This is a genomic window from Proteus genomosp. 6 (genome assembly GCF_040139785.1).
Taxonomy (GTDB): domain Bacteria; phylum Pseudomonadota; class Gammaproteobacteria; order Enterobacterales; family Enterobacteriaceae; genus Proteus.
This window is the reverse complement of sequence record NZ_JBEEVJ010000014.1, coordinates 1-57,671: the sequence shown is the minus strand read 5'-3', so window position 1 is coordinate 57,671 and position 57,671 is coordinate 1. Positions and strand designations below refer to the sequence as shown.

Below are 57,671 nucleotides of genomic sequence, written 5' to 3'. Positions count from 1 at the left end.
CTAAACGCCATAGAGAATTAGCGCCGACTTGCTCTAGTCACTGACCACACAAATGACTACAATAACCGCCTTATTGGCTTATTACACGCAACGTTTTCCAATGATTAGCTATTGTCTCACTGAAAATACCGGATTTACACAATGTCGACGATAAAAAAACTGTACATTAAAACTTGGGGCTGTCAGATGAATGAGTACGATTCATCCAAAATGGCAGACCTACTCGAAAGCACCCACGGTTATCAGTTAACCGATGTCGCCGAAGACGCGGACATTCTACTGCTAAATACCTGTTCTATCCGTGAGAAAGCACAAGAAAAAGTCTTTCATCAGTTAGGACGTTGGAAATATTTTAAAGATAATAAACCCGATATTATCATTGGCGTCGGCGGTTGTGTTGCTTCTCAAGAAGGTGAATACATCCGTCAACGTGCGCAGTGTGTCGATATTATCTTCGGACCACAAACTTTACACCGTTTACCTGAAATGATTAATCAGGTTAAAGGGACTAAAAGCCCTGTTGTCGATATTAGCTTCCCTGAAATCGAAAAATTTGACCGTTTACCAGAGCCTCGCGCTGAAGGTCCTTCTGCTTTCGTCTCCATCATGGAAGGCTGTAACAAATACTGCTCTTTCTGCGTAGTTCCTTACACTCGCGGTGAAGAAGTTAGCCGCCCTTGTGATGATGTGCTATTTGAAATTGCTCAATTAGCGGCACAAGGTGTGCGCGAAGTAAACTTGTTAGGTCAAAACGTTAACGCCTACCGAGGCGCTACTTTTGATGGTCAAATCTGTAGCTTTGCTGAATTAATTCGCTTAGTCGCCGCAATTGACGGCATTGACCGCATTCGCTTTACTACCAGCCACCCTATCGAATTTACTGACGATATTGTTGCGGTTTATGAAGATACTCCAGAATTAGTCAGCTATTTACACTTGCCAGTGCAAAGTGGTTCTGACCGCATTCTAACATTAATGAAGCGTAACCATACTGCACTTGAATATAAGAGCATCATTCGCAAACTACGCAAAGCACGTCCTGATATTCTGATAAGTTCAGACTTTATCATTGGTTTCCCGGGTGAAACCCAAGACGACTTTGAAAAAACCATGCAATTAATTGCGGATGTTAATTTCGATATGAGCTTTAGTTTCATCTATTCAGCACGTCCGGGCACCCCAGCGGCTGATTTACCTGATGATGTCAGTGAAGATGAGAAGAAACAACGTTTATATCTGCTACAACAGCGCATCAATCAACAAGCAATGAACTTTAGCCGTGCAATGTTAAATACGGTACAGCGTATTCTAGTTGAAGGACCTTCACGTAAAAATGTGATGGAGCTTTCTGGTCGTACTGAGAATAACCGTGTGGTTAACTTTGAAGGTACACCAGATATGATTGGTAAGTTCGTTGATGTTGAGATTGTTGACGTTTATGCCAACTCACTACGTGGTAAAGTCATTAGAACGGAAGACCAAATGGATTTACGTATTCACGAATCTCCAGAATCCGTCATTGCACGTACACGTAAAGAAGATGAATTAGGGGTAGGTGTTTACCAACCTTAATTGATCAGATTGAACAAAAGGATAATCAGTGACAGTAATAGCACATGCACAGGTAGCGACCCAAGAAATCTTCTTAGAGCCAGCTGACAATGCCCGTTTAATGAGCCTATGTGGTCCATTTGACGATAATATTAAGCAACTTGAGCGCCGTTTAGGTATCGAGATTAATCATCGTGATAACCGTTTTAAACTCACGGGAAAATCATTGTGTGTCAATGCAGCCGCAGGAATTTTACGTCGCCTGTATGTGGAAACCTCGCCAATTAAAGGCGTGATCCCCGATATCGACCCTGAACAAATTCACCTTGCAATCAAAGAAAGCCGTGTGCTTGAGCAAAGTGATGAGCATGTTCCTGAATTTGGGAAATCAACCAATATTCGAACTAAGCGAGGTGTGATAAAACCTCGTACACCGAATCAGGCACAATATATTGCCAATATCCAGACTCATGATATTACTTTTGGTATTGGGCCTGCTGGTACAGGGAAAACTTATCTGGCTGTTGCTGCTGCTGTTGATGCTCTTGAACGCCAAGAAGTGCGTCGTATTTTATTAACGCGTCCTGCGGTTGAAGCGGGTGAAAAACTGGGCTTTTTACCGGGCGATTTAAGTCAAAAAGTCGATCCCTATTTACGACCACTTTATGATGCGTTATTTGAGATGTTAGGTTTTGAAAAAGTTGAGAAACTAATAGAGCGTAATGTCATTGAAGTCGCGCCTCTCGCCTATATGCGTGGACGCACATTAAATGACGCCTTTATTATTCTTGATGAAAGCCAAAATACCACCATCGAACAGATGAAAATGTTCTTAACACGTATTGGCTTTAACTCTAAAGCGGTTATCACTGGGGATATTACCCAAATTGACCTGCCAAGAGGCAATAAATCAGGCTTACGTCATGCCATTGAAGTTTTATCTGATGTTAATGACTTAAGTTTTAACTTTTTCCATAGTGAAGACGTTGTTCGCCATCCCGTGGTTGCCAAAATTGTTATCGCCTATGAAGCTTGGGAAACGGAAGATCAAAAACGCCGCCAAGCTATCAAAGCAGAAAAAGAGAAGCTTCAGAGAGAAAATCATGAGTGAAGTTATCCTTGATTTACAAGTAGCAAGTGAAAATGCGCAAGGGCTTCCTACTGAAGCCCAATTTATGACATGGTTAGAAGCGGTATTACCGCAATTTCAACCTGTAAGTGAAGTGACTATTCGTATTGTTGATGAGGCAGAAAGTCACGAATTGAATCTCACTTATCGTGGAAAAGATAAACCGACTAACGTGCTTTCTTTTCCCTTTGAGGCTCCGCCTGAAATTGAATTGCCGTTATTAGGTGATTTGATTATTTGCCGCCAAGTGGTAGAAAAAGAGGCGGTTGAGCAGAGTAAGACTGTTGAAGAACACTGGGCACACATGGTTATTCATGGATGTCTCCATCTTTTAGGCTATGATCATATTGAAGATGATGAAGCCGAAGAAATGGAAGGTTTAGAGACAGAAATCTTACAAAATTTAGGTTATGCAGATCCCTATTTGATTGAAAAAGAGTAACAGTTCTCTTATTTTTATGATAAATACTATATCTAATTAACCATTCAATGAGGAAAAATAGTTAAAACGCCATGAGCGACGACCAATCTTCGAGTAACGATAACCCTGGTCCTAAGAAAGGGTTTCTCACACTGCTTAATCAGTGGTTCCACGGTGAACCTAAAAACCGTGATGATCTGATGGAGCTTATCCGCGATTCTGAACAGAAAGAATTAATTGATCCCGACACCCGCGACATGCTTGAAGGGGTAATGGATATTGCTGAACAACGCGTTCGGGACATAATGATCCCTCGCTCGCAAATTGTCACACTAAAACGCAATCAAACCCTTGATGAGTGTTTAGATGTGATTATTGATTCAGCACATTCTCGTTTCCCAGTCATTAGCGAGGACAAAGATCATATTGAAGGCTTATTAATGGCAAAAGATCTGCTGCCATTTATGCGTACCGACGCAGAGCCATTTAGTATGGATAAAGTCTTACGCTCTGCTGTTGTTGTGCCCGAAAGCAAACGGGTTGATCGCCTATTAAAAGAGTTCCGCTCTCAACGCTATCATATGGCGATTGTGATCGATGAATTTGGAGGCGTATCTGGACTCGTCACAATTGAGGATATTCTTGAACTTATCGTAGGCGAAATTGAAGATGAGTATGATGATGAGGATGATATTGATATTCGTCCATTAAGTCGTCACGCTTACTCAGTTCGAGCTTTAACCCAGATAGAAGATTTCAATGAAGCGTTCGGTACGCATTTCAGCGATGAAGAAGTTGATACGATTGGCGGTTTAGTCATGCAAGCCTTTGGTCACCTTCCTGCTCGTGGTGAAACTATTACCATTGATAATTACCAATTTAAAGTTGTTATGGCTGATAGCCGTAAGATCATTCAGGTTTATGTGCATATCCCCGATGATGCGCCAATCCCTGAACTAGGTAATGATGCATAGGATATCAATGAATAAGATCTCTTTCTTAAACCGCCAGTGGGTTCGCGCCCTTCTGGCGGTTTTTTTCGGTGCCATTGGCACATTAGCATTTTCGCCATTTGATTTTTGGCCTGCGGCGTTAATTTCACTACTTGGCTTATTACTGATAATCACTCACCGCACAACTCGTCAAGGCGCATTCCTTGGTTTTGCTTGGGGATTTGGGTTATTTGGTAGTGGCGTAAATTGGGTTTACGTCAGTATCGCTGATTTTGGTGGTATGCCGTTTGCGATAAATATCTTTTTAGTGATTTTATTAGCACTCTATTTATCACTCTACACGCTATTATTTGCAGGATTACTGAATAAGTTTTTTCCAAAACCAACGCTCTGGCGGTTTGTATTTGCAGCTCCTGCATTATGGCAAATCACTGAATTCTTAAGAGGTTGGGTGTTATCAGGTTTCCCTTGGTTGCAGTTTGGTTATAGCCAGATTGATGGCCCATTAAAAGGTATTGCACCTATTTTTGGTGTTACCATGATAACGCTACTCCTAACCATTATCAGTGGATTAATTGCGTTTGCACTCTATCGCAAATCGATTTATAGCGTCGTGGTTGCACTGCTTTTATTAGTATTACCTATCAGCTTTAAGTCCTATCAGTGGTATCAACCTTTGCCTGATGAAACGCAAGAAATTGCATTAGTCCAAGGTAATATTGCACAATCTTTAAAATGGGAACCAGGTACATTAGAGAGCACATTAAAAACCTATCTCACCTTAAGTCGCCCTTTTATTGGTAATGCAAATCTCATTATTTGGCCTGAATCTGCGATCCCTGATGTTGAAATTCAACAGCAAGGTTTTTTAGCAGAATTAGATAAGCAATTAAGAGAGCAAGATACCCATTTAATGACGGGAATTATTGATGCTCGACCGACATTAGAAGGTTATCGTTTCTACAATAGTGTCATCACATTAGGTGAACACTATGCTTATCAATACCCAGCAACAGATCGCTATAACAAACATCACCTTGTTCCTTTTGGTGAATATGTACCATTAGAATCGCTATTACGCCCACTTGCGCCTTTCTTTAATTTACCGATGTCATCATTAAGCCAAGGTGAATATGTACAGCCTCAGCTCACTGTCAATGATGCCAAAATAACCGCAGCTATTTGTTACGAAATTATTTTAGGTGAACAAGTCCGCGCTAATTTTAAACCCGATACACGATTCTTATTAACGATTTCTAATGATGCGTGGTTTGGTAATTCAATCGGCCCTTGGCAACATTTTCAAATGGCAAGAATGCGCTCTTTAGAGTTAGGAAGACCATTATTACGCTCAACGAATAACGGTATTACCGCCTTTATTGCAGCCAATGGTGATGTTATTTCTCAACTTCCTCAGTTTGAAGAAGGTGCTTTAGCAGAAAAAATCACACCAACAACTGGGTTAACCCCTTATTACAAGTGGGGTAATACACCATTGTGGATAATGGTTGGATTATTTTTTATCATCGCCTTTATTAAACGGCGAGTTGAGTAAAGCAAAATAAAATAACGGAATTCAATATAATAATGAATTCCGTTATTTTTAATCGATTAAAGCTTAAAATGATTGCTTGTATACCGTTCAAAGGCCAGCCCACCATAAACGTAGTTTTAATCCCCACGAAGATGACCAACCGCTCGTAAAGCCTACCATTTCCCCTTTATAAACAATAACAAATGAAGGTGTTGCACTAATTTCCCACTGCTGAGAAATCTCTCCTCGACTATCATTTATTACAGGAAAGACCAATCCTTTAGACTGAATACCGCGCTCTAACTTTGCGTTATCACCAGAACGGATCGCAACAGATGTCACGTTATAGCCATCTAGTGCTAACGAATTTACTGAGGGAGTTGTTAGTTTACAAATCCCACACCAAGTTGCCCAAAAATAGATTAACAAAGGCTTTTCAGCACTCAATTCAGCTAAAGAAACAACTTTATTATCAACAGTATATAGCTCAGGCAAATTCGTTAAGGCTGGTGGCGTAGGTTGACGCCACCAATCCATTGCAAAAGAAGCTAAAACGAAAATGACAATCAGAACAATCAGTTCTTTACTCCACTTTCGTAAGCGACTACGCATTATTTTTTCACTTTAGCCAGTTGTTCTTTAACAATCACTTCTAGCTGAGCGTAATCAACAGCACCAGGGATAACCATATCGCCAATAACCGTTGCAGGTGTACCTTGAATACCTAACTTACGAGAAAGATCTAAGTTGTTTTGTAACACTTTTAGGCTTTCATCGGTTAATTTCACTTTGCTTGTATTGGTTGTTTTCATTGCATCATCAATACTTGCGTTATCGAGCATTGTTTTCTTTTGCATTAAACGTTGGTGTAATGCTAAGAATGCTTTCGGATCTTCTTTCCAAACTGAAAGCACAGCTTGAGAGGCTTTTGCAGAACTTTCACCTTTAAATGGCAGTGGTTTAATAACCACGGCAACTTCAGGATAATCTTTTGTGATTTGTTCTAATAATGGGTCGAAGCGTTTGCAATAAGGACAGTTATAATCAGTAAAAGAAACCAACACTAACTTAGCGTCTTTGGCACCAATACGAGGGCTTGCTGCATCGTTATATAATGCGTCATGCTCTGCTTTTAATGCAGTACGGAATTGAGCTTGTTGCTCATCTGCTTTTTGCGCTTGTAATGCTGTGATAGCTTCTTCCAAAATTTCTGGATTTTTAATTAACGTATCACGAACCAGCGCGCGAACTTCTTTTTCCTGATCCGCACTTAACGCTGCTGCTTGTACATTTGCACCAAAAAGTAACGAAGAGATAACCAGTGCAGAAAGTGTTTTTTTCATTATTGGGCTCCTTTAGCCTCAGAAAGAACTGTCAATGTTGAATCTTTATTTAAAATAGGAGGTAAAACCACGCCATCTTTATGGCAAGGTCCATAAACTTGGTTAAAAGGTACTGCAACTTGACCACGTTGTTTTAAAAATTGAGTGATCTTATCGGAGGGTTTAGTCCAATCCCCTCTTAATGCAACAATATCTGGCGCAGAAAGTGCAGTTTGGATCTCTTCTCGCAATAATACATTGTATTTGTTTGCTTTGCAGGTTACACACCAATCTGCTGTTACATCAACAAATACGCGTTTATTTTCTGCTAATGCTTGGTGTATCGCTTCTTCTGATAAAGGTTGCCAATTTATCGTATCTTGACCCGCAAGTGTTTGGCTTGCTGGTTGCTCCACAAATAGATAGGTGCTTCCCCCTAAAAGGAAGGCTACCACGGTAGAAATCAATAATACTTTTTTGCCATAATGTTTTGCGATAGCAAACAATAACAACAGCCCAATAATAACAAAAATACCTGCAACTATTGGCATTCCTAAGTGAGGGATCAAGAGCGTTATTAGCCAAATACTCGACAACAGCATCATAAAGCCCAAAACAACTCTTAGGCGATTCATCCATTTACCTGGTTTTGGTAGTACTTTGGCGATAGATGGAAAGATTGCCACTAAGATCCAAGGCAAACTCATTCCAATTCCTAGGGCAGTAAAAATAAGCCATAGTTCATTTAGAGGCGCTATAAGTGCATAAGCGACTGCGGTTCCTAAAAACGGTGCTGAGCAAGGTGTCGCGAGTAAGGTTGCAAATGCACCTTCCCAAAAGTGTCGGCTATATCCTTGTCCACCCGCTGTTGCCATTTTAGTATTCATATTGCTACTTAAACGCAGTTCAAATAATCCGAATAGATTTGCGGTAAAAATAGCGGTAACTAATACCATAAAGCCAATAAACCAAGGACTTTGGAATTGGATCCCCCAACCTAAAGCTTCTTGGCTATAACGTAAGCCTGTCATAAACAGAGCTAGCGCCCAAAATGAGACTAAAATACCTAAAACAGAAACAGAAAATTGCTTGCGAATAACGCCTTTATCACGATTTTCGAGATGTAAAATTGATCCCATTTTCATCGCAAGTACGGGTAATACGCAGGGCATTAAATTCAGAATTAAGCCGCCCAATAGTGCAAAAGCAAGAATACCCCAAAGCCCAATACCTGAATTAGAAGATGGAGCAGTCTCCTCTTTTCCATGCCCTATTATGTCATTAACTTGGCGAGAGAAATCTTGGTCAGTAATAACAAAAGAAAGTACCTTACCTGAGATATTACCAGCAGCATCCCCCCAATCATCTGTCACATCAACCGTGACAAATAAGTTTTTATCTTGATGCTTTAATTTTGGAATACCGTAAAGCATACCTTCAGGAGGATCGAGATAAATATTAGGTTTAACCCAAGCACCTTGCTCTTTTTGTAAAGAGATAGTGAGTTGGCTATTGTTATAACCAGAAGAAACTGATGATATTAATCCCGTTCCAACAGGAATTTTGGCCATTGCCTGATTATATTGCCATTCAAAATCAGCAGGCACAGGTTCGGTAAGATCTAAATCTAAAGTGTAGTCAGTCAGAATGCAGACATTACTACATGTTGATAAAGTTAAAACCCCTGTTAAACGATCAGCGTGAACAGGGGATAACTCAATGGGGAAAATAACTTGTTTATCATAACCTTGCGTGTGAATACCTGCTACATCAAAAGCTGAAGGCGAAGGCCAATGCCAAATCATTGCATTTACATCTTGCGACCAATTAATTTCAGGGGCAACACCACCTTCTCCTGGAGAACGCCAATACGTTTTCCATCCAGACTCAAGCTGTACTTCAAGTAAAACTTTCACATCACCTGTTGGGAACTTTTGTGCTGTCGCCCTAACTTGTGCATGAGAATTATCAGGCGTGGTTAACCAGCCTGTATCTGCTGCTTGAGAAGTAGATAAAGTAAATAGCGTTAATATCAACGCCATAACAAAAGAACGAAACATAACAACTCCCTAAAAATTCCTACAACGCTACACATAGAGCCACGTCCAAAATAGACGAGCAATCTTTTAGCTAAAAGGAAATTTCTAATCCCTCAAAATACAATAATGAAGGTGAAGTCTGATTGGTGGAGGTGGATGATGGTGTTTTTTCTGATTACGCTGACGCGATACATAGATAGCAGCCATGCTTAACAATAGTAATACAACCCATGAATGGAAAAATGGCTCTATTGTTAATGGAGGAACAGATAATAATGATTTGGCGCTTAATTCACAGGTAGATAATGAAAAAGTGTGCTCTGTTACGCTATTCTCATCAGCAATTGGTGTTGATAGTGGGTATTGTGTTTGAGCAACAGCTGTTGCTAAGCGCTCACTAATGATGTGGGCACCTAATGAACGCTGAACAATGCAACACAAGATCAGCAAAACTGTTATCACCACTAGCCAGCGACCTGACCGCCAATTACTCATAGATGTTCCTCATCAATATGACTCGCTATCTTAACGGTAATCCACAGACAAACAACTCCTTAAGACAAACTTTACAAATCCCTACTTAGTTTATTTTTCGCATCATCTCAAATTTTCATCTTTAACCTTTATTTCTATAAGGTTTCTACTACAATAATTTTAAATATTGAAAACAACTTCCAAAAAAATAATCAACTACATTTGATTTCATTCTTTTATTGGGAGATACCTCTCGTATTTCACAAATTGCACTTCCCAACAGTATGTTATTTGTTCTATCTATTAACATTATCAAAACAAATTAAAACAAAAAAGCAACACAAAGCAAAACACCAATATCACTTATCACCACGACAGGAGTTATTATGCGCATGCGTAAACTAGCATTATCATTAATGATCTTAGGGGCGGCAGGAGCAGTACAGGCAGAAGAACTCACTGGAACCTTAAAGAAAATCAATGACAACGATATTATTATTGTTGGGCACAGAGAATCCTCTGTTCCTTTCTCTTACTATGATAATCAACAGAAAGTCGTTGGCTATTCGCAAGACTATTCCAACCTAATTGTGCAAGCTGTAAAAGACAAAATAGGCAAACCAAACTTACAAGTTCGCCTCATTCCTATTACGTCTCAGAATCGTATTCCATTATTACAAAATGGTACATTTGATTTTGAGTGTGGCTCAACAACCAACAATGAAGCTCGTCAGCAACAAGCTGGTTTCTCTAATACTATTTTCATCGTAGGTACACGTTTACTGGCGAAAAAAGACAGTGGAATTAAAGATTTTGCTGACTTGTCAGGTAAAAACGTTGTCGTAACATCAGGAACAACGTCTGAAATGTTACTCAACAAATTAAATGATGAGAAAAAGATGAATATGCGCATTATCAGCGCAAAAGATCATGGAGACTCATTCCGTACACTTGAATCAGGTCGTGCTGTTGCCTTTATGATGGATGACGCATTACTGGCTGGTGAGCGTGCTAAAGCGAAAAAACCAGGTGAGTGGGAAATTGTAGGAACCCCGCAATCTGAAGAAGCTTATGGTTGTATGTTGCGTAAAGATGATGCTCAATTCAAAGCACTAATTGATGAAACTATCGCTCAAGCACAAAAATCGGGTGAAGCAGAAAAATCGTTCAATCGCTGGTTTAATGCACCGATCCCACCTAAAAACCTTAACTTAGAATTCACCATCTCTGATGAAATGAAAGCATTATTTGCATCACCAAATGATAAAGCATTGAATTAAAAATACATAAGTAATTGATGCAAAATAAATAATTATAAAGTATCTGTTGGACAGACAGATCAGTGAAGTTTGGGGCAGCCGTTCCCTGCCCCTCTTTTTTCACCGGAGGTGAAATCATGTCGATTGATTGGGATTGGGGGATATTCTTCCAAGAAGCCCCTTTCGGAAACACCACATACTTAGGATGGCTGATTTCTGGCTTTCAAGTCACCATTGCCTTATCTTTATGCGCTTGGATTATTGCCTTTCTTGTCGGTTCTTTATTCGGAATTTTACGCACAGTACCTAATCGCTGGCTTTCAAGCTTAGGCACTGTTTATGTTGAGTTATTTCGTAACGTACCACTTATTGTTCAATTCTTTACGTGGTATTTAGTTATTCCTGAACTCTTGCCTCAATCTATTGGCGACTGGTTTAAAATGGACTTAGCGCCCAATGTGCAATTTTTTGTTTCATCAGCACTCTGCTTAGGTTTATTTACCGCCGCGCGTATGTGTGAACAAGTTAGAGCCGCAATAAACTCATTACCCCGCGGACAAAAAGCCGCAGGTTTAGCATTGGGCTTAACTTTACCTCAAACTTATCGTTATGTTTTATTACCCAATGCATACCGAGTCATTATTCCACCAATGACATCCGAAATGCTCAATCTCGTGAAAAACTCAGCGATTGCCTCTACTATCGGACTTATTGATATGGCGGCACAAGCAAATAAACTCCTCGACTATTCCGCGAAAGCGTATGAGTCATTCACAGCAATCACTCTGGCCTATGTATTTATCAATGTCATCATTATGCTAATAATGCATTGGCTTGAAAAACGCGTTCGCTTACCCGGCACAACAGGAGGTCAATAATGTACGAATTTGACTGGAGTTCTGTTGTTCCAAGCCTACCATTTTTAGTCGATGGAATGGCTATCACACTAAAAATCACTATCACTGCTATTGTGGTCGGTATTTTATGGGGAACGGTGCTTGCCGTTATGCGCCTATCTACCTTTAAGCCTATTAGCTGGTTTGCAGCCGCTTACGTTAATACCTTCCGTTCTATCCCATTAGTCATGGTATTGCTGTGGTTTTATTTAATTGTGCCTAACATATTACAAAATGTTCTAGGACTTTCACCTAAAAGTGATATCCGTTTAATTTCAGCAATGATAGCGTTCTCTTTATTTGAAGCGGCCTATTACTCTGAAATTATAAGAGCAGGTATTCAAAGTGTTAGCAAAGGACAATTTTCAGCCTCACTCGCGTTAGGTATGACCAAATCACAAACCATGCGTTTAGTGATCCTACCTCAAGCCTTTCGAGCCATGATCCCGCTTTTACTGACTCAAGGAATTGTATTATTCCAAGATACATCCTTGGTTTACGTTTTAAGTCTTACTGACTTTTTCAGAACAGCGGCAAATATTGGAGAACGAGATGGTACACAAGTTGAAATGATCCTCTTTGCTGGTTTTGTTTATTTTGTCATTAGCTTCGCTGCTTCGATGTTAGTAAACTTTCTTAAAAAAAGGACTACCTAGATGATTTCCCTAAAAGACGTATCCAAATGGTATGGTCAGTTTCAAGTACTGACTGAATGTTCCACTGAAGTTAAAAAGGGGGAAGTTGTTGTTGTCTGTGGACCTTCTGGATCAGGTAAATCAACACTGATCAAAACAGTGAATGGCTTAGAGCCGATACAACAAGGCGAGATCTTTGTTAATGAAATCAAAGTAAATGACAAGCATACTGATCTTGCTAAATTACGAGCAAAAGTGGGTATGGTTTTCCAACATTTTGAACTCTTCCCTCACCTCTCTATTATTGAAAATCTTACACTGGCACAAGTTAAAGTGCTTAATAGAGAGAAAGGTGCCGCAAAAGAGAAAGGATTAAAGCTATTAGAGCGAGTAGGATTAGCAAGCCATGCTAACAAATATCCAGCTCAGCTTTCTGGTGGCCAACAACAACGTGTCGCCATCGCTCGCGCATTATGCATGGATCCTATTGCAATGTTATTTGATGAACCTACATCAGCACTTGATCCTGAAATGATTAATGAAGTACTTGATGTAATGGTAGAGCTTGCAAATGAAGGTATGACAATGATGGTAGTGACCCATGAAATGGGTTTTGCTAAAAAAGTTGCTGACCGTATTATTTTTATGGATGAAGGTCGAATTGTGGAAGATAGACCTAAAAATGACTTTTTTGATAATCCAAAATCAGCGCGAGCAAAAGATTTCCTCGCTAAAATTCTACACTAACCCCCACATCTCCTCTGCTGGCGTGCTTTTTTAGCACGTCAGCCCCAAATAATAATTTCGATTAACCTCGCAACTAAATATCAAATAATCTTCTTTTTTCGCAATATTCCTATTATTTTTTCAGAAAATACGCATTTATTGTCTTTTTGCTCTAACTCTTTCCAAGATATCTCGCAATTGTCTTGAAAAAGTTATGCAAACAGTGGCTTTCATTGAGATCAATAGTTGTGGCTATTAGACAAAATCAGCTATGCTATGCAAGTCTTAATTTCATAATAGCGGTTACCCTCCGGTAGCCATTAATTCACCATAGGATTATCGGTGCCATGCAAGAACAATATCGTCCCGAAGATATAGAGCAAACTATCCAGGAACACTGGGAAAAGAACAATACATTTAAAGTGACAGAAGATAATAACAAAGAAAAATATTACTGCCTGTCAATGCTACCTTATCCTTCTGGCCGACTACACATGGGACACGTCCGTAACTACACCATTGGTGACGTGATTTCCCGTTATCAACGTATGCTAGGTAAAAACGTCTTACAGCCTATTGGTTGGGATGCGTTTGGCTTACCAGCAGAAGGTGCCGCAGTAAAAAATAAAACCGCCCCTGCACCATGGACTTACGAAAACATCAATTACATGAAAAACCAGTTAAAAAAACTGGGTTTTGGTTACGATTGGGATCGTGAAGTCACTACCTGTACACCAGAATATTATCGCTGGGAACAGTGGTTTTTTACTAAGTTATATGAAAAAGGCTTAGTTTATAAAAAGACCTCTGCTGTTAACTGGTGCCCACACGACTTAACAGTTTTAGCCAACGAACAAGTTATCGATGGCTGCTGCTGGCGTTGTGATACCCCTGTTGAGCGTAAAGAAATTCCACAGTGGTTTATCAAAATTACCGAGTATGCCGAAGAGCTGTTAAACGATTTAGATACGTTAGATGAGTGGCCTGAACAAGTTAAGACCATGCAACGTAACTGGATTGGTCGCTCTGAAGGTGTCGAAATTAAATTTGATGTTGCTGACAGCAACGACACAATGACCGTTTATACAACGCGTCCAGATACATTTATGGGTGTCACTTATGTTGCAGTTGCAGCAGGTCACCCATTAGCGCAAAAAGCTGCTCAAAATAATCCTGAAATTCAACAATTCATTGATGAATGCCGTAACATGAAAATGGCAGAAGCCGATATGGCAACAATGGAGAAAAAAGGGATTGCAACAGGCCTTTACGCTATTCACCCATTAACTAAAGAAAAAGTCGCTATTTGGGTTGCTAACTTTGTCTTAATGGAATACGGCACGGGTGCTGTAATGGCGGTTCCAGGTCATGATGAACGTGACTGGGAATTTGCAACTAAATACAATTTACCAATTAAAGCTGTTATTGCAGATGCTGAAGGTAACCAACCAGATGTCTCTGCCTGTGTATTCACTGAAAGAAATAGCCTGATTAACTCTGGTGAATTCACAGGTCTTGATAACCAAGCTGGCTTTAACGCTATTGCTGATAAACTGGCACAAATGGGTGTTGGTGAGCGCAAAGTTAACTACCGTTTACGTGACTGGGGTGTTTCTCGTCAACGTTACTGGGGTGCGCCAATTCCAATGGCGACTTTGGAAGACGGCACTGTTGTTCCTGTTCCTGAAGATCAACTGCCAGTTATCCTGCCAGAAGATGTCAAAATGGACGGGATCACTAGCCCAATCAAAGCAGATCCTGAGTGGGCAAAAACCACAATTAATGGTCAACCTGCGCTGCGTGAAACGGATACTTTTGACACCTTTATGGAATCTTCTTGGTATTACGCTCGTTATACCTGCCCTGATTACGATAAAGGCATGTTAGATCCTAAAGCAGCTAACTATTGGTTACCTGTTGACTGGTATATTGGTGGTATTGAACACGCCATCATGCACTTAATGTATTTCCGCTTCTTCCATAAACTGATGCGTGATGCCGGTTTAGTAAACTCGGATGAACCAGCAAAACGCTTACTGTGCCAAGGCATGGTATTAGCGGATGCGTTCTATCACACTGGTGAAGATGGTGCTCGCCATTGGGTATCTCCTGCTGAAGCGATTGTTGAACGTGATGAGAAAAATCGCATCATTAAAGCGACTGACAGCGAAGGTCATGAATTGACTTATGCTGGCATGAGCAAAATGTCTAAATCTAAAAATAACGGTATCGACCCACAAACTATGGTTGAACGTTATGGTGCAGATACCGTTCGTTTATTTATGATGTTTGCTGCTCCACCAGAATTAACACTGGAATGGCAAGAATCTAGCGTTGAAGGTGCAAACCGTTTCTTACGTCGTTTATGGCGTTTAGTTCACGAGCACACTCAAAAAGGAGCGACACAGTCTCTTGATCTTTCTACACTGACAGAAGAACAAAAAGATTTACGTCGTGACTTACATAAAACGATTGCGAAAGTATCTGATGACGTAGGTCGTCGTTTAGCCTTTAACACCGCGATTGCTGCCATTATGGAGTTAATGAATAAATTAACTCGTGCAACACAAAAAACAGAACAAGATCGTGCATTAATGCAAGAAGCATTAGAAGCGATTGTTCGTATGCTTTCTCCAATCATTCCTCATGCATGTTTTGTTATGTGGCAAGCATTAGGTGGCAAAGAAGACGTTGATGTTGCGCCATGGCCTGTTGCTGATGAAGAAGCCATGATTGATGACACTAAACTGATTATCGTTCAAGTGAATGGTAAAGTTCGTGGTCGTGTTACTGTTCCGGCTAATTCAGAAAAAGAATATGTTCAGGAAATGGCGACAAAAGAGTACAGTGTTGCAAAATACTTGGAAGATGTGGCTATTCGTAAAGTCATCTATGTTCCAGGCAAATTACTGAACATCGTTGTTGGCTGATAAGGAGGCCTAGTGCGATATCTATTTTCGCTATTTTTCGGTTTGGCGGTGTTAATCACCGCTGGCTGTGGTTTTCACCTTCAAGGTAAAACTCAGGTTCCAGCAGAATTAAAAACGCTTTATCTTAGCTCTGGTGACCCTTATGGCCCATTATCTCGAGTAATGCGTCAACAACTTAGACTTAGTGGTGTTCAGCTTGTTGAGGATCCAACAGCCAATATCCCTATTCTTAAAATTGTCGGCTCATCAGAAAGTAAAGAAACCGTATCTGTGTATCAAGACGGTAAATCAGCAGAACGTCAGTTAACATTTGTGCTTGATGCGCAAGTGATTATGCCTGATGGTACGATTTACCCAATTTCATCACAGGTTTCACGCCCATTCTTCGATAACCCATTAGAAGCATTAGCGAAAGATGCTGAAAATGACATTATCAAGCAAGAGATGCGTGAACAAGCGACAGCAATATTAGTGCGTAAATTATTGGTTGTTCACAACGCTGAACGCCAAAAAGCCGTACAAGCTGAGCAGGCAAAACAGATAATCTCACCAGCCAAATGATCCGCTTATATCCAGAACAACTGAATGCGCAGCTCCAAGAGGGGCTGCGCCAAAGTTACCTACTCTGGGGTAATGAACCTCTATTACTCCAAGAGTCTCAAGATGCTATTCAATCCGTCGCTAAATCCCAAGGATTTATCGAGCATTATCAATTTACCCTTGATAATAATACAGACTGGAATGAAATTTACTCGCTTTGTCAATCGCTAAGCCTTTTTTCTCAAAGACAATCTCTTTTACTGCATTTACCTGAAAATGGCCCCAATGCAGCGATGTCAGAGAAACTCACTCGCCTATCTCAAGAATTGCATCAAGATTTATTGTTGATTTTACGTGGCAATAAACTCACAAAAGCGCAAGAAAACAGTGAATGGTTTAAAACATTAAGCCAACATGGAACCTATGTTTCTTGTCTGACACCTGAGCTTGATAAATTACCTACTTGGGTTGCGCGTCGAGCAAAACAAAAAGGGTTAGCGCTGGATGAACAAGGTAATCAATTACTTTGCTACTGTTATGAAGGAAATTTACTAGCACTAGCACAAGCCATCGAGCGCCTTTCGCTGTTGTACCCTGACGGTAAATTAACGCTCCCAAGAGTCGAAGCGGCGGTCAATGACGCGTCACATTTTACCCCTTATCACTGGGTTGATGCATTACTTGCAGGGAAAACACAACGAGCATGGCATATATTGCAACAACTCAAAAGAGAAGACTCTGAACCTGTTATTTTACTCAGAACTTTACAACGTGAGTTAATGCAGCTGATTACGCTACATCGTGAATCTAAAACAGCTTCATTAAAAACGATTTTTGATAAACATCGAATTTGGCAAAACCGACGCCCAATATTCACAGCAGCACTACAACGTTTATCTGAACATCAATTGCTGACAGCAATACGATTACTTGCAACAATTGAAATTACTATTAAGCAAGATTACGGACAGACAGTTTGGCCCTCGCTCAGTGCTCTGGGCTTATTACTTTGTGGAAAAGCACTACCAGAAGGATTTGTCAGTCATGCCTAGAACCAATCACTCAACACCTTTAATTAACCAAGCCATCGCTTTATATGGTGGTACATTTGATCCTATTCATTATGGGCATTTGCGTCCTGTTGAAGCACTCTCAGGATTAATTGGTTTAAAAGAAGTGATTTGGTTACCTAACAATATTCCTCCTCATCGCCCTCAACCAGAAGCATCCTCTCAACAACGTCTTGAAATGGTGCGTCTTGCGCTTGAGCCGTATTCCTCCTTTAAAGTGGATACCCGCGAGCTTGAAAAACCAACCCCCTCTTATAGCATCGAGACATTAAGAGACTTCAGACAAGAAATTGGCGAGAAACAACCTTTAGCCTTTATTATTGGTCAAGATTCATTGCTTTCAATAAATACGTGGCACAAATGGGAAAGTTTATTAGACGTGTGTCATTTATTAGTTTGTGCTCGTCCTGGTTATCAAACTCATTTTAAATCAGCGCAAATGCAAGCATGGTTGGAAAAGCACCAAACCAAACAGCAAGAAGATATTCATTGCTTACCCGCAGGTAAAATATTCCTCGCTGACACACCACTTTATAATATTTCAGCGACAGACATTCGAGCTCGCCACAAAGCAGGTTTAGATTGCCACGATTTGCTACCCAACTCCGTTGAAAACTATATTCGCCAACAACAACTTTATAAATAACGTATTCTTTTTAAAGTTGTTCTCTTAAATAATTAAAAGCAGATGGATAAGGCGAAAAATAGCGTTGGTTAATCAAATAGTCATCGGGGTAAATGGTTAACCAATATTGGAGTAAATCATAAGGTTTAGAGAAAGGCACGACACCTTGACGATATAGCAAAATTGTCTGTGATATTTCTTGTTTCTGTTGCGAACTCAGATCTCGCTTAAAGTACCCAGCCATATGCATTAATGCATTAGTTTGTCCTTCTCGACTTGGTGCAACGCTTAATGCCTTCATTAACTTTTGTTGATATTTAGATGCAATTTCATCAAGAGAGATTTCGTCAGAAAGATTAGCGATATAACGCCCTAATTCACGATAAGCTACTTGTGAATAAGCCATAATTAAATATTTATATCGACTATGAAATTTAATCAAAGCCCCTTTACTTAATGATTGATTAACCTGTTGTTGATAATCGCATAGTGTAAAGAATTGAGTAAGAAAGTGATCGAGAACAATAGGCTGCAAAAGTTGCTCAAGACTTAATTGAGGTAAAATAAAACTTGATGGCGAAACAAGTCTGTCCCCTTCTTTTCCGATATAACCATAAATCGGCAACGGATGATCTCTGTTTTGGAGATCTATCCGCATAATGCCTATTTTTTCATCTTTAACGACACGACAAAGTAACGCTAACTTTTCTTGTAATTGGCGATCGCTGTTACTCACAATTTCTGAAGATAGCCCGAGATAATTTTCTTTTCTTTCCATTCTTTTTCTCTCTAACTAAAAAGTATGAGTATTAGTCTGTATAATCTAAACGTAACAAAGTCAAAACACGCTAATTAGGTGTTTAATCAGCATTGACAGACGAGGTTTAGCTGTTATTCTCACCCTCTGTTCCCTTAAGGGAACTGTAAGGTAAAACTGTCGTCTAAACGAAAAAGTTCTTATCTGCCTTCTTTTTGTTATTTATTATGACGCAGTTAATGGGCATATATGAATTTTTCTAAATCAAACGTCGAAAAACAAGAAAATGAGATTTATGTTCTTGTTATTGCTAACTGGAATTAATCATCCAGTAAAATAGATTTATTGGTATAAATTCCTTTAAAATAGCATTCATATTCTAAATAATTTGAGATGCAGTTAGACAACAAGTGGAGTAAGTCGCTAGGCATATGCCACAGTATATAACTAGTGCGAATAAATGTAGTCAACAACGCTGCAACTTGAAGTATCACGAGTATGTTATTTTTCGATTGAATTAACTCATTAGATTAAAGGTGATCCTTTTGCAAGGCTCTGAATTACAGCAATTTATTATTGATAAACTTGAAGATTCTAAAGCTCAAGACATTATTGCATTAGATGTCCGCGGAAAATCAAGTGTAACTGATTACATGATTATTTGTACGGGTACATCAAGCAGACACCTCATGTCTGTTGCAGATAATCTCGTTGATGATTGCCGCGAAGCGGGATTACAACCTTTAGGTGTTGAAGGACAAGGCGTTTCTGACTGGATTGTCGTTGATCTTGGTGAAGCCATGGTACACGTCATGCAAGAAGATAGTCGCCGTATGTACGAACTTGAAAAACTCTGGAGCTGAGTTTGAAATTACAGCTCATTGCCGTTGGTACAAAAATGCCGGACTGGATACAGACCGGCTTTATGGATTATCTTAATCGATTCCCAAAAGACATGCCTTTAGAACTTATCGAGATCCCCGCTGGTAAGCGTGGGAAGAATGCGGATATTAAACGTATTCTCGAAAAAGAAGGTGAACAAATGTTAGCAGCAGTAGGTAAAGGAAATCGTATCGTCACTCTCGATATTCCTGGCGCTCGCTGGGATACGCCAAAACTTGCAGAACAACTTGATCGATGGAAGCTTGATGGTAGAAATGTCAGCTTACTCATTGGTGGCCCCGAAGGATTAGCACCCGCTTGTAAAGCTGCGGCTGAACAAAGCTGGTCTTTATCTCCTTTAACAATGCCACACCCCCTTGTTCGTGTCGTGGTTGCAGAAAGCCTTTATCGAGCATGGAGCATTACCACAAACCATCCTTATCATCGTGAATAATCAATAAATTGGCGGGTCAGTAAGTGAAGTCAAATGGGATGAAAAGAAAAAAACGTACCCCGTTTCGAGATTATACTGCGGAATCAAAGCTATTTATCCGTCGTGTGATTGTCGCATTTTCAGTAATTATTATATTGAGTGGTGTTTTGGTTTTTAACCTCAATCACTTACAGATCGCTCGCCATGATGATTATCAAACACGTTCAAATGATAACCGAATTAAATTAGTACCGATTGCTCCCAGCAGAGGCATTATTTACGACCGCAAAGGTATCCCTCTTGCGCTCAATCGTACTATCTATCAATTAGAAGTTGTGCCTGAGAAGGTAACAAACTTACAAGAAACACTTGAAAGTTTAAGGGATGTCGTTGACTTAACGGACGAAGATATTGCTGCATTTGAAAAAGAGCGCAAGCGCTCACGTCGATTTAGTTCTATTGCCTTAAAAACAACATTAAGCCAAGTACAAGTCGCACGTTTCGCTATCAATCAATACCGTTATCCTGGCTTAGAAATTAAAGGCTATCAACGTCGCTATTATCCTTATGGTTCAGCATTAACGCATGTAATTGGTTATGTCGCAAAAATTAACGATAAGGATGTTGAACGCCTTGATAAAGAAGGTTTATCACCTAACTATGCTGCGACTCATGATATCGGCAAGTTAGGCATCGAACGTTATTATGAGTCTGTTTTGCACGGTACAACAGGCTATGAAGAGGTTGAAGTTAATAGTCGTGGTCGAGTTATTCGCCAGTTACACGAACAACCTCCACAGGCAGGTAAAGATATCTATCTTACCATCGACCTTGAACTGCAAACCTATATTGAAACATTACTCACCACAAGCCGAGCTGCGGTTGTAGTAACCGATCCTCGCAATGGTGAGATTTTAGCGCTTGTATCGAACCCTAGTTATGATCCTAACTTATTTGTTGGTGGGATTTCGAACAGCGAATATCAAGGGTTACTAAATAACCCAGATAGACCGTTGATCAACCGTACAACCCAAGGTCTTTATCCACCTGCATCAACCGTAAAGCCGTTTATGTCTGTTGCTGCATTAAGTGAAGGTGTAATCACAGCCAATACAACAATTCATGATCCCGGGTGGTGGCAACTTCCTGGCTCTGAAAAACGTTATCGAGATTGGAAACGTTGGGGACATGGAAAACTTAATGTTACAAAATCTATCGTAGAATCTGCGGATACCTTCTTCTACCAAGTTGCTTATGATATGGGAATTGATCGTATATCAACTTGGATGGGGCGCTTTGGTTATGGCGAATATACAGGTATTGATCTATCCGAAGAACGCAATGGCATCATGCCAACGCGTGAGTGGAAACAGCAACGTTATAAAAAGCCTTGGTATCAAGGTGACACGATCCCCGTAGGGATTGGGCAAGGTTATTGGACAGCAACGCCAATTCAAATGGCGAAAGCTTTAATGACATTGATTAATGATGGTCAAGTTAAAACCCCTCACTTACTTTACGGAACAAAACTTGGCAATGAAATGTTGCCTTATGTTGATACCGAAACACGCCAAATTGGCGATATCAACTCAGGTTATTGGGAATTAGCAAAACACGGTATGTATGGTGTGGCTAACTTCCCTAATGGTACAGGTCGCCGAAGTTTTGCTGATGCGCCTTATAAAGTAGCAGCAAAATCGGGAACTGCACAGGTGTTTAGTTACGAAACCTACAATGCGAGCCAATTGGCTGAACATCTTCGTGACCACAAATTGATGATTGCCTTTGCGCCTTATGATAAGCCGACCGTAGCCATCTCTATTATCCTAGAAAATGGTGGCGCAGGCCCTTCTGTCGGTGATATTACAAGACAAATTCTTGACCACATTCTCCTTGGTGATAACAACACGGTATTGCCAGCTTCTCCACCAGCACCGCGTGGTTCAGAGGAATAATACTCATGACTGAAAATAATAAGAAAAAATCCTTCTGGACACGGATCCATATCGATCCTCTATTCTTACTTTGCATTATTGCTTTATTAGGATACAGCGCATTTATTATGTGGAGTGCCAGCGGGCAAGATCCAGAAATGATGCAACGTAAGTTAGGACAAATAGCAATGGGATTTATGGTCATGATCATCATGGCACAAATCCCTCCCCGAGTTTATGAAAGTTGGGCGCCTCATCTCTTTTTCTTTTGCGTTATCTTATTGATCCTCGTTGATGTTTTCGGACAAATCAGCAAGGGAGCACAACGCTGGCTCGATTTAGGTATTGTACGTTTTCAGCCCTCAGAAATTGCTAAAATTGCCGTTCCTTTGATGGTGGCGCGATTTATGAATCGAGATGTGTGCCCACCTACGTTACGTAATACCGCCATTGCTCTGGTCATTATTTTTGTTCCAACATTATTAGTTGCAGCTCAGCCCGATTTGGGGACATCCATCCTTGTTGCTGCTTCAGGGCTATTTGTTCTTTTCCTTGCTGGAATGAGCTGGCGTCTTATTACTATCGCAATTGTACTTGTTGCCGCCTTTATCCCCATACTTTGGTTTTTCCTCATGCATGATTACCAGCAAGCACGGGTAATGATGCTTCTGGACCCCGAATCAGACCCGCTTGGCGCAGGATATCATATCATCCAATCTAAAATTGCCATTGGTTCTGGTGGATTACATGGAAAAGGATGGTTACAAGGCACTCAATCTCAATTAGAATTCTTACCAGAGCGCCATACAGACTTTATTTTTGCTGTATTGGCTGAAGAACTCGGATTAATTGGTGTTTTGATACTACTGACTCTCTATGTACTCTTAATCGCGCGAGGCCTTTACCTTGCGACGAAAGCACAAAATACATTTGGTAGAGTAATGATTGGCGGGTTAATGCTAATTTTCTTTGTCTATGTTTTTGTCAACATAGGAATGGTGAGTGGCATCCTTCCTGTTGTGGGGGTTCCGTTACCGCTGATGAGTTATGGAGGCTCCGCCCTTATTGTGTTAATGGCAGGGTTTGGTATCGTGATGTCAATTCATACACACCGAAAACTACTATCGAAAAGTTTATAATGAGGTTTTTATGCGTCTGCAATGGTTTTTGATTGGTATCAGTACATTGCTACTGTCAGGGTGTGTTATTGATAAGCCGAATACCAATAAACAGCCAGCACCATTACCCAATGTGCCAGCTCAACGTGTTCTCGGTGCAGAGCCTCGTTACGAGCCTTATCACCCTACGGCAAATCAAGATTACCGAAAAAATGGGGTGGTTTACCGTATTGTGACTGATCCTGCAAACTTCAGTGAACGAGGAGAAGCGGTTGTCTATGATAGTTTAGCGATGAGTCGTTTAACTACCATTGGTGAGCGCGTAAATCCCTATGAATTTGCCGCTGCGCATCCTACATTACCGATCCCAAGCTATGCGAAAATCACAAACTTGCTCAATGGGCGCACAATGGTTGTACGTATTAACGACCGAGGCCCCTATGTTAATGGAAAACAAATCCAAGTTACGCCAGCGGTTTCTGATAGCTTACGTTTAATGCCGACAACTCCATTGCTTATTGAAGGAATTGTTGTTGACCAAACTGGCCATATGAGTGGTATTGGTACACATGGTGCGCAGATAGAGAAAAAAACAACGGCATTACCTGAGCGTCCTAATTTTAATGCTCAACCAGCAACGCCAGCGCCATTAGCGACATCAACGCCTACCAACAACAATATGCCAGTTGAGCCACCTGCTCCAACGCCAGTTCCAGCCCAAACTACAACGCCAGCGCCAGTTCCAATGCCCGCTCCAGTAGAGACAGAAACAAAAGCGCCAAAACCAGTATTATCCTCAAATTCCATAGCACAAGGCTTTTATGTTCAAGTCGGTGCTCTCAGTAATGAAAATAACGCACAACGTTGGCTAGATGATTTAGCATCATCAGTTAGCACTCAAGGTGTAATCAATAAAACAGATGGATTATATAAAGTGCAACTCGGCCCTTATTCATCTAAGGATCAAGCCGAAGTGATAAAAAGCAAGCTGAAACAAGTTAAAGATATCACTGGGTTTATTATTACCCAATAAAGGATAATTTTACGTAAAATCCTTTTTATATCAGCAAATTCAAGCGTAGAATCGTCTGGATTTGCTGATATTTTATTTATCAGTCCCTATTTTTCCCTGAATTTTCGGATTAAACAAACAGAATGAAACAGATACTCCCAGCAAAATTACTAAGAACAAGCCTATTAAGTGCCACTTTTGCTTTACTCACAGTAAGTCATCAAAGTATTGCGGAAGATTCCCTAAAAACAATGATACCCGCTGTTCCTAGTATCGAAGCCGAATCTTATATTCTTATTGATTATAATTCTGGGAAGGTACTGGCTGAAATGAATGCCGATGTTCGCCGTGATCCTGCAAGTTTAACCAAGATGATGACCAGCTATGTTATCGGTCAATCTATTCGTGCAGGTAAAATCTCTAATAGCGATATCGTACCCATTGGTGAAGAAGCATGGGCAACCGGTAATCCTGTTTTTCGTGGCTCTTCTTTAATGTTCTTAAAACCGGGTGATCAAGTTACAGTTGCACAGTTAACTCGCGGCATTAACTTACAATCAGGTAATGATGCTTGTGTCGCAATGGCCTCTTATGTTGCGGGCAGCCAAGATACGTTTGTGACCATGATGAACGATTACGTTAAACGCCTAGGTTTACAAAATACACAATTCCAAACCGTTCATGGTCTTGATGCCCCAGGACAATACAGCTCGGCTCGCGATATGGCGCTAATTGGTGCGGCATTAATTCGTGATGTACCTGATGAGTATGCTATCTATAAAGAAAAAGAGTACACCTACAACAATATCCGCCAAACTAACCGAAATGGTTTGTTGTGGGATACCAGTTTAAACGTTGATGGTATTAAAACAGGCCATACTGCATCTGCTGGCTATAACCTTGTCGCTTCTGCAACTGAAGGCGATATGCGTTTAATTTCTGCGGTTATGGGTGGTCACTCATCTAAAGGTCGTGATGCCGAAAGTAAAAAATTACTCACTTGGGGTTTCCGTTTCTTTGAAACTGTAAAACCATTGCAAGTGGGTAAAGAGTTCGCTGCTGAGCCTATCTGGTATGGCGAAACAGATAAAGTACAATTAGGGGTAGATAAAGATGTTTATTTAACTATTCCTCGTGGTCGTTTAAAAGATTTAAAAGCAAGCTATGTTCTTGATAATGTAGAATTACATGCACCCGTGACCAAAAACCAAGTTGTGGGAACAATTAATTTCCAACTTGATGGTCAAGTTATTGAACAACGTCCGCTTGTTGTGATGAATGAAGTAAAAGAAGGTGGCTTCTTTAGTCGTATTATCGACTACATCAAATTATTATTCTCACACTGGTTTGGCTAAGGCTTGAAAAAGGTAAATGTGACCACATATAACTATTATCTAGATATTGGCACAAACACATTTACCATTTCCATATTTACCCTAATTACCAGTATCGCATTCCTTATTATTTAAGGAATGCGCTTTTTATTTGCTAAGATTAGGTGTAGACATAAATTATTAAAACAACAGCACCTGTTGTCTTAAGGAATTACATTATGATGAAAACAAAATTAAACGAACTGTTAGAGTTCCCATGTTCTTTCACTTATAAAGTGATGGGTCACGCAAAACCAGAATTAGTGGATCAAGTCGTTGAAGTTATTCAACGCCACGCTCCTGGTGATTACACACCTTCAGTGAAACCAAGTAGCAAAGGTAATTACCACTCTGTTTCTATTACCATCAACGCAACTCATATCGATCAAGTAGAAACGTTATATAAAGAATTAGGTGAACTTGAACTGGTACGTATGGTTCTGTAATCTCTTCTTTTAATAGATAACTTTTTAAAAGCGCCTTTCATCATTAAGGCGCTTTTTCTTATTCTGCATCCCTTCATTTTTCATCCTACCGAGGAAAAAAAACATCTCAATCTGGTAGTTCATTTACTGGAGCGTTATACTGCTCTTCACAATTACGCTACAAATGAAGATTTTCACGGTGCAAGACAAGACAATCATTATTCGCCAATTAGGTGTGAAACCCTATTTACCGGTTTCTGATTCTATGCATCAGTTTACGGAAAAACGGGAAAGTCACACACCTGATGAAATATGGCTCGTTCAACATGAACAGGTTTTTACCCAAGGCCAAGCAGGTAAAGCTGAACACTTATTAAATACGGGGTCTATTCCTGTTATTCAATCTGATCGTGGTGGTCAAGTGACTTATCATGGCCCAGGTCAACAAGTAATGTATGTTTTAATTGATTTAAAACGCAATCATGTAGGTGTTCGTCAATTAGTCACTGCTCTTGAAAACACCGTTATTGATACGCTAGCGGAGTTTAATGTAGAAGCTTATGCTCGTGTTGATGCGCCCGGCGTTTATGTAAAAGGTGATAAAATTTGCTCTTTAGGATTACGCATTCGTAAAGGTTGCTCCTTTCATGGACTTGCACTCAATATCGATATGGATTTATCCCCTTTTGCACGAATAAATCCTTGTGGTTATTCTGATCTAAAAATGACGCAGTTAATTGATTTTGCACCAAATACGACAACGACACAGGTAGCACCGTTATTAGTTAAGCATTTTTGTACACAACTAGGATTCCAACCACAGCAATAAAAATGCTATAATTTTTTAACATTTGTCATATTTTTTTAAAACCCTGATTACCTCAGTCACATCGTGTTAATCACTCTAGATAACTGGAACTGGCACAATTATGAGTAAACCTATTCAGATGGAACGCGGAGTTAAATATCGCGACGCCGATAAAATGGCACTTATTCCTGTTAAAACAGTCGCTACAGAACGTGAACAACTGCTACGCAAACCTGATTGGATGAAAATAAAGTTACCCGCTGACTCAAGTAAAATTCAGGGTATCAAAGCTGCAATGCGTAAAAATGGTCTTCATTCCGTCTGTGAAGAAGCCTCTTGTCCTAACCTTGCAGAATGCTTTAACCACGGAACAGCAACCTTTATGATCTTGGGCGCAATCTGTACACGCCGTTGCCCATTCTGCGATGTTGCTCATGGCCGCCCAAATACCCCCGATCCGCAAGAGCCAGAAAAACTCGCTCAGACGATTAAAGATATGGGGTTACGCTACGTCGTAATTACTTCCGTAGACCGCGATGATTTACGTGATGGCGGTGCTCAACATTTTGCTGATTGTATTGCTGCGATTCGTGCAAAAAATCCAACGATCCGTATTGAAACATTAGTCCCTGACTTCCGTGGTCGTATGGATAAAGCACTTGAGATCCTCACAGACACACCACCTGATGTCTTCAACCATAACTTAGAGAACGTTCCTCGCGTTTATCGTCAAGTACGCCCAGGTGCTAACTATCAATGGTCATTGACATTGTTAGAGCGTTTTAAGCAAGCTCACCCTGATATTCCTACTAAGTCGGGTTTAATGGTCGGCCTTGGGGAAACCAACGAAGAAATTATTGACGTTATGCGTGATCTGCGTAAACATGGGGTAACGATGCTGACATTAGGGCAATATTTACAGCCAAGTCGTCACCATCTTCCTGTTCAACGCTACGTCAGTCCTGATGAGTTTGAATATATGAAAGAGCAAGCACTTGCGATGGGCTTTACCCATGCAGCTTGTGGGCCGTTTGTTCGCTCGTCTTATCATGCTGATCTTCAAGCTCAGGGGATTGAGGTTAAATAACAATTAATCTCTCATGCTTAACATTGCAATTGCTGTATTTATAGGTGGTGGTTTAGGTAGCGTATTGCGCTGGCTGATTAGCTACCGCCTAAATTCTATTTTTCCTCATTTTGCTACGGGCACCTTTATTGCTAATTGTATTGGTGCTTTTATTATTGCCTTTGGTATCGCTTGGTTTAGCAAAGCGCCACATATTGATCCTATTTGGAAAATTATGCTAACTACGGGCTTTTGTGGCGGTTTGACAACATTTTCAACCTTTTCTGTCGAAGTTGTCGCACTCTTAACTGAAGGAAAGATAGGATGGGCATTAAGTACGATGGGTGCTAACTTGGCGGGTTCATTTTTAATGACCGCATTTGCGTTTTGGTTACTACGAGAGATGTAATACTCGGAATGTAAAAAATCGTTAAAAAACAGGTTTTGCTCTAGAAATATAAAAACCCGTTAAAAAACGGGTTTTTACTGTCTCAAAGAAGTCGTTAATTAGATAGCGACAACGTTTGCAGCAGATGGCCCTTTCGCGCCGTCAGTAACTTCAAACTCTACTTTTTGACCTTCAGCAAGGGTTTTAAAGCCTTCTGATGTAATAGCGGAAAAGTGTACAAATACATCTTTGCTGCCATCTTCTGGAGTGATAAAACCAAAACCTTTAGTTTCGTTAAACCACTTAACGTTACCTTTTAATTTAGACATCAAGTTTACCTTTAAAATAGAAAATAAACGCAAGCGTTTTGCGTTGGCTATAGTAAAACAAAAATGATGATTCCCTGTCCACAGTCTAGATCACGAAACTCACATTTTTTTTCTGCCAAATGATTAATATTCAGACAAATCCCATGCCTTAACGCATAGTTCACTTAAGAAACAATACTTAATACTTACAATCTGAACTATTCATCAATTTCTACTTTTTCATAGTGAAGTAGCCAACGCTTAATATCTAATCCACCAGTATAGCCGACCAACTTACCGTTATGACCAATCACTCGGTGGCAAGGAATAATTAAAGAAATTGGATTGCGCGAGTTTGCCATTCCTACCGCTCTGCAATAATTGATCGAACCTAATGTAAGCGCTAATTTTTTATAGCTCCAAATTTCACCATAAGGGATTGTCTGTAATGTCTTCCAAACACGGCTTTGAAATTCAGTTCCTTCAGGCGCTAATGGCACTGAAAACGTCGTGCGTTTACCCGCAAAATACTCTTTTAATTGTTGCATACATTGCTTAATCACGGGGCTTGTGTTTACAGCAACCTCTTTATCATTCACAAAATAGAGACTTGTGATCCCTTTTTCATTTGCAGTGATAGAGATATAGGGTTTCGGAAATCCTTTCGGTGCATCGAGATAGTCTTGGTACATAATGTTTTCTCTGCTGATTTGTCTTTAATAACAAGATTAAATCATGCTTGATTGGTAAAGCAATCATCTAATTACTCGTATATCTAATAAAAATTGATCAATCGAGCGATCTAAAAATAAAATTAATTCACTAACTATTTAATTTTAATGATAATCATTATCAAAAATGAAAATCACCATATATTGTGTGGTTGAAAATAAATAAATCTATATATAGTATTTAAGGACTTCTCATTATGGATGTGAAAACAGACGCATCCATATTTTTATAAGGGTTATTTTTATGTCTGTTATCCTCTATACCAAACCGAATTGCGTTCAATGCAGTGCCACAGAACGCGCTTTAAAACAGAAAAATATTCCGTTTGTTGCAGTTGATCTCACCAAAGATACACAAGCCCTCGCTCACATTGTTTCTATGGGATATCGCCAAGTACCTGTAGTTGTTCACGGTGAACAACATTGGTCGGGTTTCTGCCCTGATAAAATCAGACAGATCACGCTCTAAAGGAGCATCTCATGCAAACTGCACCTTTGATCTATTTTTCAAGTCGTTCTGAAAACTGCCATCGCTTTGTACAAAAGCTCAATTTAAAGGCGACCAGAATTATTGAAGATGAAACCTTGCTTGCAACACAACCTTTTGTGTTGCTTTGCCCAACTTATGGCGGTGGCGGTACTAAAGGTGCAGTGCCTAAAGCGGTTATTCAGTTTTTAAATATTCCTGAAAACCGTCAATTAATACGTGGAGTCATTGCTTCTGGAAATACTAACTTTGGTGCAGCTTACGGATTAGCAGGCGATATTATTGCACAAAAATGCCAGATCCCTTTTTTGTATCGATTTGAATTATTAGGTACGCCAGAAGATGTAAACCGCGTAAAAACAGGTTTAAGCACATTTTGGTCAAGCCTTACTGACCAATGCGTCACGAGATAATTAACATGACACAATCAACAGAACAACTGGATTACCATGCATTGAATGCCATGCTAAATCTCTATGATGAGCAAGGTAATATTCAGTTTGATAAAGACAAATTAGCGACACACCATTTTTTTCGTCAGCATGTAAATCAAAACACAGTATTTTTTCATGATCTAAGAGAAAAATTAGAATTCTTAGTTCAACAACACTATTACGAAGCTCAAGTGTTAGAACAGTATGAATTTGCCTTTATCAAACAGCTATTCAAACATGCTTATAGTAAAAAGTTTCGCTTTCAATCGTTCCTTGGCGCTTTTAAGTATTACACCAGTTACACCTTAAAAACATTTGATGGCGAGCGCTACCTTGAGCGCTATGAAGATCGCGTTTGCATGGTGGCTCTCACGCTTGCACAGGGTGATACTGATCTTGCACTTCATCTTGTTGATGAAATCATTAGTGGCCGTTTTCAACCCGCAACACCGACTTTTTTAAATTGTGGAAAGCAACAGCGTGGTGAATTGGTTTCCTGCTTTCTACTGCGTATAGAAGATAATATGGAGTCTATCGGTCGATCGGTAAATTCCGCATTACAACTTTCTAAACGTGGTGGTGGCGTTGCATTTTTGCTGACTAATTTACGTGAAGCTGGTGCTCCCATTAAACGTATAGAGAATCAATCTTCTGGCGTTGTTCCTGTTATGAAGATGCTTGAAGATGCTTTTTCCTATGCCAATCAGTTAGGCGCAAGACAAGGAGCTGGTGCTGTTTATCTTCATGCACATCATCCAGATATTTACCATTTTCTTGATACAAAAAGAGAGAATGCGGATGAAAAAGTGCGAATAAAAACCCTCTCTTTAGGCGTTGTTATCCCTGATATCACTTTTGAATTAGCGAAACGCAATGAAGATATGTATCTCTTCTCACCTTATGATGTACAGCGTGTTTATGGCGTACCTATGTCAGAGATCAGTATTAGTGAAAAATACAGTGAAATGGTGAATAACGCGCAAATTCGTAAGAAAAAAATTAAAGCGAGAGAGTTTTTCCAAACACTTGCCGAAATTCAATTTGAATCTGGCTATCCTTATATCATGTTTGAAGATGCAGTAAATCGCGCCAATCCTATCGCTGGTAGAATTAACATGAGCAATCTTTGCTCTGAAATCTTACAAGTCAACAGCGCAAGTGAGTATCACCCTGACTTAAGTTATCGCCATATCGGTCATGATATCAGTTGTAACTTAGGTTCTATGAATATTGCTATGGCAATGGACTCACCTAACTTTGCACATACCGTCAGCACTGCAATTAGGGCATTAAGTAATGTCTCTGAAATGACGAAAATTGAGTCCGTTCCTTCTATTGAAAAAGGTAATCTCGCTTCTCATGCCATTGGTTTAGGGCAAATGAATTTACATGGCTACTTAGCCCGTGAAGGGATTTATTATGGCTCTGAGGAAGCGTTAGATTTTACTAATATCTATTTTTATACCGTCACTTACTATGCGTTATTAGCTTCAAATCAATTAGCGATTAAGAAAAAGCAGCACTTTAAAGGCTTTGAAAATTCAAAATACGCAACGGGTGAATATTTTAATAAATATGTATCACAACAGTGGTTGCCTAAAACTCAAAAAGTCCACCAGCTATTTAGCCAATCTAATATTCATATTCCAACACAGGAAGATTGGCAGACTCTCAAGCAATCTATTATGACGCATGGGATCTATAATCAAAACTTACAAGCAATACCACCGACAGGGTCTATTTCCTATATTAACCATTCTACATCAAGTATTCATCCTATTGCCGCGCCAATAGAGATCAGAAAAGAAGGTAAGATTGGGCGAGTTTATTACCCTGCTCCCTTTATGACCAATGAAAACCGTCAATATTATCAAGATGCATATGAAATTGGAGCTGAGAAAATTATCGATACCTATGCCGAAGCTTCACAACATATTGATCAAGGGTTATCACTGACGTTGTTCTTTTCTGATGAAGCCACAACAAGAGATATTAACAAAGCGCAAATTTACGCATGGCGTAAAGGTATTAAAACCTTGTATTACATTCGTATTCGACAATCTGCATTAGCAGGTACTGAAATCAAAGGCTGTGTTTCGTGCGCACTTTAATAATAACAATAAGGAGAACATAGCATGTCATCACCTTTATTAAGCCACGTTAATGCGATTAACTGGAATCGCATTGAAGATGAAAAAGATTTAGAAGTTTGGAACCGTTTAACCATGAATTTTTGGTTACCTGAAAAAATTCCACTCTCTAATGATATTCCCTCATGGAACACGCTGACTCAAGCTGAAAAACAACTGACGATCCGTGTTTTTACAGGGTTAACTTTGCTTGATACGATCCAAAACACCGTAGGCGCACCTACTTTAATGCCAGATGCACTCACGCCTCATGAAGAAGCAGTATTATCTAATATCTGTTTTATGGAAGCGGTTCATGCTCGTTCTTACAGTTCGATATTTTCTACACTCTGCTTAACAACCGATGTCGATGAGGCATACCGTTGGAGTGAGGAAAATCCTTACTTACAAAAGAAAGCAGAAATTATTTTGCGTTATTATCAAGATAAAGATCCTTTAAAGAAAAAAATCGCCAGCGTCTTTTTAGAATCCTTTTTATTTTATTCAGGATTCTATTTACCAATGTATTGGTCAAGTCGAGGGAAATTAACCAATACAGCTGATTTAATTCGTCTTATTATTAGGGATGAAGCCGTTCATGGTTATTATATTGGCTATAAATTTCAAAATCAGTTATTAAATAAATCAGAATTAGAAAAACAAGATATTAAAGATTTTGCTTTCTCATTATTATTAGATTTATATGACAATGAAGTGAAATATACCGAAGATCTTTACGACACTGTAGGTTGGACAGAAGACGTCAAAAAATTTCTTCATTATAATGCAAATAAAGCATTAATGAATTTAGGGTATGAAGCTTTATTCCCTGATGAAATAACTGATGTCAGTCCTGCAATTCTTTCTTCATTATCACCAGATGCAAATGAAAATCACGATTTCTTCTCTGGTTCAGGCTCATCTTATGTTATTGGAAAAACCATTAACACTGAAGACGATGATTGGGATTTTTAAGGTTTATTAGCCTAGTTGAAGTTAAGATAAATAACACAATACATTCAATTTAATTATGTATCATATATAAAACATAATACACTGAAAAATATAGACTATTTTTTGGTGTATTTTTATTTGTTCACTAAACAATCTAATTGATTGATTTTTGCCGTTCAATATTGTCAAAAAATCAATTTTTTTCGAATAATTTTAGCTTACATTAAGTAGATAGAGCTTATAATAAGATAACAAACATTAATTTAACTAATGTATTATGATTTTTTTCATTTAATTTTCATCTCTTTTTCCCTTTTATTTTGATATTGAGTTTTCATTTTTATTGAGATCCTAATCAAAATAACAATATCTCTAAAAATAAAGTTATTTCAGTTAGTTAGAAGATAATATCTCTTTTAATAAATTTTATTTATTTCACTTTATTTAATTATTAATCATATTAAAAATAAAGAAAAAACAGCCAAATTATTTAATTAATTATAATTAACATAGGGTTGTCAGACTCAATCATTGTGGTAGGGTATTTCTCTTACTAAAAATCTTATTTAGGAAAAATAACAACACTTATTTATTAATATTTAATTTATTCCTTTCAATATTTAAATAGGAAACACTATATTGCATGGCAATTAAACTCGAAGTAAAAAATCTCTACAAGGTATTTGGCGAGCACCCTAAACGCGCTTTTGAATTATTAGAATCAGGTATGAATAAAGATCAGATTTTTGATAAAACAGGGCTTACAGTGGGCGTTCAAAATGCAAATCTGGCAATTGAAGAAGGCGAAATATTTGTCATCATGGGGTTATCTGGTTCAGGTAAATCCACTCTAGTCCGCCTTCTCAATCGTCTGATCTCTCCGACAAAGGGAGAGGTGCTTATTGATGGTGAAAATATTGCCACCATGTCAGATAAAGAATTACGACAAGTTCGTCGTAAAAAAATCAGTATGGTGTTTCAGTCATTTGCATTGATGCCTCATATGAATGTGCTTGATAACACTGCATTTGGAATGGATCTCGCGGGGTTAAGCAAAGATGAGCGTTATAAAAAAGCGATGGATGCCTTAGAGCAAGTCAACTTGGGTAGTTACGCAAACTCTTGGCCTGATGAGCTTTCTGGTGGGATGCGTCAACGTATCGGCCTTGCGCGTGCGCTTGCTAATGATCCTGATATTTTGTTAATGGATGAAGCCTTTTCAGCACTCGACCCGTTAATTCGTACTGAAATGCAAGATGAGTTATTAAGCTTACAAGGCGATAAACAGCGAACCATTGTCTTTATCTCTCATGATCTGGATGAAGCGATGCGTATTGGTGACCGAATTGCCATTATGCAAGGTGGCGTTGTTGTCCAAACGGGAACACCAGATGAGATACTCAACAATCCAGCAAACGATTATGTGCGTACGTTTTTCCGTGGTGTTGATATTAGCCACGTATTTAGTGCAAAAGATATAGCCAAACGTCGCCCAGAAACCTTACTGCATGTTGCGCCCGGTTTTGGTCCTCGATCTGCATTAAAAGTACTCGAAGATGAAGATAGAAACTTTGGTTATCTCATTGAACGAGGAAGAAAATTTGTTGGTATTGTTTCAGTCACATCTCTTGAAGAGGCACTCAAGAATAAACAACCTATTGAGTCAGCTATTTTACCTGAGCCTTGTGCCATTAATGGTGATACACCGTTAAACGAGCTGATTTCAACGGTTGCACAATCTCCCTGTGCAATTCCTGTTATTGATGAAAAAAACCGTTATATCGGCTTAATTTCTAAAGGAATGTTACTACAAGCACTGGATAAGGAGACGCCAAATGAGTAATACAACAGATCAAAATACAGTTTTGGATACAAAGATCCAAGAGGCTGCGACAAACGAAACTGCACAAGAGACAACCAATCACGTAAATGATGATCCTTGGGCAACAACAGATACTAGCGCAACAGAAAGCGATCCTTGGAGCAGTGCTGACAGTATATCAACAGATGCCGATCCGTGGGGTGCAGGCAGTGGTACTGACAATATTGACACCTCATCCGCTGGCAGTGATTGGCTAGATGCCGCATCGACGGATGTCGCACCCGATTCTTTCAATCTTATGGATCCGTTTCACAATACGCTGATCCCATTAGATTCATGGGTTACCGATGCGATTGACTGGATTGTGTTGCACTTTCGCCCTGTTTTCCAAGGTATTCGTGTACCAGTTGATTTGGTATTAAGTGGTTTTGAAAATTTCTTAACCTCAATGCCAGCACCTATCGCCATTATTCTGTTTTCTCTGATTGCATGGCAACTTTCAGGCAAAGTCATGGGTGTCGCATCCTTTATCTCATTAATTTTAATTGGTGCGATTGGTGCTTGGTCTGAAGCTATGGTTACCCTTGCATTGGTACTCACTTCATTACTGTTTTGTCTTATTATCGGGCTCCCATTAGGAATATGGTTAGCTAACAGTGATAGAGCATCCAAAATTGTTCGGCCTTTACTGGATGCAATGCAGACAACACCTGCGTTTGTCTACTTAGTGCCTATTGTCATGTTATTTGGTATTGGTAACGTACCCGGCGTTGTGGTCACCATTATTTTTGCCTTACCTCCAATTGTGAGATTGACTATTTTAGGGATCAAACAAGTTCCTGAAGATTTAATTGAAGCAGCACAATCATTTGGTGCAAATCCTCGTCAAATGCTGTTTAAAGTGCAATTGCCACTCGCCATGCCAACGATTATGGCTGGTGTAAACCAAACACTGATGTTAGCGCTTTCAATGGTTGTTATTGCATCAATGATAGCCGTTGGTGGATTAGGTCAAATGGTATTACGCGGTATAGGTCGCCTTGATATGGGACTTGCTGCCGTAGGAGGTGCAGGTATTGTTATCCTCGCCATTATTCTTGACCGATTAACACAATCTTTAGGTCAAAACAGCCGTCATAAAGGCAATCGATGCTGGTATATGACAGGGCCTATCGGTTTAATTTGTCGACTCTTTGGCAAAAAAGCATCGTAATAAATATTTTCACTATTTATTTAAAATCAGTATCAAAAATCAATACAAGAAATGGAGGCGACAGTTCGCTGTCGCTATTTATCTCTTACCATCACAACAGAAGGAAAAACTATGCGTAATCCAGTTATCTGGGCAACAGTATTGTCCGCCACACTGATAAGCACCCAGTTATCCGCTGCTGATTTACCTGGAAAAGGGATTTCGGTTCAACCCGTGCAAAGTACGATTTCTGAAGAAACCTTTCAAACGTTAATCGTCAATAAAGCACTAGAACAATTAGGTTACACTGTTCAGCCAATTAAAGAAGTTGACTATAACGTTGCTTATTCCTCTATCGCCAATGGTGATGCAACTTTTATGGCAGTCAGTTGGGTTCCTCTTCATAATTCACAATATGCAGCGGCAGGAGGTGATAATACCTTTTATCGTAAAGGGGATTATGTCGTTAATGCAGCTCAAGGTTACTTGATTGATAAAAAAACAGCAGAGAAATATAACATTACGAATATTGAGCAATTAAAAGATCCTAAAATTGCCAAATTATTTGATGCCAATGGTGATGGCAAAGCCGATTTAACGGGTTGTAATCCGGGATGGGGTTGTGAAGAAGCGATCAACAACCACTTAAAAGCCTATGGATTAGAAAAATCTGTCACACATAACCAAGGCAATTACGCGGCAATGATGGCAGATACCATTACTCGCTATAAAGAAGGCAAACCTATTTTTTATTACACATGGACGCCTTACTGGATAAGTGATGTATTAAAACCGGGTAAAGATGTTGTTTGGTTACAAGTCCCCTTCTCTTCGTTACCAGGTGATGATAAAACCGATACCACATTAGCAAATGGTAAAAACTACGGCTTTCCACCAAGTACTATGCATATTGCAGCAAATAAAAAATGGGCTGAAGAAAATCCCGCTGCGGCAAAACTCTTTGAAGTGATGAAAGTGTCTGTTGCCGATATTAATGCGCAAAACTTGCGTATGCATAATGGTCAAAAATCACAAGCAGATATTGAACGTCATGCTAATGCATGGATCAAAGCCCATCAAAAAACCTTTGATGGTTGGATTGAACAAGCTCAGGCTGCTGCAAAGTAATCAATAAATAATCTTAAATTAAGATTATCACAAAACAGGTCACATTATTGTGGCCTGTTTTTATTTATAAAAAACTAAAATTACATGTAATTAGGCAAAACGAGTTTATATAAAAATTAAAAGATCTTAATACAACTTTATTATTAAGATTATTCTTTTTATTAATGGCAAAGATATACCTGTCTTTCATTCTCTCATTTATTCAATTATGATTATTCCTTTCTCCAGTTGCCATTTTGGCATTTTCATTTTTATATTTATTATTTTAAATAAGGAATAAACTGTGTCTTACACTAACAAACCAGTACCTGAAGAAATTAAACGTTGGAACTGGGGTGCTTTCATGTTTAATATTATTTGGGGTTTCGGTAATAAATCCTATCTTCCATTATTAGTACTTGTTCCTTTACTTAATCTTGTTTGGATCTTTGTCTGTGGTATTAAAGGGAATGAATGGGCTTGGAAAAGTGGTGATTACGATTCTGTTGAAACCTTTATGAAAGTGCAAGAAACATGGAACAGAGCGGGCTTTATTTACTTTATTATTAGTATCATTATGGCTGTTCTTTTCTTTATTTTCTTCTTCACTACCATGATGGCAATGATTGCAACTTCTGCATCACACGGTTATTAATTCAATATCTTGAGTATTGAATTCTAAATGACAATAAACCCCATAATATCTATGGGGTTTATTTGTTTAAGCGACCAAAGGCCGCAGTTTTTATTTTCAGTAATATTAGAAACGTTTTACCACAGTAAATCGATAATCACGTCCTACACCTGAAACTGATTCACCTAAATAAGGGTAATAATCACGGTTAAATAAATTTGCGACCGTAAAACGAACCTCAGTATTATCTATAAAAGAAGGTTCCCAATTCGCAAATAAACCGTGGATTGCATAACCTTTACTTTTTGGTAATGACCAATAGCCAGCATCAGGATCAGCATCTATTGGCGAGCGGCGTTGAGCGCCAATAAAATCGCCCGTCCATCCCATATTGACATTAATACTTGGTACTTTTACACCAAGGGTGGCATGTAAAGCGTCAGGCTGGATCTCTGCAATCCATGTTTTTTGGCCAAACCACGGATCACGTGGTGATTGGTCACGTTTTCCTTTCATTGTTGAATACGCTAAACGACCGAATACATTAGGGCTATTATAAAAGGCTTCAATTTCCAACCCTTGAATATGGTAACCCGGTAAATTACGGTAATTACCTATTGAAGGCGGACAATTTCCATTATGCCCATCCACTTTTTGGCTTTCACAATAGACACCACGGCGGCGGAAGATTTCGTCTTTACCACGAGTATCAAACAGTGTTGTTCTTAATTGCAGTTGGTCTTCTTGCTGAATAACACTTTCAAAGTCTGCAATTGCACCAATTCGTGCAGCTCTTACTGTTTCTTTATCTAGGTGGCGACTTGTTCCCGTTAAGCTAGAAACACTTCCTTGAACTTCATACTGCTCATCAATCAATGGCGCTCGCCATGTGTAGGTTAGATCACCAAAGAATCTGAAATTCTGATTCATTTTCCATAATAAACCTAAGTGAGGCGTTGCCCCGCTATAAGTCACATCCGAATAATCATGGCCATAATAGGGATCAGGATCTTGATAAGTGATAGCTCGGCTTCCTTTGCCTTGATTTTTAACGATATCATAGCGAACACCTGGTGTTATCGTCAGGTTTCTATAACTCATCGAATCTTGAAGATAGAAACTGGTTGTCGTTTGCGTACCTTCTGGCATATAAGGAGGCGCATAATATCCATAGTTGTAATTTGGATTCTTAGCTTTATCACGAGTAAACATTAAGACATCACGATCATTACGATGCCAACGTGTTCCCACTAATACTTTATGCTCTAAAGCACCTTGCATAATAGTGCTTTCATTTTTAATTTCAATTTGATGATTTCGATAATCTACCCAACTTTGATTCCCCATACTGCTGCTAAAATAGGAGCTTGCTGTCTCTGGGCGACTATCGTTTTGCTTAGTTTTTGAATAACCGTAGGTAAGCGTTAAATTAATTAGATCAGAATCAACTGGCTGAATATTCCATTTCACACTGAAGGTGTCATCTTTTTGATCACGATAAACTAATTTACGTTTCATCGCCGCATCAAAGCCATATTTATCCACTTCAGCTTGGCTAGGTTTAGCTAATTCATCCCGTTTAGCCGCCCAAGGTGTCCAACCATCACTTTCTGATCGTGATGCTGATAACGTTAATGTTTGTGCTTCAGTTAAATAGATATTCGTTTTAATTAAAAAAGAATCTTGGTCTGACTGTGAATAGCCAAATTTAGTCCCATCCGGGCGTCGCAGATCATCACTTTCACGGCGGTTGAAATAGAATAATCCGTCAGCTTGACCATCAAGTAATTTGCCATATACCGCACCACTATAACGATTTTGTCTGTCGTTAGTATGATGTCCGTATTTTAAAAACATCCCAATATTCTGATCGGGTAATAATAAGTCATCGGGATCTTTGGTTTCAATTCTCACCGAACCACCAAATCCGCCATTTCCTTGAGTAATATTATGAGGCCCTTTATCAACATCAATACGACGTATTAATTCAGGATCAATAAAAATTGAACCTTGACGATATTTCTCAAAGGTTTTAGGTGTACCATCAAGGGTGATTTTAATATCTTCAGGATTACCCATCCCCCAGATATTTAATGTTTGACCTCCTGGTCTGGGTGAACCCGATGATGAAATTCCGGGTAATTTATCCACCAGCTCTGCAATATTATTAGGCTGAATTCTATCGATATCTTTTAATGTCAGAACGGTACTTCCTGCATCAACACTCGAATTGAGCTCACCTGATACATAGATAGGCTCAAGAATAATCTTTTCACTCGATTTTGGTTGTACAGGACTCTCCGACTTTGTGGATGTCGTTATTTCTGGTTTTACACTTTCAGTTGCATAGCTATTTAACGAAGTGAGTGAAGTCAATAATAATGCAATCGCTGATGACGAAAATGAAAATATCCCAATTCCCTGACGATAAGCATCATTTTTTGCTAAGAAATGGATCATAATAGTAGTATCTTTTTGTATGGTTATTAGTTTGATAGATGGTTAGAGCTGTAACTAACAGCGCTAATTATGATAATGATAATAATTATCATTATCTAGTTTTTTTGCATTTATCACTCAATACAGATAACTACTCTATTGATACACTCCTGTTAGATTTAAATTTTATCTAAAATGATATTTTTAATAAATTAAACTAATTTCATTAGTTACTATAAGGTATTTGATATTCCTTATTTCATTCCTCTCATTTAATTCTCTAATTATAATTACGAATATATTACTAAAGAAAATTTAATCATTCTTAAAATAAAAAGAATAAAACAGACACGGAACAGTCTGATAATTACAATTATGCGTATCTTATTTTCCCTTTTTTAAGGCGCTAAATAATTATTAATTCAAGTAAATTTTAAATATTAGTTTTATGTTTAAATCTTAAATAAATTAAACCATTGAAATAAAGATATTCAATGGGATAAAAATCAGCTAATAATAAAATAATAATTTTGAGGCAATATACGCACTTTTGAACACAAGGATGCGTCATGACAATTTATGACCTAAAACCCAAATTTCAATCTCTATTGCGCCCTTATGTAGAACAGTTATTCACAAAAGGGATCACCGCAAATCAGGTCACGCTCTCTGCTTTACTGTTATCCATTGCCGTTGGTGGGTTACTTTTACTTTATCCTTCCCCTCGTTTATTTTTATTACTCCCTTTTGTCCTCTTTTTTCGTATGGCGCTTAATGCCATAGATGGCATGCTTGCACGAGAACATAATCAAAAAAGTGCGCTTGGGGCGATATTAAACGAAGCCAGTGATGTTATTTCAGACATTGCACTCTATCTACCTTTTGCTTTTATTTTTCCACAAGCCTACTGGTGGATCATGCTGACACTTTTTTTAATGATAATGACTGAGTTCTTAGGCGTTCTAGCCCAAACTATTAATGCTTCTCGTCGTTATGATGGCCCGATGGGAAAAAGTGATAGAGCTTTTATTTTTGGTGCTATTGCGTTTTTTATCGGATTATTCCCCTCACTGACATTATCAGAAAGCACACATTATCTTTTTATTATTATTAATTTATTACTTTTGTTGACTTGTTATCACCGAATTCATCGCGCACTAAAAGAAGCAACGATGACAGATAAAGATAAGGATACATCGTTATGAATCAACAGCCGCAATATCAAACTCAAAGGAATATGATTGAGTCTGAATTTACCACCAGCGATAAGACACCGTTGTATTATCGTCATTGGCCTGCTCAAATTACCACTGAGCCAAAAGCAATTATTTTATTTCACCGAGGACATGAGCACTCAGGCCGTGTTGCTCATCTCGTTGATGAGCTAGATCTTCCTGATTTTTCAATGTTTGCTTGGGATGCTCGTGGGCATGGTAAAAATGAAGGTGCTCGCGGTTATAGCCCATCAATGGGAACATCAATAAAAGATATAGACGAATTCGTTCATTACGTTTCTTCTAACTATAATATTCCAATGGAGAATATTCTGGTTGTTGGTCAAAGTGTAGGTGCCGTTTTAGTTACTGGTTGGGTACACGATTACGCTCCCAAAATTCGTGGCATGGTGCTAGCTTCTCCTGCATTTAAAGTGAAATTATATGTTCCTTTTGCACGTACAGGTCTTGCCTTAATGCAAAAAGTTCGCGGGCTTTTTTATGTTAATTCGTATGTGAAAGCGAAATACCTAACCCATGACCAAAGTCGTATCGACTCTTTTAACCAAGACTCACTAATCACTCGCCCTATTGCTGTCAATATTTTATTAGAGCTTTATAAAACAGCAGATCGTGTTGTTGAAGACGCAAACGCGATTACTTTACCAACACAGTTATTTATTTCAGGCAATGATCATGTTGTTCACGCCAAGCCTCAACATCTTTTCTATGAACGTTTAAACACATCAATTAAAGAAAAACATGTTCTACCAGGCTTTTACCACGATACCTTAGGTGAGAAAGATAGAGTTATCCCTATCAATAAAATACGCAGTTTTATTGAAAAATTATTTGCACAACCACTTTATCAACATGATTACCAATATGAAGATACTTGGAGCCATAGTGCAGATGTTTATCGCACATTACAAACCCCTCTTCCTACATATTGTCCAAAAAGACTTTATTACAAAATACTTAGCCGTTCTATGAGCACTTTAGGTAAAGCATCTGAAGGTGTTGCTCTGGGTTACGATAAAGGTTTTGATTCTGGATCAACTCTGGATTATGTCTATCGTAATCAACCACAGGGAAAAGGCTTATTTGGTCGTGTCGTTGATAGACAATATTTAAATAGTATTGGTTGGCAAGGCATTCGCCAACGAAAAATTAATATTGAAAATACAATTCGTTATGCCATTCGCCAATTAATACAAAATAATATGCCTGTGCATATTATGGATATTGCCGCAGGACAAGGTCGCTATCTTTTTGATGCTGTTAATGATTATGGTAAGGTCGATTCGATTTTAATGCGCGATTATAGCGCTATTAACGTTGAACAAGGCAGAATGGTGATTAAAGAACGTCACTTAGAAGATAAAGTGCGTTTTGAAGAAGGTAACGCTTTTGATGCAGAAAGCTTGAGTACTGTTTCGCCTTCACCAACATTAGGTATTGTCAGCGGGCTCTATGAATTATTCCCTGAAAATCATCTGTTAAAAGAGTCTTTAAAAGGGCTATCGCAAGCCATACCAAGTGGCGGTTTATTAATTTATACCTGTCAACCTTGGCACCCCCAACTTGAAATGATTGCGCGTGTATTACCGAGTCACCAAAATGGACAACCTTGGATCATGCGTTGCCGTAGTCAGGGTGAAATGGATGCTTTAGTTAATGAAGCTGGTTTTGAGAAGTTAGATCAACAAATTGATCATTGGGGTATTTTCAGTGTATCAATAGCAAAACGTCGCTAACGGAATGCACCATCAATAACTGAGCTATCGCTATATGGCAACATATAGCGATAGTTTTAAGTTGTTGTAAAAATAGAAACATAAACAAAGAAAGGAATTTTAGTATGGGTGGAACCCAACACACTCAAATAACATCATCGAGAAAAAGTATCTGGCTTGCTGGTATTGTATGGCTGTTGTTTCTTGCCCCATTTTTCTATTTAACTTATATGCAAGTTAACACTTACACTTCCACTTTATCTGATGTTCCTTCTTTTGTTTATTCGTGGGAAAAAGCGATTCCCTTTTTACCTTGGACAATCATTCCTTATTGGAGTGTGAATATTGCCTATGGTATTTCACTGATTATTTGTACAACATTGAGAGAACAATTTATACATGGGCTACGTTTAATTGTGGCCTCTCTTATTGCTTGTGCTGGTTTTTTATTATTTCCTTTAAAATTTAGTTTTATTCGCCCAACAACAGAAGGATTTTCTGGTTGGTTATTTACCCAATTAGAAGGTTTTGATTTACCTTATAATCAAGCTCCTTCTTTGCACATTATCTTATTGTGGATACTTTGGTTACGTTTTCGCGCACATACGCCTAAATCATGGCAATGGTTTTTAAATTTATGGTCATTGCTTATTGCTGTTTCTGTACTGACAACATGGCAGCATCACTTTATTGATATTATTACAGGCTTTGGTGTTGGCGTATTTATCTGTTATTTATTGCCAATAAATTCACGTTGGAAATGGCATTTTACTGGCAGCAGACGCAGTTTACGTATTGGTAAAAACTATGCGTTATCCGCAATAGTGTTCTACCTGTTATCTTTTGGTTTACAAGGTTTCTTTTGGTTTTTTCTCTGGCCTGCAATCACATTAACTTTTGTGACTTTAGGTTATTTAGGGGCAGGAGCTTCTATTTTTCAAAAAAATGCACAGGGTGAAATTCCCCTTTCTGCACAGATAATCCTATTACCTTATCGCTTTTTTGCTTGGTGTACTTATCGCTATTATTTAACTTGCTGCCAAACACCCAGTTTAGTAACTGAAGGTATTTTATTAGGTGGACGCCCACTTTATAAATTAAAAGCGAATGCAGTTTTTGATTTAACCTGTGAATGGCCAAGAAACAAATTTAGCCAAAATCAGCTTTATTTAGCCCAACCTCAAATCGATTTATTACCATTATCTCCAGATGATATCAGCAAAGCCATGTTGTCTATGGAACAACTTAGCCAAGTAGGTACTGTTTATATTCATTGCAAATTAGGCTATTCACGCAGTGCCACCATTGCGGTTGCATGGCTCGTTTACAATGGCACAGTAGATACTTTGGAAGACGCAATAAAACAGGTGTATCAAACACGCCCTCAAGTGATCTTAAATTCAGAAACACAAGAGGCATTACAAATTTGGTATTCACGTTTCCAACAAAATAGATAACGAGGCAACTATGCTGACAACAAAAACTAGCGGTAAAGTCATTGTGTCTTTAACTCAAAGTTGGCGCTACTTACTGCTGTTATCACTGTTACCTTATATAAGCACATTGCCTGTATTTAGCCTTTATTTTCACAATAAATTGGCTTTCTTTATTGCTTCTCTTTTATTTTTATTTACTCAATATCATCTTTTTCGTTTATGGCTTGATAGCCATTTTTTTCAAGCTCTTTATCGTTATCAAGACGATGTTAGTTTTGATGAAAGTCTCTCTATATTATTTCCTAAGCGTCCCCAAAAACAGACTATAGAAGCCCGTTGGCTAGGGACTAAACGCCTATTTTCTTTTGCCGTGATTGGCGTTTCAATTCAATGGATATGGTGTTTGGCTATGCTCTTTTTTACGCTTTTTAGTTATTAACAAGCAAAACCCAATGTTTATTTATTATATAAAACAATATGTTATAAAAATATATTCTAAGGTTTTGTATCAAATTAATTGAACATCTCTATCACAGTAATTCTTTTCTCAAAAAAATGACTCATGTTACTATCATTTACCTTACAAATGATTTGTTACGAGTATTATGGAAAACACCGCACCACAAACATCGCTAAGCAAAGGCCTTATTTTACTTATGGTGGTTGCCACAGGTATGGTTGTTGCCAGTAACTACTATGCACAACCTCTACTTGATTCAATCGCAAACTATTTCCACATATCTGCTACTTTGGCTGGATTTATTGTCACCACCGCACAATTAAGTTATGCCATAGGGTTAATGTTATTAGTGCCTCTTGGCGATATTTTTGAACGTCGCTCACTCATTATTACCATGACATTAATTTCAGCAAGTGGCCTATTAATTACCGCCATGGCATCTAATATTTGGGTGATGTTAATAGGAACTGCACTCTCAGGCATGTTCTCCGTTGTAGCTCAAATTCTTGTTCCTTTTGCTGCAACGCTTGCCGCGCCACATCAACGTGGAAAGGCTGTCGGAACGATTATGAGTGGCCTTTTACTCGGGATCTTACTGGCGAGAACCGCATCTGGGTTAATGGCGTCATTTACTAATTGGCAGGGTATTTTCTGGATAGCCAGTATTTTTCTGGCGATTTTAGCCATCACCTTATGGCGCTGTTTACCCACTTATAAAAGTGAAACCAACTTAAATTATTTCCAATTGCTAGGTTCTATTTTCAAATTATTTGCAACAACTCCCGTATTAAGAACTCGCTCATTAGTTGGTGCGCTTATTTTTGCTCACTTTGGTTTATTGTGGACCTCAATGGCCTTTTTATTGGCTTCTGATCCTTTTAATTACTCGGATGCTGTGATTGGTTTATTTGGTCTTGTAGGTGCCGCAGGTGCATTAATGGCGGGTAAAGCGGGTGTATTAGTAGATAAAGGAAAAGGCAAGAAAACCACCACAGTAGGATTAATCATCCTCTTTCTTTCTTGGGGTTTTATCATTGTTGCACCTTATTATCACTGGGTTGGGCTCATCAGCTTTATAATTGGCGTTGTCCTGCTAGACTTAGCTGTTCAGGGTGTTCATGTCACCAATCAGAGCACCATATACCGTATTTTACCTGATGCTAGAAACCGCCTGACTGCCGCTTATATGACAAGTTATTTTATTGGTGGTGCGCTAGGATCTTTACTATCAGGTTATGCTTATCATCAATATGGATGGACAGGTGTTTCTATCGCCGGATTAGTCATTGGTGTTATCGGTCTGATTGTTTGGTTTTTAGGTTATAAAAATGATCCAATAATCCACGCCGAATAATTTTTAGACCCAAGGATGGGTTATATTATTTCTTCCCCCCCCGCTAATCAGAATAAAATGTGAATGTTTTAACAGCGTGATTACTATTAATGTATATCATCATCCCATTCTTTATTAAGAAAATTATATCAATCTACCCAATAAAGCACTGTATAAATAATTTCATTTCGATACTATCTACATAACAACCATTGATAGTGATAATAAATTTATTACGTGTTTTATCGTAAAAAATGATCCCTTTTTTCGCAAATAGACTACTATTCATTGTCAGATAAGTGATAAATTGATTTTATTAACTTATTGCAAAGAGATAAGTACCTATCTTTTTTTTGTGTTATCATTCAGAAAATTTATGAATCAGGTAACATAATCAAAAAAACATAGTGACTATAAATAATAAAAATTGCTAAATTGTGTGTTTAATATACCATTTAACATGTTGATAACAAAATTATCCTAATTTTCGAAACTAACAAGGTGTCTAAAAATGGAAAGCTCATTTACGCCAACAGAAGAATTACTAAACACTCGCGCTACACAACAGAAATCGCTTAACAAAGATATTCCTTATCAAGAAATTTTGTTAACTCGCCTTTCTATGCATGTTCAAAGCAAACTTCTTGAAAGTCGTAATAATATGTTGAAGTCTCAGGGTATTAACGAGACATTATTTATGGCACTAATGATTTTAGATACGACAGAAAATCGTAGTATTCAACCATCAGAATTAAGTGCAGCTTTGGGCTCTTCAAGAACAAATGCAACCCGTATTGCTGATGAACTTGAAAAGCAAGGTTGGATTGAACGTCGTGAAAGTCATAATGACCGCCGTTGTTTACATCTCCATTTAACTGATGCAGGTGAAGAGTTTTTAAATAGCTTATTACCACCGCAGCATCAGTGTTTAAAACAAATCTGGTCTGTATTAGATCAATCCGAACAAAGACAGCTTGAAACGCTAATGCGTAAGTTATTATTACAATTAGATACTTTGGCTGAAAAAGGTTGTGAATAAGTAGCATAATAAATAGTTTTATTGATCTAATCCTATTTACGCCATAAATCGGCAAACATACTTACCCATTAGCATTTATAATTTACCTTCACGCTAATAATTATTCTAAGATTGACTTTATAATTATGTTTCCAGTTTTAATACTGGAAACATATCTAATGATGTTTTTCTGGTTTTATGGAGATCTTCTAAATGAGTGTTAATGAGGAAAATACCCCCCCTCAGGCTCCCATTCGCAATAAAAAACGAACTCGCCGAAATGTTCTACTGTTGCTAACCATCCTATTTATTGTTGCTGGCGCAGCTTACACAGCTTATTGGTTTTTGGTGCTAAGACATCATGAAACGACAGATAATGCTTATGTGACTGGCAATCAAATCATGGTGATGCCACAGATTTCTGGTTCTGTTACCACCGTTTATGTGGATAACACTGATTTTGTTAAAGCGGGTGAACCCTTAGTTTTATTAGATTCAAGTGATGAAAAACTGGCATTAGAAAAAGCAAAAACAGCATTAGCTAATAGTGTTCGCCAAATGCATCAGCAAATCATCAACGGCCGTCAATTAAAAGCAAACATCGTTTTACGCGAAACAGAGCTCACTAAATTACAGAATGATCTTCGTCGCCGTGAAGTTTTAGGCGAACGCAATGTTATTGGTAAAGAAGAACTTCAACACGCCAGAGAAGCTGTTTCTACTGCAAGAGCGGCTTTAGAAGTTGCAAGAGAGCAATATAATGCTAACCAGGCAATTATATTAAATACACCAATTGCAAAACAACCCTCTGTTTTACAAGCATCAACTGATGTTCGTAATGCATGGCTTGCCTTAGAACGTACTAAAATTTTAAGCCCAACAGATGGCTATGTTTCACGTCGTAGCGTTCAAGTTGGCGCACAAGTCTCACCAGGTAAACCGTTAATGGCCGTTGTTCCTGTAACGGGTATGTGGATTGATGCCAATTTTAAAGAAACCCAGCTCGCCAATATGCGTATTGGCCAACCAGCAAAAATCACAACAGATTTTTACGGCAAAAAAGTTATTTATCACGGTACGGTATTAGGTTTAGATATGGGAACAGGGAGTGCTTTCTCATTATTACCTGCGCAAAATGCCAGTGGTAACTGGATAAAAGTCGTTCAACGTTTACCCGTTCGTATTTCATTAGATGAAAAAGAATTAGCAGAAAAACCATTACGTATTGGTCTTTCTTCTGAAGTGACTGTCGATACGATTAACCTTGATGGGAAAGTATTATCACACAGCGAACGCCAAACACCTGCTTACCATACTGATGCTTTAACCATTGATATGTCAGAGATTAATAAACTGATCAATGAAATCATTGAACAAAATGCAGGACAATAAAGGCGAGGTGTAAAGGTGATCAAAGAGCCATTACAAGGAGGAAAACTTGCTTTAATGACCATCGCCCTTGCGTTGGCAACCTTTATGCAAGTTCTCGATTCTACAATCGCTAACGTAGCCATTCCAACTATTGCAGGAAACTTAGGTGCCTCTAACTCACAGGGGACTTGGGTTATTACCTCTTTTGGTGTGGCGAATGCTATTTCTATCCCAATTACAGGTTGGTTAGCAAAACGTATTGGTGAAGTTCGACTCTTTATGTGGTCAACGGCACTTTTTGCGTTAACCTCTTGGCTTTGTGGTATTTCGCAAAGTCTTGAAATGCTTATTTTCTTTCGTGTGCTTCAAGGTTTAGTAGCTGGACCACTTATTCCTTTGTCACAAAGTTTGTTATTGAATAACTATCCACCAGCAAAACGAAATATGGCGCTTGCACTATGGTCAGTGACTATTGTTGTTGCACCGATTTTAGGCCCTATCTTAGGTGGTTACATCAGCGATAACTATCATTGGGGATGGATATTCTTTATTAACGTTCCATTTGGTGTGTTGATTATTATGTGTATATCAAACACCTTATCTGGGCGCGAAACAAAAACTGAAATTAAACCAATAGATACCATTGGCCTTGTTTTACTCGTCGTGGGTATAGGTGCTTTGCAAATCATGCTTGATCAGGGTAAAGAGCTCGATTGGTTTAATTCAACAGAAATTATAGTCCTCACTATTGTAGCGGTGGTCGCACTTAGCTTCTTAATTGTTTGGGAGTTAACAGACGATCATCCAGTGATAGATCTTTCACTCTTTAAGAGTCGAAACTTTACCATTGGTTGCGTCACACTCAGCCTCGCCTATATGATCTATTTTGGTACTATTGTTTTACTGCCACTACTTTTACAAGAAGTCTTTGGCTATACAGCAACATGGGCTGGATTAGCATCAGCATCCGTAGGTTTATTGCCTTTAATTATCACACCAATTATAGGTAAGTTTGGTGGTAAAGTGGATTTACGTTATATCATCAGCTTTAGCTTTATTATGTTTTCTGTGTGTTTTTATTGGCGAGCTTATACCTTCGAACCAGGAATGGACTTTGCCACTGTGGCATGGCCACAATTCTGGCAAGGTTTAGCAGTTGCGTGTTTCTTTATGCCATTAACGACAATGACATTATCTGGGTTACCACCAGAAAAAATGGCATCAGCGTCAAGTCTTTCGAACTTCTTAAGAACATTGGCAGGGGCAATTGGCGCATCGTTAACCACAACAATTTGGACACAAAGAGAATCACTTCACCATGAAACCTTTGTAGAAAAAATTAATCCACTCGATCCAGATTCGCAAATGGCGTACCAACAAATGAATGATCTGGGTCTTTCAAATGAACAAGCGTCAGCGTATTTAGCTAAGACTATTACAGAACAGGGATTGATCATTTCAGCCAATGAAATTTTTTGGTTAGCAGCAGGTATTTTTCTTATCATGATGATTGTGGTTTGGTTTGCTAAACCGCCATTCTCACCAGGAAAATAATGCTATTAGTGTAGATCTTATAAATAAAAATCCCGCTTAAAAATCATAATGATTAAGCGGGATTTTTTATTCTTTAAAGCAATAAAGCGATTAGCCTTGGTGCTGACGCCACCATTCCGCTAATAACACACCAGAAGCCACTGAGACGTTTAAGCTTTCAACGTGCCCAGTACCACCGATGTAAATGCTCATATCACCTTGATTTAATGTGCTTTCACTTAAGCCATCTTTCTCTTGACCTAAGATCAGTACCATTTTCGCTGGTAATTGTGCTTTTGATAATGGCACACTGCCTTTATGACTTGATGTTGCCACCAGCGTATAACCCGCTTTTTTAAATTTATCTAAAGTTTGAGCAAAGTTATCAGCATCAATACCTTGGATATATTCAGCACCACCTTCTGCGGTACGAACAGCAGCACCAGATTCTAATACAGCGGAATCAGGAGAGATAACCCCTTTCACACCAAAGTGCGCACAACTACGCATAATTGCACCGACGTTATGTGGATTTCCCACATCTTCAAGTGCTAAAACGCAATCATGTTCAGGTGCATCTTTCAAATAGGTTTCTGCATCATGACCAACACGTTTTTTAATTAAGAAGCATACGCCACCATGGTGATCGGTACGAGCCGCTTTGACCATCTCTTCTTCTTCAACAACATGATAGGCTTTACGATTTGCAGCCATCCATTTTAGTGCATCACGAAAACGTGGTGTCACATCTTGTAAAAACCAAGCACGAACAATAGCATCAGGACGATTTTTAAACATAGCCTGACACGCATTTTCACCATAAATGCGCGTTTCTTCTAAACGTTGGCGGCGCAACTGTTCAGGATCGATTTGGCTCTTACCAGTAATGCCATCGTGCTCTTTAATTGCCTCTTCGCCAGCAGGGCGAGAAACTGTTTTCCATGGAGAAAAACTTCCGCCTTCGCTATCGCGAGAAGGTTTTGATTCATTACGTGATGCGCCACGCCCTGAAGGCTTACCTGCACCGCGGTCATCACGACGAGAAAATTTGTTATCACCACGTCTGTTATCGCGATTTTTATCGTCGCGGTTATCACCACGTCTATTATCACGATTTTTGTCGTCACGGTTATCACCGCGTTTGTTATCACGGCTATCACCACGACCATTTTCAGGACGGCGGGATGGTTTTTTAGGTTTATTATCGGCATTGTCCTCACTACGGACATACATTACTTTTACCTTGCCGTTTTTACCTTCATAAGAATCGTTCATTTGTCTCTCCAACTGCAATAGGGGCGCAGATTACATGATAGTTTAGCAACTGTCACCGAGAGAATCACGCACAGGAATCGATAAACTAATCAGGATCAATTGATAATTAACTCCATCTCATGCATAACCAATATATCAGTATGATTTTTATGATAAAAACAGACTGAATAGTTTGTTTGTTTTGAACATGATAATATTCGATTCTTTTTTATGAGTATTGGTCAATCTGTTATGCGTGACAATGCAGTCTCTCGACTTCGTCAATATCGACTTTCAATTTCGACTCGCCCTTTTAAAGCACGAGGTTTTCGTACCAAACGTTGCTCTTTTTGCTTATTACCTGAAAAACAATGTCTTTGTGACACGATTGTCAATCAACCTGCAAAAAGCCAATTTTGTTTATTGATGTATGACACCGAAGTGATGAAGCCAAGTAATACGGGGAAATTAATTGCCGACGTATTGCCAAACACGCAGGCTTTTTTATGGTCCCGAACCGCTCCAGAACGGGCCTTGCTTGATCTAATCAATACACCAGATCGGCAAGCTTATGTTGTCTTCCCTGAAAGCTATGCGTCAAATGAACGTGTTGTATACAACCAACTCCCTGCAAATAGCAAACCACCTTTGTTTATTCTCCTTGATGGCACTTGGAGTGAAGCACGCAAAATGTTTCGCAAAAGCCCTTATCTCAATTCATTACCCCTCTTTTCTTTAAATGAGGCAAGTAAATGTGAGTACATACTTCGCCAAGCAGCAAGGGAAGATCAACATTGTACAGCAGAAGTTGCAGCTTCTATTTTAGAGAATGTCGGCGATATTCAAGCCTCACAACAACTTTTTTCTCATTTTAGTTACTTTCGTCAACAATATTTACTTGGAAAACCAGACCGGAGTCAGGCAAAAGAAGATCAAATCAGCTACATTGAATAGCAGTTGATAATGAAACTCTGGAGTGGATATGAGCCAACGAGGTCTTGAAGCACTATTACGTCCTAAATCTATTGCGGTGATCGGTGCCTCTGAAAAATTAGGTCGAGCAGGAACCACCATGATGAAAAATTTGCTCAGTGGTGGATTTAATGGCCCAGTGTTTCCGATTAATCCTTCTCGTAGCTCTGTCTCTGGTGTTTTCACTTATCCTTCTATTGATAAATTGCCTCAAGTTCCTGATCTCGCGATTATTTGTACACATCATCGCCGCAACCTTGAGCTACTAAAACAATTAGGTGGATCTGGTTGCAAAGCCGTGATTGTGCTTTCTGCACAACCTGAACAATTTCAGCCAATAAAATTACTTTGTCAGCAATATCATATCCGTTTACTTGGCCCAAATAGTTTGGGGCTTTTAGCACCGTGGCAAGGTTTAAATGCCAGCTTTTCACCTCTTCCCGTTAAAAAAGGAAAGTTAGCTTTTATTTCGCAATCAGCGGCTGTCGCCAACACGATTTTAGATTGGGCTTATTATCGTAATATCGGCTTTTCCTATTTTATTGCGCTAGGTGATAATCAAGATATCCAAGTCGATGATTTATTAGATTTTCTAGCAAGGGACAGTAAAACCAGTGCTATTTTATTGCATCTCGAACATATAAAAGATGCACGACGATTTATGTCAGCATCTCGTAGTGCTTCGCGTAATAAACCCATTCTGGTGATAAAAAGTGGTCGTACTCAAAAAGCTCAACTGTTATTGGGCGATACACCGAGTTATGACGTGGCTTATGATGCCGCTTTTCAACGTGCGGGTTTATTACGAGTACAAGATACCCATGAGATGTTTTCTGCCGTTGAAACACTTAGCTATATGACGCCTTTAAAAGGCGAAAGATTAATGATTATGAGTAATGGCTCTGCACCTGCTGCAATGGCAGTTGATGAGCTATTTTTGCATTCAGGAAAGCTCGCACAACTTACAGATGAAACAAAACAAAAACTACAAAGTGTTATTCAAGAAGAAAATGCCATTCGCAACCCGCTAAACTTAGGTGATGATACAACGGTTGAACGTTATATTTTGGCATTGAATTGTTTGTTAGATAGCCATGATCATGATGCTTTACTCCTTATTCACACACCAAGTGCCATTGCTCCTAGCATTGAAACTGCGCAACGAGTCATAGAAGCCATCAATAAACACCCTCGACGTAAATGGCTTACCGTTTTCACTAACTGGGGCGGAGAGTATTCCTCTCAGCAATCACGCAAATTATTTAGTGAAGCAGGAATTCCAACCTATCGAACACCTGAAGGTGCCGTCACTGCATTTATGCATATGGTGGAATATCGCCGTAACCAGAAGCAGTTAAAAGAGACACCGGCATTACCTTTAGATGTCAAAATGAATACGCAACAAGCACATCGTTGCATTGAAGAGGCATTAAAAAATAAGCAATATCGATTAGACACACACCAAGTTCAGCCAATTATGGAAGCTTACGGCTTTAATACTCTTCCTACTTGGATTGCCCATAATGCACAAGAAGCTGTCAATATTGCTGAAAAGATTGGTTATCCTGTTGCGCTGAAGTTGCGTTCTCCTGATATCCCTCATAAGTCCGAAGTACAAGGTGTTATGCTTTATCTTCGAGACAGTACAGAAGTATCATCAGCAGCTCATGCTATTATAGAGCGTGTTACAGAACTCTACCCTCAAGCACAAATTCAGGGATTATTGGTGCAAAGTATGGCGAATAGAGCTGGCTCTCAAGAACTACGAGTCGCAATAGAGCAAGATCCTATTTTTGGTCCATTAATTGTATTAGGTGAAGGGGGAGTTGAGTGGCAAATAGAAACTAAAGCTGCAGTTGCTTTACCACCTCTTAATATGGCGCTTGCCCGTTATCTAGTTATTAATGCGATAAAAAGCGGAAAAATACAGCCTAGAAGCGCTTTACAGCCTCTAAATATATTAAGTCTAAGCCATTTTTTGGTGCAGGTTTCTCACTTACTTTTAGATTGTCCACAAATTGTCAGATTAGATATTCATCCTCTACTGGCTTCAGGTAATGATTTTACACTACTCGATGTCGCGATGGAGTTAGCGCCTCTACAAGGCGATCCTCATCAAAGGCTCTCTATTCGCCCTTATCCCAATGAATTAGAAGAAACCTTCTTTCTAAGAGATAACAATCCTTGCTTTATCCGCCCTATTTTGCCGGAAGATGAACCGTTACTTAAAACCTTTATAAACCAAGTAACAAAAGAAGATCTTTATTATCGCTATTTTAGTGAGATCAGTGAGTTTACGCATGACGATCTCGCGAATATGACCCAAATTGACTACGATCGAGAAATGGCTTTTGTTGCAATCCGAAATCCAGAAGATCGGCCTGAAATCATTGGTGTTGCCCGTGCAATGGCAGATCCGGATAATCAGCATGCAGAATTTGCTATTCTTGTGCGTTCTGATTTAAAAGGAAATACTTTAGGTCATCAACTTATGACTAAACTTATCAACTATACTAGAGAACATGGCATTAAACGTTTGACCGCGATAACCATGCCTGAGAATCGCAACATGATAAGTTTAGCGAAAAAACTGGGATTTTCTGTTGAAGTACAATTTGATGAAGGAATAGTCAATCTTGATTTGCAGCTTGGAACATCAAAAGATAGCCCAACGCTATAATCATAAGAGAAAGTTTCTTTATGTGATTGTTCACGCATCCTTTGATAAATTAGCTATATATGATGATTTTATGCGTACATCCCATATAACTAATGTTATGATCAGAAGATCGGTTAAAGAAAATCTACATGGACGATGGCTCCATCTGCCATCATAAACAAGAGAATTAAGCACTGTGATGTTGTCTAAACTAAAACTTGCTAAGCATCAACAACACCTTGCACAACTGCCTAAATTAGCTCAGTCAGTTGCTGATGTTGAAACGCTTTATCAGACGTCCGCGTTTCGCAGCACCTTATTGAAATATATTGCTCAAGCAAAGAAAGAGATCTTTATTACGGCTCTTTACCTAGAGCACGATGAGGCTGGTGAAGAGATCCTTGATGCGCTTTACAGCGCAAAACAACAACGTCCTGAATTATCCATTACAGTTATTGTTGACTGGCACCGTGCTCAACGTGGGCGTATTGGTGTCTCTGCTGATGCAACGAATGCAGATTGGTACTACCACGTTGCACAGCAACACCCTGATGTCGAGATCCCTATTTACGGTATTCCCGTAAACACTCGTGAAGCATTAGGTGTATTACACCTTAAAGGCTTTATCTTTGATGATACAGTTATCTATAGTGGCGCAAGTATTAATAATGTTTATTTGCACAAACTAGATAAATATCGTTATGACAGATATCACATCATCCAAAATAGCGAATTAGCCTCCACAATGAAGCAATTTATTGTGACTGATCTTTTGCAATCAGAAGCGATTCAACGATTGGATATCAAAGATAGAGTTCGTTGTGCCGAAATTAAAAACTGTATTCGTCAATTTCGTTTCAATTTACGCACTCGTGATGGCTATGATATTAAAGCCAATGCGTCTAACAACGAGCTGGCAGTAACACCTTTAATGGGTTTAGGTAAGAAAAATATCTTAAATAAGACAATTTCTCACCTTATGGCTTCTACTGAAGAAAAGCTTGTTATTTGTACACCTTATTTTAATTTACCTGCGATCCTTGTACGTCAAATCAGTCATTTATTAAGAAATGGCAAGCAAGTCGAAATTATTATTGGTGATAAAACTGCAAATGACTTCTATATTCCACCAGAAGAGCCATTTAAAATTATTGGTGCTCTACCTTATCTCTATGAGATCAATCTGCGTAAATTTACCCAACGTTTCCAACGCTTTATTGATAATGACCAATTAACAGTAAGACTTTGGAAAGATAACGATAATACCTATCACCTAAAAGGCATGTGGGTTGATGATAGCTGGCAATTAATTACTGGTAATAATCTTAATCCGCGTGCATGGGGATTAGATTTAGAAAATGCCATATTAATTCATGATCCTAAACATGAATTACATGAGCAACGACACAATGAGTTAGCCTGTATTCGCCAACATACTATTGTCGTAAAACATTACCAAGATCTAGAAAATATTAAACTTTATCCTCTAAAAGTGAAGAAATTAATCAAACGATTACGACGTATTCGTGTTGATAGATTAATTAGCCGTATACTTTAAACGCTAACGCTTCCCGTCTTAAAGCCTTACTTAAATATCAGTAAGGCTTTTTTGTTTTCTAAAATTATCTTCTATACTTAATAAGCATTTATATTAAAATATTTTTATCAGTGAAAAGGCTTTTATTTTTTATGAAACTAAGGCTTAAATGTGGTTCTCTGATCATTTTATTATCAATAATGACTTTAACGGGTTGCCAGTCATTTCATTTTGCCAATGATAATTGGCAAGGCAAAGATAAAGCTCAACATTTTTTATTTTCTATGGTTGCTTCAGCGGGCGCAAATGCGTATGCAGATCATCAAAATTATGGTCATAGAGAAGGATTATTAATTGGGCTCTCGTTTTCGATTAGTTTAGGTGCAGCAAAAGAGCTTTATGATAGTCGTCCAGAAGGTACTGGCTGGAGCTGGCATGATTTTGCTTACGATGTTGCGGGAGCTGCGGCGGGTTCATTGCTTTATCAGCAATTAAAATAGTGTTTTATTCCTCAAAAATAAAATAGAGACAGAGAAACCCCAAACGCAAAAAAGCCAACCCATTGGGTTGGCTTTCTCGTCTTATTTAATGCCTGGCAGTTCCCTACTCTC

Annotated in this window: 52 protein-coding genes; 43 read left to right on the top strand and 9 right to left on the bottom strand. The window is 38.8% G+C overall.

Annotation, left to right across the window (positions count from 1 at the left end):
- Positions 1–141: 141 nt before the first annotated feature.
- The 5 genes from miaB to lnt all read left to right on the top strand — a co-directional run bounded on the left by miaB (position 142) and on the right by lnt (position 5,609).
- On the top strand, positions 142–1,572 hold the full coding sequence (gene miaB, locus ABN212_RS15985) for a tRNA (N6-isopentenyl adenosine(37)-C2)-methylthiotransferase MiaB (protein ID WP_198620398.1): 1,431 nt from the start codon (positions 142–144) through the stop codon (positions 1,570–1,572).
- 28 nt (positions 1,573–1,600) lie between these two features.
- Positions 1,601–2,662 (top strand): PhoH family protein, encoded by a 1,062-nt coding sequence (locus ABN212_RS15980; protein ID WP_198620397.1) that lies wholly within the window; start codon positions 1,601–1,603, stop codon positions 2,660–2,662.
- Positions 2,655–3,122: an rRNA maturation RNase YbeY gene (gene ybeY, locus ABN212_RS15975; RefSeq protein ID WP_151434555.1), complete on the top strand. Its 468-nt coding sequence runs from the start codon at positions 2,655–2,657 to the stop codon at positions 3,120–3,122. Before ABN212_RS15980 ends, ybeY begins: the two co-directional genes overlap by 8 nt.
- 71 nt (positions 3,123–3,193) lie before the next feature.
- A complete protein-coding gene (gene corC / locus ABN212_RS15970; RefSeq protein WP_023581153.1) occupies positions 3,194–4,075 on the top strand; it encodes a CNNM family magnesium/cobalt transport protein CorC in 882 nt (293 codons plus the stop codon).
- A 7-nt stretch (positions 4,076–4,082) separates the two neighbouring features.
- A complete protein-coding gene (gene lnt / locus ABN212_RS15965; RefSeq protein ID WP_198620396.1) occupies positions 4,083–5,609 on the top strand; it encodes an apolipoprotein N-acyltransferase in 1,527 nt (508 codons plus the stop codon).
- Positions 5,610–5,696: 87 nt separating this feature from the next.
- On the opposite strand, the gene ABN212_RS15960 is transcribed toward lnt, so the two are convergent.
- From ABN212_RS15960 to ABN212_RS15945, 4 genes are all read right to left on the bottom strand, one after another.
- Positions 5,697–6,200 carry a protein disulfide oxidoreductase gene (locus ABN212_RS15960; protein WP_198620395.1) on the bottom strand — a complete coding sequence of 168 codons (504 nt, stop codon included), beginning with the start codon at positions 6,198–6,200 and terminating at the stop codon, positions 5,697–5,699.
- Entirely contained in the window at positions 6,200–6,931 is a 732-nt protein-coding gene (locus ABN212_RS15955) for a DsbA family protein (protein WP_198620394.1), read from the bottom strand. The genes ABN212_RS15960 and ABN212_RS15955 overlap by 1 nt, the downstream gene beginning before the upstream one ends.
- Positions 6,931–8,970, bottom strand: coding sequence for a protein-disulfide reductase DsbD family protein (locus tag ABN212_RS15950; protein ID WP_198632552.1), 2,040 nt, complete (start codon positions 8,968–8,970; stop codon positions 6,931–6,933). The genes ABN212_RS15955 and ABN212_RS15950 overlap by 1 nt, the downstream gene beginning before the upstream one ends.
- An 84-nt stretch (positions 8,971–9,054) precedes the next feature.
- Positions 9,055–9,444 carry a metal resistance protein gene (locus ABN212_RS15945; RefSeq protein ID WP_196534176.1) on the bottom strand — a complete coding sequence of 130 codons (390 nt, stop codon included), beginning with the start codon at positions 9,442–9,444 and terminating at the stop codon, positions 9,055–9,057.
- 365 nt (positions 9,445–9,809) lie between these two features.
- On the opposite strand from ABN212_RS15945, the gene ABN212_RS15940 reads away from it, so the two are divergent.
- The 8 genes from ABN212_RS15940 (at position 9,810) to nadD (ending at position 18,125) form a co-directional block, all read left to right on the top strand.
- Complete coding sequence (locus tag ABN212_RS15940; protein ID WP_109374089.1) at positions 9,810–10,703, top strand: amino acid ABC transporter substrate-binding protein; 894 nt, start codon at positions 9,810–9,812, stop codon at positions 10,701–10,703.
- A 116-nt stretch (positions 10,704–10,819) separates the two neighbouring features.
- Positions 10,820–11,560: an amino acid ABC transporter permease gene (locus tag ABN212_RS15935; protein ID WP_099075884.1), complete on the top strand. Its 741-nt coding sequence runs from the start codon at positions 10,820–10,822 to the stop codon at positions 11,558–11,560.
- The gene (gene gltK / locus ABN212_RS15930; RefSeq protein ID WP_006537724.1) at positions 11,560–12,234 is read left to right on the top strand and encodes a glutamate/aspartate ABC transporter permease GltK; all 675 of its coding nucleotides are present in this window, start codon (positions 11,560–11,562) and stop codon (positions 12,232–12,234) included. Before ABN212_RS15935 ends, gltK begins: the two co-directional genes overlap by 1 nt.
- A complete protein-coding gene (locus ABN212_RS15925; RefSeq protein WP_109374086.1) occupies positions 12,235–12,960 on the top strand; it encodes an amino acid ABC transporter ATP-binding protein in 726 nt (241 codons plus the stop codon). It begins immediately after the preceding gene.
- Between the two features lie 326 nt (positions 12,961–13,286).
- Positions 13,287–15,869, top strand: a complete 2,583-nt coding sequence (leuS, locus tag ABN212_RS15920) for a leucine--tRNA ligase (protein ID WP_349443411.1) — start codon at positions 13,287–13,289, stop codon at positions 15,867–15,869.
- A gap of 12 nt (positions 15,870–15,881) precedes the next feature.
- Positions 15,882–16,430, top strand: coding sequence for an LPS assembly lipoprotein LptE (gene lptE, locus ABN212_RS15915; protein WP_198620390.1), 549 nt, complete (start codon positions 15,882–15,884; stop codon positions 16,428–16,430).
- Complete coding sequence (gene holA / locus ABN212_RS15910; RefSeq protein ID WP_198620389.1) at positions 16,427–17,461, top strand: DNA polymerase III subunit delta; 1,035 nt, start codon at positions 16,427–16,429, stop codon at positions 17,459–17,461. The genes lptE and holA overlap by 4 nt, the downstream gene beginning before the upstream one ends.
- Complete coding sequence (gene nadD / locus ABN212_RS15905; RefSeq protein ID WP_349443410.1) at positions 17,454–18,125, top strand: nicotinate-nucleotide adenylyltransferase; 672 nt, start codon at positions 17,454–17,456, stop codon at positions 18,123–18,125. The genes holA and nadD overlap by 8 nt, the downstream gene beginning before the upstream one ends.
- Positions 18,126–18,135: 10 nt before the next feature.
- Here the strand turns inward: nadD and ABN212_RS15900 are convergent, their stop codons facing one another.
- On the bottom strand, positions 18,136–18,882 hold the full coding sequence (locus ABN212_RS15900; protein WP_198626105.1) for a YbgA family protein: 747 nt from the start codon (positions 18,880–18,882) through the stop codon (positions 18,136–18,138).
- A gap of 515 nt (positions 18,883–19,397) precedes the next feature.
- Between ABN212_RS15900 and rsfS the strand changes: the two genes are divergently transcribed.
- The 10 genes from rsfS to crcB all read left to right on the top strand — a co-directional run bounded on the left by rsfS (position 19,398) and on the right by crcB (position 28,321).
- Positions 19,398–19,724 (top strand): ribosome silencing factor, encoded by a 327-nt coding sequence (gene rsfS / locus ABN212_RS15895; RefSeq protein ID WP_006537732.1) that lies wholly within the window; start codon positions 19,398–19,400, stop codon positions 19,722–19,724.
- A gap of 2 nt (positions 19,725–19,726) precedes the next feature.
- Complete coding sequence (gene rlmH / locus ABN212_RS15890; RefSeq protein WP_004246050.1) at positions 19,727–20,197, top strand: 23S rRNA (pseudouridine(1915)-N(3))-methyltransferase RlmH; 471 nt, start codon at positions 19,727–19,729, stop codon at positions 20,195–20,197.
- Positions 20,198–20,235: 38 nt separating this feature from the next.
- Positions 20,236–22,131: a peptidoglycan DD-transpeptidase MrdA gene (gene mrdA / locus ABN212_RS15885; protein WP_198620385.1), complete on the top strand. Its 1,896-nt coding sequence runs from the start codon at positions 20,236–20,238 to the stop codon at positions 22,129–22,131.
- Positions 22,132–22,136: 5 nt separating this feature from the next.
- Positions 22,137–23,249: a peptidoglycan glycosyltransferase MrdB gene (gene mrdB / locus ABN212_RS15880; RefSeq protein WP_198620384.1), complete on the top strand. Its 1,113-nt coding sequence runs from the start codon at positions 22,137–22,139 to the stop codon at positions 23,247–23,249.
- Between the two features lie 10 nt (positions 23,250–23,259).
- A complete protein-coding gene (rlpA, locus tag ABN212_RS15875; protein ID WP_349443408.1) occupies positions 23,260–24,261 on the top strand; it encodes an endolytic peptidoglycan transglycosylase RlpA in 1,002 nt (333 codons plus the stop codon).
- Positions 24,262–24,383: 122 nt separating this feature from the next.
- On the top strand, positions 24,384–25,595 hold the full coding sequence (gene dacA, locus ABN212_RS15870; RefSeq protein ID WP_198620382.1) for a D-alanyl-D-alanine carboxypeptidase DacA: 1,212 nt from the start codon (positions 24,384–24,386) through the stop codon (positions 25,593–25,595).
- A gap of 200 nt (positions 25,596–25,795) precedes the next feature.
- Entirely contained in the window at positions 25,796–26,059 is a 264-nt protein-coding gene (ybeD, locus tag ABN212_RS15865) for a DUF493 family protein YbeD (protein WP_036912266.1), read from the top strand.
- A 163-nt stretch (positions 26,060–26,222) separates the two neighbouring features.
- The gene (gene lipB, locus ABN212_RS15860; protein WP_109374076.1) at positions 26,223–26,867 is read left to right on the top strand and encodes a lipoyl(octanoyl) transferase LipB; all 645 of its coding nucleotides are present in this window, start codon (positions 26,223–26,225) and stop codon (positions 26,865–26,867) included.
- Between the two features lie 100 nt (positions 26,868–26,967).
- Positions 26,968–27,933, top strand: a complete 966-nt coding sequence (lipA, locus tag ABN212_RS15855) for a lipoyl synthase (protein WP_198630170.1) — start codon at positions 26,968–26,970, stop codon at positions 27,931–27,933.
- 13 nt (positions 27,934–27,946) lie between these two features.
- Positions 27,947–28,321, top strand: a complete 375-nt coding sequence (gene crcB / locus ABN212_RS15850; RefSeq protein ID WP_023581134.1) for a fluoride efflux transporter CrcB — start codon at positions 27,947–27,949, stop codon at positions 28,319–28,321.
- Positions 28,322–28,419: 98 nt separating this feature from the next.
- Here the strand turns inward: crcB and cspE are convergent, their stop codons facing one another.
- Positions 28,420–28,629, bottom strand: a complete 210-nt coding sequence (gene cspE, locus ABN212_RS15845; protein WP_023581133.1) for a transcription antiterminator/RNA stability regulator CspE — start codon at positions 28,627–28,629, stop codon at positions 28,420–28,422.
- A gap of 197 nt (positions 28,630–28,826) precedes the next feature.
- The gene (locus ABN212_RS15840) at positions 28,827–29,300 is read right to left on the bottom strand and encodes a methylated-DNA--[protein]-cysteine S-methyltransferase (protein ID WP_198626103.1); all 474 of its coding nucleotides are present in this window, start codon (positions 29,298–29,300) and stop codon (positions 28,827–28,829) included.
- 283 nt (positions 29,301–29,583) lie between these two features.
- On the opposite strand from ABN212_RS15840, the gene nrdH reads away from it, so the two are divergent.
- The 8 genes from nrdH (at position 29,584) to ABN212_RS15800 (ending at position 38,119) form a co-directional block, all read left to right on the top strand.
- Entirely contained in the window at positions 29,584–29,808 is a 225-nt protein-coding gene (gene nrdH / locus ABN212_RS15835; protein ID WP_023581131.1) for a glutaredoxin-like protein NrdH, read from the top strand.
- Between the two features lie 11 nt (positions 29,809–29,819).
- On the top strand, positions 29,820–30,239 hold the full coding sequence (nrdI, locus tag ABN212_RS15830) for a class Ib ribonucleoside-diphosphate reductase assembly flavoprotein NrdI (protein ID WP_198620379.1): 420 nt from the start codon (positions 29,820–29,822) through the stop codon (positions 30,237–30,239).
- A gap of 5 nt (positions 30,240–30,244) precedes the next feature.
- Positions 30,245–32,371 carry a class 1b ribonucleoside-diphosphate reductase subunit alpha gene (gene nrdE, locus ABN212_RS15825; RefSeq protein ID WP_198620378.1) on the top strand — a complete coding sequence of 709 codons (2,127 nt, stop codon included), beginning with the start codon at positions 30,245–30,247 and terminating at the stop codon, positions 32,369–32,371.
- A 24-nt stretch (positions 32,372–32,395) separates the two neighbouring features.
- Positions 32,396–33,364: a class 1b ribonucleoside-diphosphate reductase subunit beta gene (gene nrdF, locus ABN212_RS15820; RefSeq protein WP_196534186.1), complete on the top strand. Its 969-nt coding sequence runs from the start codon at positions 32,396–32,398 to the stop codon at positions 33,362–33,364.
- Between the two features lie 622 nt (positions 33,365–33,986).
- Entirely contained in the window at positions 33,987–35,186 is a 1,200-nt protein-coding gene (gene proV / locus ABN212_RS15815) for a glycine betaine/L-proline ABC transporter ATP-binding protein ProV (protein WP_100159403.1), read from the top strand.
- Positions 35,179–36,378: a glycine betaine/L-proline ABC transporter permease ProW gene (gene proW / locus ABN212_RS15810; RefSeq protein WP_198626102.1), complete on the top strand. Its 1,200-nt coding sequence runs from the start codon at positions 35,179–35,181 to the stop codon at positions 36,376–36,378. Before proV ends, proW begins: the two co-directional genes overlap by 8 nt.
- A 111-nt stretch (positions 36,379–36,489) precedes the next feature.
- On the top strand, positions 36,490–37,485 hold the full coding sequence (gene proX / locus ABN212_RS15805; protein WP_075671542.1) for a glycine betaine/L-proline ABC transporter substrate-binding protein ProX: 996 nt from the start codon (positions 36,490–36,492) through the stop codon (positions 37,483–37,485).
- A gap of 283 nt (positions 37,486–37,768) precedes the next feature.
- Positions 37,769–38,119, top strand: a complete 351-nt coding sequence (locus tag ABN212_RS15800; protein ID WP_198620374.1) for a ribonuclease G — start codon at positions 37,769–37,771, stop codon at positions 38,117–38,119.
- 105 nt (positions 38,120–38,224) lie between these two features.
- Here ABN212_RS15800 and ABN212_RS15795 read toward each other — a convergent pair whose 3' ends face one another.
- Entirely contained in the window at positions 38,225–40,558 is a 2,334-nt protein-coding gene (locus ABN212_RS15795) for a TonB-dependent hemoglobin/transferrin/lactoferrin family receptor (protein WP_232797567.1), read from the bottom strand.
- A 548-nt stretch (positions 40,559–41,106) separates the two neighbouring features.
- On the opposite strand from ABN212_RS15795, the gene ABN212_RS15790 reads away from it, so the two are divergent.
- From ABN212_RS15790 to emrB, 8 genes are all read left to right on the top strand, one after another.
- The gene (locus ABN212_RS15790) at positions 41,107–41,742 is read left to right on the top strand and encodes a CDP-alcohol phosphatidyltransferase family protein (RefSeq protein WP_198620373.1); all 636 of its coding nucleotides are present in this window, start codon (positions 41,107–41,109) and stop codon (positions 41,740–41,742) included.
- A complete protein-coding gene (locus tag ABN212_RS15785) occupies positions 41,739–43,508 on the top strand; it encodes a bifunctional alpha/beta hydrolase/class I SAM-dependent methyltransferase (RefSeq protein ID WP_349443407.1) in 1,770 nt (589 codons plus the stop codon). The genes ABN212_RS15790 and ABN212_RS15785 overlap by 4 nt, the downstream gene beginning before the upstream one ends.
- Positions 43,509–43,612: 104 nt before the next feature.
- On the top strand, positions 43,613–44,944 hold the full coding sequence (locus ABN212_RS15780) for a phosphatase PAP2/dual specificity phosphatase family protein (protein WP_198632557.1): 1,332 nt from the start codon (positions 43,613–43,615) through the stop codon (positions 44,942–44,944).
- A 10-nt stretch (positions 44,945–44,954) separates the two neighbouring features.
- Complete coding sequence (locus ABN212_RS15775; protein WP_349443406.1) at positions 44,955–45,362, top strand: hypothetical protein; 408 nt, start codon at positions 44,955–44,957, stop codon at positions 45,360–45,362.
- Between the two features lie 166 nt (positions 45,363–45,528).
- Entirely contained in the window at positions 45,529–46,737 is a 1,209-nt protein-coding gene (locus tag ABN212_RS15770) for an MFS transporter (RefSeq protein ID WP_349443405.1), read from the top strand.
- Positions 46,738–47,227: 490 nt separating this feature from the next.
- Positions 47,228–47,755, top strand: coding sequence for a transcriptional repressor MprA (gene mprA, locus ABN212_RS15765; protein WP_023581117.1), 528 nt, complete (start codon positions 47,228–47,230; stop codon positions 47,753–47,755).
- A gap of 192 nt (positions 47,756–47,947) precedes the next feature.
- Positions 47,948–49,126, top strand: coding sequence for a multidrug efflux MFS transporter periplasmic adaptor subunit EmrA (gene emrA / locus ABN212_RS15760; protein WP_109374059.1), 1,179 nt, complete (start codon positions 47,948–47,950; stop codon positions 49,124–49,126).
- A 15-nt stretch (positions 49,127–49,141) separates the two neighbouring features.
- Entirely contained in the window at positions 49,142–50,659 is a 1,518-nt protein-coding gene (emrB, locus tag ABN212_RS15755) for a multidrug efflux MFS transporter permease subunit EmrB (RefSeq protein WP_109374058.1), read from the top strand.
- A gap of 90 nt (positions 50,660–50,749) precedes the next feature.
- On the opposite strand, the gene ABN212_RS15750 is transcribed toward emrB, so the two are convergent.
- A complete protein-coding gene (locus tag ABN212_RS15750; protein WP_100159391.1) occupies positions 50,750–51,913 on the bottom strand; it encodes a tRNA/rRNA methyltransferase in 1,164 nt (387 codons plus the stop codon).
- A 231-nt stretch (positions 51,914–52,144) separates the two neighbouring features.
- Here ABN212_RS15750 and ABN212_RS15745 point away from each other — a divergent pair, with 231 nt between their 5' ends.
- The 4 genes from ABN212_RS15745 (at position 52,145) to ABN212_RS15730 (ending at position 57,560) form a co-directional block, all read left to right on the top strand.
- Positions 52,145–52,846, top strand: coding sequence for a tRNA-uridine aminocarboxypropyltransferase (locus tag ABN212_RS15745; protein WP_349443426.1), 702 nt, complete (start codon positions 52,145–52,147; stop codon positions 52,844–52,846).
- A 28-nt stretch (positions 52,847–52,874) separates the two neighbouring features.
- A complete protein-coding gene (locus ABN212_RS15740; protein WP_349443404.1) occupies positions 52,875–55,544 on the top strand; it encodes a bifunctional acetate--CoA ligase family protein/GNAT family N-acetyltransferase in 2,670 nt (889 codons plus the stop codon).
- A 178-nt stretch (positions 55,545–55,722) separates the two neighbouring features.
- Positions 55,723–57,081, top strand: a complete 1,359-nt coding sequence (pssA, locus tag ABN212_RS15735) for a CDP-diacylglycerol--serine O-phosphatidyltransferase (protein ID WP_198626177.1) — start codon at positions 55,723–55,725, stop codon at positions 57,079–57,081.
- Between the two features lie 131 nt (positions 57,082–57,212).
- On the top strand, positions 57,213–57,560 hold the full coding sequence (locus tag ABN212_RS15730; protein WP_198620366.1) for a YfiM family lipoprotein: 348 nt from the start codon (positions 57,213–57,215) through the stop codon (positions 57,558–57,560).
- Positions 57,561–57,671: the final 111 nt, after the last annotated feature.

Coding starts and splice junctions, on each gene's coding strand:
- ABN212_RS15785 (WP_349443407.1), top strand. CDS start 41,739: ATGAATCAACAGCCGCAATATCAAACTCAAAGGAATATGATTGAGTCT.
- crcB (WP_023581134.1), top strand. CDS start 27,947: ATGCTTAACATTGCAATTGCTGTATTTATAGGTGGTGGTTTAGGTAGC.
- proX (WP_075671542.1), top strand. CDS start 36,490: ATGCGTAATCCAGTTATCTGGGCAACAGTATTGTCCGCCACACTGATA.
- lipA (WP_198630170.1), top strand. CDS start 26,968: ATGAGTAAACCTATTCAGATGGAACGCGGAGTTAAATATCGCGACGCC.
- pssA (WP_198626177.1), top strand. CDS start 55,723: ATGTTGTCTAAACTAAAACTTGCTAAGCATCAACAACACCTTGCACAA.
- rlpA (WP_349443408.1), top strand. CDS start 23,260: ATGCGTCTGCAATGGTTTTTGATTGGTATCAGTACATTGCTACTGTCA.
- corC (WP_023581153.1), top strand. CDS start 3,194: ATGAGCGACGACCAATCTTCGAGTAACGATAACCCTGGTCCTAAGAAA.
- ybeY (WP_151434555.1), top strand. CDS start 2,655: ATGAGTGAAGTTATCCTTGATTTACAAGTAGCAAGTGAAAATGCGCAA.
- ABN212_RS15935 (WP_099075884.1), top strand. CDS start 10,820: ATGTCGATTGATTGGGATTGGGGGATATTCTTCCAAGAAGCCCCTTTC.
- ABN212_RS15795 (WP_232797567.1), bottom strand. CDS start 40,558: ATGATCCATTTCTTAGCAAAAAATGATGCTTATCGTCAGGGAATTGGG.
- lipB (WP_109374076.1), top strand. CDS start 26,223: ATGAAGATTTTCACGGTGCAAGACAAGACAATCATTATTCGCCAATTA.
- emrA (WP_109374059.1), top strand. CDS start 47,948: ATGAGTGTTAATGAGGAAAATACCCCCCCTCAGGCTCCCATTCGCAAT.
- dacA (WP_198620382.1), top strand. CDS start 24,384: ATGAAACAGATACTCCCAGCAAAATTACTAAGAACAAGCCTATTAAGT.
- ybeD (WP_036912266.1), top strand. CDS start 25,796: ATGAAAACAAAATTAAACGAACTGTTAGAGTTCCCATGTTCTTTCACT.
- gltK (WP_006537724.1), top strand. CDS start 11,560: ATGTACGAATTTGACTGGAGTTCTGTTGTTCCAAGCCTACCATTTTTA.
- ABN212_RS15950 (WP_198632552.1), bottom strand. CDS start 8,970: ATGTTTCGTTCTTTTGTTATGGCGTTGATATTAACGCTATTTACTTTA.
- nrdE (WP_198620378.1), top strand. CDS start 30,245: ATGACACAATCAACAGAACAACTGGATTACCATGCATTGAATGCCATG.
- ABN212_RS15925 (WP_109374086.1), top strand. CDS start 12,235: ATGATTTCCCTAAAAGACGTATCCAAATGGTATGGTCAGTTTCAAGTA.
- ABN212_RS15745 (WP_349443426.1), top strand. CDS start 52,145: ATGCGTGACAATGCAGTCTCTCGACTTCGTCAATATCGACTTTCAATT.
- nrdF (WP_196534186.1), top strand. CDS start 32,396: ATGTCATCACCTTTATTAAGCCACGTTAATGCGATTAACTGGAATCGC.
- ABN212_RS15945 (WP_196534176.1), bottom strand. CDS start 9,444: ATGAGTAATTGGCGGTCAGGTCGCTGGCTAGTGGTGATAACAGTTTTG.
- proV (WP_100159403.1), top strand. CDS start 33,987: ATGGCAATTAAACTCGAAGTAAAAAATCTCTACAAGGTATTTGGCGAG.
- ABN212_RS15900 (WP_198626105.1), bottom strand. CDS start 18,882: ATGGAAAGAAAAGAAAATTATCTCGGGCTATCTTCAGAAATTGTGAGT.
- ABN212_RS15960 (WP_198620395.1), bottom strand. CDS start 6,200: ATGCGTAGTCGCTTACGAAAGTGGAGTAAAGAACTGATTGTTCTGATT.
- proW (WP_198626102.1), top strand. CDS start 35,179: ATGAGTAATACAACAGATCAAAATACAGTTTTGGATACAAAGATCCAA.
- cspE (WP_023581133.1), bottom strand. CDS start 28,629: ATGTCTAAATTAAAAGGTAACGTTAAGTGGTTTAACGAAACTAAAGGT.
- mrdB (WP_198620384.1), top strand. CDS start 22,137: ATGACTGAAAATAATAAGAAAAAATCCTTCTGGACACGGATCCATATC.
- ABN212_RS15790 (WP_198620373.1), top strand. CDS start 41,107: ATGACAATTTATGACCTAAAACCCAAATTTCAATCTCTATTGCGCCCT.
- ABN212_RS15940 (WP_109374089.1), top strand. CDS start 9,810: ATGCGCATGCGTAAACTAGCATTATCATTAATGATCTTAGGGGCGGCA.
- ABN212_RS15770 (WP_349443405.1), top strand. CDS start 45,529: ATGGAAAACACCGCACCACAAACATCGCTAAGCAAAGGCCTTATTTTA.
- ABN212_RS15955 (WP_198620394.1), bottom strand. CDS start 6,931: ATGAAAAAAACACTTTCTGCACTGGTTATCTCTTCGTTACTTTTTGGT.
- nrdI (WP_198620379.1), top strand. CDS start 29,820: ATGCAAACTGCACCTTTGATCTATTTTTCAAGTCGTTCTGAAAACTGC.
- leuS (WP_349443411.1), top strand. CDS start 13,287: ATGCAAGAACAATATCGTCCCGAAGATATAGAGCAAACTATCCAGGAA.
- nrdH (WP_023581131.1), top strand. CDS start 29,584: ATGTCTGTTATCCTCTATACCAAACCGAATTGCGTTCAATGCAGTGCC.
- holA (WP_198620389.1), top strand. CDS start 16,427: ATGATCCGCTTATATCCAGAACAACTGAATGCGCAGCTCCAAGAGGGG.
- mprA (WP_023581117.1), top strand. CDS start 47,228: ATGGAAAGCTCATTTACGCCAACAGAAGAATTACTAAACACTCGCGCT.
- ABN212_RS15780 (WP_198632557.1), top strand. CDS start 43,613: ATGGGTGGAACCCAACACACTCAAATAACATCATCGAGAAAAAGTATC.
- ABN212_RS15740 (WP_349443404.1), top strand. CDS start 52,875: ATGAGCCAACGAGGTCTTGAAGCACTATTACGTCCTAAATCTATTGCG.
- ABN212_RS15775 (WP_349443406.1), top strand. CDS start 44,955: ATGCTGACAACAAAAACTAGCGGTAAAGTCATTGTGTCTTTAACTCAA.
- lnt (WP_198620396.1), top strand. CDS start 4,083: ATGAATAAGATCTCTTTCTTAAACCGCCAGTGGGTTCGCGCCCTTCTG.
- ABN212_RS15840 (WP_198626103.1), bottom strand. CDS start 29,300: ATGTACCAAGACTATCTCGATGCACCGAAAGGATTTCCGAAACCCTAT.
- nadD (WP_349443410.1), top strand. CDS start 17,454: ATGCCTAGAACCAATCACTCAACACCTTTAATTAACCAAGCCATCGCT.
- ABN212_RS15730 (WP_198620366.1), top strand. CDS start 57,213: ATGAAACTAAGGCTTAAATGTGGTTCTCTGATCATTTTATTATCAATA.
- mrdA (WP_198620385.1), top strand. CDS start 20,236: ATGAAAAGAAAAAAACGTACCCCGTTTCGAGATTATACTGCGGAATCA.
- ABN212_RS15750 (WP_100159391.1), bottom strand. CDS start 51,913: ATGAACGATTCTTATGAAGGTAAAAACGGCAAGGTAAAAGTAATGTAT.
- miaB (WP_198620398.1), top strand. CDS start 142: ATGTCGACGATAAAAAAACTGTACATTAAAACTTGGGGCTGTCAGATG.